Below are 57,367 nucleotides of genomic sequence, written 5' to 3'. Positions count from 1 at the left end.
CGATCGCCGCCAGCGCAATGACCACGGTAGTCAATACCCCCGGAGCGGCGACGGTCGGCCCATCTCCCACCGGCTCGGTGAAGAACATCAGGACGATGACCCGGACGTAGAAGTACGCCGCGAGCGCGCTCGCGAGCACGCCGATGACCACGAGCGGCCAGGTGCCCCCGGCCCAGGCCGCGGCGAACACGCCCCACTTGCCGATGAAACCGGCCGTCAGCGGAATGCCCGCGAAGGACAGCATGAACAGCGCGAAGGTTCCCGCCAGCCAGGGCGAGCGCTGACCGAGGCCGGCCCACTTGGCCAGGTGGGTGGTCTCCCCCGCCGAATCGCGGACCACGGACACCACGGCGAAGGCGCCGATCGTCGCCACCCCGTAGACGACCAGGTAGAACAGCACACTCGACACCGAGGTGAGCGCGGCGTCGTCGGCGATCCCCACATAGGCCGCCGAGAAGCCCACCAGCAGGAAGCCCGCGTGGGCGATGGACGAGTAGGCCAGCATCCGCTTGACATCGGTCTGGGCGATCGCGACCACCGAGCCGAACACCATCGTGATGACGGCCACGACCCAGAAGGTGGGCCGCCAGTCCCACGAGGCTCCACCGAAGGCGACGAAGAAGACGCGCATGAGGGCGATGAAGGCCGCGGCCTTGGTGGCGGCCGCCATGAAGCCGGTCACCGGGGTCGGGGCGCCCTGGTAGACATCGGGGGTCCAGGCGTGGAACGGCACGGCGCCGATCTTGAACAGCAAGCCGACGGCGATCATCGCCATGGCCACCAGCAGCAGCCCGCCGGAGTCGGCACGGGCGGAGACGGCCTCATCGATGATGGTCAGGTTCAGGCTGCCCGAGTAGCCGTAGGCGAGGGCGGCGCCGTAGAGGAAGAACACCGACGAGAAGGCACCGAGCAGGAAGTACTTCATCGCGGCTTCCTGGCTGATCAGCCTGCGCCGCCGCGAAAGGGCGCACAACACATAGAGCGGCAGGGAGAGGACCTCGAGGGCGACGAACATCGTGATGAGGTCGTTGGCGGTGGCGAACAGCATCATGCCCGACAAGGCGAACAGCATGAGCGGGAAGACCTCGGTGTGCTCCAGCCGGTGCTGCACCGCCTGGGTCTCCTCGTCCGATCCGGGGATGTCCGCCGCGCGACCAGTGAAGGGGCTCATGCCCGCCTCGAAGCGACGCTCGGCGAACAGTCCCAGGCTCAGCAGTGCGAAGACCAGCAGCATGATCCACGTGACCACGCCTGGACCGTCGACGGTGACCGCGCCCTCGGCCTCGACCGCGCCGCGCGCGACATGGCTCGCCTCCTCCGGCGTGCCGAGGTCACCGTAGACCAGGATGCTCACGACCAGCGCGGCGACGAGGCCGACCGCCGTGGCGATCGCCTGGACCACGAAGCGGTAGCGGCGCCCGAGCGCGGCCTCCAGGATCAGGCCGAGGATCGCGAAGCCGGCGACGACGAAGAGCGGCGACAGCACCCAGTAGTCGAGCTGTGCGGCGGGGATCATTCGTGGTCTCCTTCAGTCGCGGAGGCGTCGGCCGGATGCGGCGGCACCGGATCCTCGGCCCCCACCTGGGCGATCACCGGCTCCACCGACGGGTTGATGACCGACAGCAGCGGCCCGGGCACGAAGCCCAGCGCGATGATCAGCACCACCGCCGGCGCGAGCGCCGTGACCTCCCGGCCGTCGAGCTCGCGGATGCCGTCGAGACCCGGCCGCAGCGGACCGGTCATGGTGCGCTTGTACATCAGCAGGATGTAGACGGCCGCGAGGATGATGCCGAAGGCGGCGACGACCGCGAGCGGGATCGAGACAGTGAACGTGCCCGCGAGCACCATGAACTCCGAGATGAACGGGGCGAGGCCCGGCAACGAGAGGCTCGACAGGCCGCCGATCAGCAGGATGCCGGCCAGCACCGGGGCGATCTTCTGCACTCCGCCGAAGTCCGCGATGCTCGCCGACCCGCGGCGTGCGATGAGCATGCCGGTGACCAGGAACAGCACGGCGGTCGACAAGCCGTGGTTGAACATGTAGAGCGTCGCGCCGGAGGTCGAGAGCGTCGTGAAGGCGAAGATGCCCAACACGATGAATCCGAAGTGCGACACCGAGGTGAAGGCGATCAGGCGGCGGATATCGTCCTGGCCGATCGCCAGGAGGGCGCCGTAGAGGATGCTGATGACCGCCAGCACCATCACGACCGGGCTGGCCCACTGCGAGGCACCGGGGAAGATCTCCAGACACCACCGGATCATCGCGAAGGTGCCGATCTTGTCGACGATGCTGACCATCAGCACTGCCGTCGAGGGCGTCGACGAGGCCGCGGCGTCCGGCAGCCAGGTGTGCAGCGGCCACATCGGCGCCTTGACCGCGAAGGCGATGAAGAAGCCCATGAAGAGCAGCTTCTCGGTGCCCGCCGAGATGTCGAGGCCGATCAGATCGCTGTGCAGGAAGCTCGACTCCCCCGCCTGGGTCGTCAGCGCGTAGAGGCCGACGATCGAGGCCAGCATCAGCAGACCGCCGACGAGGTTGTAGATGAGGAACTTGACCGCCGCGTAGGACCGTCCGACGCCGCCGTGGGCGCCGATCAGGAAGTACAGCGGGACCAGCGTCGCCTCGAACAAGAGATAGAAGAGGAAGACATCGGTCGCGGCGAAGACACCGATCGCCAGGCCCTCGAGCGCGAGCATCCACGCGAAGTAGGTGTGCGTCCGCGAAGGATTGGGCAGCCGGTCCCCCCAGGCCGCCAGGATGACGATCGGGCTGAGGATCGTGGTCAACATGACCAGCGTGAGGCCGATGCCGTTCAACCCCAGCGCGTAGTGGGCGCCGATCGCCGGGATCCACTCGCGCTGCTCGACGAACTGGTAGCCGCCCTCCGCGGGGTCGAACTGCGCCGCGACGACGATCGCCAGCACGAGGGTCACGAGCGAGACGGCGAGCGCCAGCACCTTCACCAGGCGCGGGTTGCCCGAAGCGCCCGGCCAGCAGGCGACGAGCAGCGCGCCGATGATCGGCGCGACAGCCAGGACAGTCAGCATCATGCGAGGGTCACCGCCAAGAGTCCGAGGACGACGAGCAGCGCGCCGCCGAAGATTCCGAGAGCATAGGAGCGGACGTAGCCGGTCTGCGTGCGCCGCAGCTGCTGCGACGCCTCGCCGATCCGATCGGCCGTGCCGGTGACCGTGCCGTCGATGCCCCGAGCATCGAGCCAGACGAGGAACCGGGTGAGGTAGCGCATCGGCAGCACGACCAGCGCTCCGTTGACCTCATTGGTGTAGATCTCGTGCCGCCCCGCGCGGGTGACGATCGAGACATCCGAGTCAGCGGCGGCCCGATCCGGGATGTCCCGGCGATAGAGCCACACCCCGGCCGCGACGCCGAGGGCCACGAGCGCCATCACACCGAGCTGGACGACGATGACCGGCACCGGCAGATGCGGATGCTCCGCATGCCCGGCGATCGGCTCGAGCCAGTCCGTGATCCAGCCACCCAGGTACAGCACACCGCCCAGCACCGAGGCGGCCGCGAGCACGATGAGCGGGATGGTCATGACGCTCGGCGACTCGTGCGGGTGCACCTCGTCGCGCCAGCGCTTCTCGCCGAAGAAGGTCATCATCATCAGGCGGGTCATGTAGAAGGCCGTGACACCGGCCCCGATCATCGCGCCGAGGCCGATCCACACGTTGTAGCCGAGGGCCGCCTCGATGATCTTGTCCTTGCTGAAGAAGCCGGACATGCCCGGGAATCCGATGATCGCCAGGTAGCCGAGGCCGAAGGTCACGAAGGTGATCGGCATGGCGCGGCGCAGGGCGCCGTAGTGGCGCATGTCGACGTCGTCGTCCATCGCGTGCATGACCGAGCCGGCGCCGAGGAACATATTGGCCTTGAAGAAACCGTGCGTCAGCAGGTGGAAGATCGCGAAAGCGTAGCCGGCCGGGCCGAGGCCGGCGGCCAGCATCATGTAGCCGATCTGGCTCATCGTCGAGCCGGCGAGGACCTTCTTGATGTCGTCCTTGGCGCAGCCGATCCAGGCGCCGACGAGCAGCGTCACCAGGCCCACGATCACCACGACGGTCCGGGCGATCTCCGAGGCATCGTAGATACCGGCCGAGCGCACCACCAGGTAGACGCCGGCGGTCACCATGGTCGCGGCGTGGATGAGGGCCGACACCGGGGTGGGGCCCTCCATCGCGTCCAGCAGCCAGGCCTGCAGCGGCACCTGAGCGGACTTGCCGCAGGCACCGACGAGCAGCAGCAGCCCCAGCGCCGTGGCGGTGGATCCCGAGGCGGAGTCGATCGCGCCGTTCACGGCAGCGATCGAGGTAGTGCCGAAGGTGGCGAACATCGTCATCAGCGCGATGACCATGCCGAGGTCGCCGACGCGGTTCATGATGAACGCCTTGTTGGCAGCCGCGGCCGCGGTTTCCTTGTGCTGCCAGAAGCCAATCAGCAGGTAGGAGGCGAGACCGACGCCCTCCCAGCCGAGGAACAGCACCAGGTAGTCGGCCGCGAGCACGAGCGTGAGCATCGCGGCGATGAAGAGATTGAGGTAGGCGAAGAACCGGCGACGACGCTCGTCGTGAGCCATGTACCCGATCGAGTACAGGTGGATGAGCGTGCCGACACCGGTGATGAGCAGCACGAAGAGGCTCGACAGCTGGTCGAAGGTGAAGGCGAACTCCACGTGGAAGCGGCCCGCCTCGAACCAGGTGCCGAGCGACGTGGTGACCGAGCGATCGTCGGCGCCGCGGCCGATCAGCTCGATGAACATGATGAGGCCGAGCACGAAGGCGGCGGCCGAGGCCGCCGTCGCGATCAGGTGACCGAAGCGATCCGACCCCTTGCCCCACACCAGGAGCAGAGCCGCGCCCGCCAGGGGGATCGCGATGAGCAGCCAGAACAACTCGAGCATCTACTCTCCCCTTACGCCTTCAGCAGATTCGCCTCGTCGACCGAGGTCGAGCGACGCGTGCGGTAGATGGACACGATGATGGCCAGGCCGATGACGACCTCGGCGGCGGCCACGACCATCACGAAGAAGGCCGCGGTCTGGCCGTCGAGATTGCCGTGCTGGCGCGCGAAGCTGACGAAGGCGAGGTTGGTGGCGTTGAGCATGAGCTCGACGCACATGAACACGACGATCGCGTTGCGGCGCACGAGCACGCCGACGGCACCGATCGTGAACAGCAGGAACGACAGGGTGATGTACTCCGTCATCGGTCGGCGCCCTCCCGGGTGATCTCGATACGCGGGCTCGCCCCTCGCCCCACCCTCGGTGGTCGAGTAGCGCCCGAGGAACGAGGGCGCGTATCGAGGCCACGGCTGCGTAACGTGATCTCGATACGCCGCGCCCGCAGAGCGGACGGGGCTACTCGATCACCGAAACCACGCCCCCCGGTGGTCGAGTAGCGGAGGTCGCTCAGCGACCGAAGCGTATCGAGACCACACTTACGTGATGTGATCTCGATACGCGGGCTCGTCCCTCGCCCAGCTACTCGATCACCGAAACCGCGCCGGAGGTCGCCCGGCGACCGAAGCGTATCGAGACCACGCCTTCCGACCTCGCTCATGGCTTCTCCTCCTCGTCCTCGTCGGGGCCGATCTCGCGGAGACGCTTCTGCACCGCGCTGTCGTCGAGGGCCTGATGCTCCTGGCCGCGCTGACGCAGGCTCTCGGGCACCGACTCCTCGGACGTGGTGCCGTCGGGCAGGAGAGCGGGCGTGTCGACCGCATTGTGCAGCGCGAAGACCCCCGGTGTCGGCGGGTTGCCCGGGTGCCGACCGTGTTCGGCGTAGTCACGCATCCGCTGCTTCTGCAGGTCGGTCTGGTTGCGGGGGGCCACCAGCCGCTCACGGTGCGCGAGCACCATCGCACCGAGCACGGCGGTGATCATCAGGGCCGCGGTGAACTCGAAGGCGATCACGTACCGCGTGAACAGCAGCGCGGCGAGACCCTCGACGTTGCCCTCGGCATTCGCCTGCTCCAGTCCGATGGTCGAGCTGACGACCACCTGGCCGACGCCGATCGAGAGCGTGACGGCGAAGAGGAGGCCGACCACCGCAGCGGCGAGCCGCTGGCCCTTGATGGTCTCGACGAGCGAGTCGGAGCGATCGACGCCCACCAGCATCAGCACGAAGAGGAAGAGCATCATGATCGCGCCGGTGTAGACGATGATCTGCACCGCGAACAGGAACGGCGCGTCCTGCACGGCGTACAGCACCGCGAGGCTGATCATGACGACCGCGAGGCACAGCGCCGCGTGCACCGCCTTGCGGGCGAAGATCAGTCCCATCGCGGCGATCACCATGACCGGCGCGAGGATCCAGAAGGTCGTCATCGGGCCTCACCCGAGTCGGTCGCGTCGTCGGCCTCGACGATCGGCAGGGACTTGCCCCGGTAGTAATCGTGGTGGTCGTCGCTGATGAGCATCTCGTGCGGAGGCTCGGTCATGCCGGGCAGCAGCGGCGCGAGGAGGTCGGACTTCTCGTAGATGAGGTCCTCGCGGTTGTCGTCGGCCAGCTCGTACTCATTGGTCATGGTCAACGCGCGCGTCGGGCAGGCCTCGATGCACAAGCCGCAGAGGATGCAGCGCAGGTAGTTGATCTGGTAGACGCGGCCGTACCGCTCGCCGGGACTGAACCGCTCGTCCTCGGTGTTGGAGGCGCCTTCGACGTAGATCGCGTCCGCCGGGCACGCCCACGCGCACAGCTCACAGCCGACGCACTTCTCCAGACCGTCGGGCCAGCGATTCAGCTGGTGACGTCCGTGGAAGCGTGGCGCGGTCGGGCGCTTCTCCTGCGGGTAGCGCTCCGTGACGGGCTTCTTGAACATCGTCCGGAACGTGACGCCGAACCCGGCGACCGGGTCCCACAGGGTCTCTTTGAGCGTGCTCATGGTCGAGCCTCCTGACGATCGGTGCTCTGCTGGCCGGGCATGGGCGGCACGGGATAGCCCCCGGCGAAGGCATCGAACTCGGCCTCCGGCTCAGGCTCGGGCTCGGGTTCCTTCTTCTCCGGGATGAGGAAGGTGGCCACCAGCAGCACCGCCACGATGACGCCGCCCCACACGAGGACCTGCTGGGTGATCAGCTCCTCCTGCTGGGCCTTGCGCACGAAGGCCACCACGATCGTCCAGCCGAGCGCGATCGGGATGAGCCACTTCCAGCCGAAGTGCATGAACTGGTCGTACCGCATGCGCGGCAGCGTGCCGCGCAGCCAGACGAACAGGAAGATGAAGCACAGGGTCTTGCCGAGGAACCAGATCACCGGCCAGTAGCCCTCGTTGGCGCCCTCCCAGACCTGCGCGAGGCCGAAGGGGGCACGCCAGCCGCCGAGGAAGAGCGTCGTCGCGAGGGCCGACACGGTGACCATGTTGATGTACTCCGCGAGGAAGAACATCGCGAACTTGAAGGACGAGTACTCGGTGTGGAAGCCACCGACGAGTTCGCCCTCGGCCTCGGGGAGGTCGAAGGGGGCGCGGTTGGTCTCGCCGACCATGGCGATCACGTAGATGACGAAGGACGGCAGCAGCGGGAGGAAGAACCACCACTGGTCCTGGGCGGCGACGATCTCCGAGGTGGACATCGACCCGGCGAAGATGAAGACGCTGACGAAGCTCAGCCCCATCGCGACCTCATAGGAGATCATCTGGGCGCTGGAGCGCAGACCGCCGAGCAGCGAGTAGACCGAGCCGGAGGACCAGCCGGCGAGCACGATGCCGTAGATGCCGATCGAGGTGACCGCCAGGACGTAGAGCACGGCGACCGGCATATCGGTCAGCTGCAGCGCGGTGTAGGTCTCGGTGAAGGGGATGCGCACCTCGGGCCCGAAGGGGATGACCGCCCAGGCCAGGAAGGCCGGCACGACCGCGAGGATCGGTGCCATGAAGTAGACGACCTTGTCGACCGCCTTGGGGAAGATCTCCTCCTTGAGGCCGAGCTTGACGCCGTCGGCGAGGCTCTGGAGCAGGCCGAAGGGGCCGTTCATATTGGGGCCGACGCGGTGCTGCATCCGCGCCACGACGCGGCGCTCGAACCAGATGTTGAACAGCGTGTAGAGCACCAGGATCACGAAGATCAGCAGTGACTTGAGCGCGACGACCCACATCGGATCGTTGCCGAACACCTCACTCATCGCCAGTCACCCCCGGTCGAAGTGGTCTCGCTCCGTCGCGGCGACGCCCCAGATGCGACGGCTCCATGCTCCGCGCGTAAAGCGGACTCCACTACTCGACCACCGAGTCGCGGTTCCGGGGTGTACCGAAAGACGCTCATGCTCGCTCCTCCCGGCTGTCGCTCAGGGTGACCGGGTCGCCGGGGCCCACCGCGAGGACGGACCTCACGTTGACGCCCTCGGAGTTGGCGGGCACCCAGACCACGCCATCGGGCAGATCGGCCACATCGGCGATGAACTCCGCCGCGCCGCGCTCGGTGCTCAATCGCGCCGACCCGCCGGGCTCGACGTTCGCGGCGGCCAGTGTCGCGGCATTGGCCTTCAACCGCGCCGGACGTGCCGTGAGCCGGTAGGTGTCCGCACCGTCCTGCAGGCGTCCATCGTCGATCAGCTGCTTCCAGGTGTCGAGGACCACTGCACCGCTCTCGGCCGGCGGGTTCGCGTGCGCGGTCTCGAACGGGGCGCGTGCGCCGTCCCAGGCGCCGAGCTCGTCCAGCTCGCGCCGGGCAGCCGCCACGCCACGGATCCCCAGGGGTGTTCCCAGCTCCTCGGCGATACCGGCCAGGACCCTGACGTCCGGCAGGGAGCCGGAGACCTCGAGCGCGGTGTCGAAGGGGCGTCGTCGGCCTTCCCAGTTCACGAAGGTGCCGGACTTCTCGACCGGCGGGGCCACCGGCAGCACCACATCGGCGTAGGGCGTGACATCGCCGGCCCTGACTTCCAGGCTGACGACGAACTCCGCCGTCTCCAGCGCCGCCCGGGCCGCTGCGGGGTCGGGCAGGTCGGCCAGCTCCACACCACCGATGACCGCCGACGTGAGCTCACCGGCCGCGAGCGCGGCGATGATTCCCACGGTGTCACGGCCGGTCGTGTCGGGTAGCTGATCCACTCCCCACGCGGCGGCGAGGTCGGCGCGCGCCTCGGCCTCAGCGACCGGCCGGCCACCGGGCAGCAGCGTGGGCAGGCAGCCCGCGTCGACCGCGCCTCGGTCGCCCGCGCGACGCGGCACCCAGGCCAGCCGGGCACCGGCGCGACCGACGAGATCGACGGCCGCGGCGAGCCCACCTGGCGCCAGACCCAACCGCTCGCCTGCCAGAACGACATCGGTGTCGCCGAGCGACAGGGCGGCGAGCGCCTCAGCTTCCCGCCCGGGGACCGCGCTGACGAGCTCAGCATCGAGTTTGCGCAGTCCGCGGGTGAGGTGGCTCGCCACGGCCACGACGCGCGTCCCGTTCTTGACCGCCTTGCGCAGCCGCAGGAAGAGCGTGCCCGCCTCGTCCTCGGGCTCGAGACCGGCCAGCACCACGGTGCCGGCGCGGTCGAGATCGCGATAGGTGACGCCTCGCCCGGCTCCCGCGACGTGGTGGGCCAGGAAGGCCGTCTCCTCGTCGCTCACCGGACGCGAACGGAAGTCGATGTCATTGGTGCCGAGCACCGCCCGAGCGAACTTGGCGTAGGCGTAGGCGTCCTCCAGCGTCAGTCGCCCGCCGGTCAGGACACCGGGCTGCGTGCCGGCCAGGCCGCGGGCCGCGACCGCGAGGGCTCCGGGCCACGACATCGGCTGGAGCTCCCCCGTCTCGGCATCCCGTACGAGCGGGGTGCGAAGGCGGTCGTCGCGGGTCGACCAGGTGAAGGCGAAGCGGTCCTTGTCGGTGATCCACTCCTCGTTGACCTCGGGATCGTCGCCGGCGAGACGGCGCATGACCTTGCCGCGACGGTGATCGATGCGGATCGCCGCGCCGCAGGCATCGTGCTCGGCCACGGAGGGCACCGAGACCAGGTCGAAGGGGCGCGAACGGAAGCGGTAGTCGGCACTCGTGAGAGCACCGACGGGGCAGATCTGAATCGTGTTGCCCGAGAAGTAGGAGTGGAAGGGCTCTCCGTCGGCGATGCCGATCTGCTGCTGAGCGCCGCGCTCGAGCAACGCGATGAAGGGATCGCCCGCGATCTCCTCGGAGAAGCGCGTGCACCGCTGGCACAGCACACAGCGCTCGCGGTCCAGCAGGACATTCTCGGACACGTTGACCGGCTTGGCGAAGAGCCGCTTGGACTCGATGAACCGGGACTCGCCGTTGCCGTGGCTGAGCGCCTGGTTCTGCAGCGGGCACTCGCCGCCCTTGTCGCAGACCGGGCAGTCCAGCGGGTGGTTGGCGAGCAGGAACTCCAGGTTGCCGCGCTGGGCCTTGTCCGCCGCGGGCGAGGTGACCTGCGTGTTGACGACCATGCCGGGAGCGACCTCGAGGGTGCACGAGGCCTGCGGCTTGGGCATGCCACGGCCGTTGCCGGCGTCCGGGACCTCCACGAGGCACTGGCGGCAGGCTCCGACCGGCTCCAGCAGCGGGTGATCGCAGAAGCGCGGGATCTCCGTGCCGATGAGCTCCGCCGCCCGGATCACGAGAGTGCCCTTGGGGACGCTGACCTCGACATCGTCGATCGTCAGGGTGACGAGCTCGACCGGGGTGACCTCGGTCGATCCTGGTTCGGTGACGGTCACGACGCGACCCCCTCCTTGGCGAACAGCGTGGATGCCGACGGCGGGAAGAGCTCGGAGGAGGGCGTGTTCATGCCTGCCTCGAACTCGTCCCGGAAGTACTCGATGGCCGAGGTGATGGGGCTGGTGGCTCCGTCGCCGAGGGCGCAGAACGAACGGCCGAGGATATTGGAGCAGAGGTCCTGCAGGAGCTCGATATCGCCGGGCTGTCCCTCGCCGTTGTCGAGGCGGCGCAGGATCTGGACCATCCACCAGGTGCCTTCACGACACGGGGTGCACTTGCCGCAGGACTCGTGCTTGTAGAACTCGGTCCACCGCAGCACGGCGCGGACGACCGAGGTGGTCTGGTCGAAGACCTGGAGTGCCTTGGTGCCGAGCATCGAGCCGGCGGCGCTGACGCCCTCGTAGTCGAGCGGGACGTCGAGGTGCTCCGCGGTCAGGATCGGGGTGGAGGATCCTCCGGGGGTCCAGAACTTGAGCTCGGCGCCCTCCCGCATGCCGCCGCCGAGCTCCAACAGCTCGCGCAGCGTGATGCCGAGGGGCGCTTCGTACTGACCGGGACGACGCACGTGTCCGGAGAGCGAGTAGATGGTGAATCCCTTGCTCTTCTCCGTGCCCATCGACCCGAACCATTCGATGCCGCCGCGCACGATCGCCGGTACCGAGGCGATCGACTCGACATTGTTGATGACGGTCGGCGAGGCGTAGAGGCCCGCGACAGCCGGGAACGGCGGACGCAGACGAGGCTGGCCGCGACGGCCCTCCAGGGAGTCGAGCAGCGCGGTCTCCTCGCCGCAGATGTAGGCTCCCGCGCCCGCGTGCACGACGATATCGAGGCGGGTGCCGGTGCCGAGGATGTCCTCGCCGAGGTAACCGGCCTCATAGGCCTCGCGCACGGCGGCGCGCAGCCGGCGGACCACGTGCAGCACTTCGCCGCGCACGTAGATGAACGCCTTCTCGGCCCGGATCGCCCGTGAGGAGATGATGACGCCCTCGATGAGGGTGTGTGGCGAGGCCATCATCAGCGGGATGTCCTTGCACGTGCCCGGCTCGGACTCGTCGGCGTTGACGACGAGGTACTTGGGCTTGGGATTGTCCTGCGGGATGAAGGACCACTTCATGCCGGTGGGGAAGCCCGCGCCGCCGCGACCACGCAGGCCGGCGTCCTTGACCAGGGTGATGAGCTCGTCCGGGGCGATCCGTACCGCCTGCTTGAGCGCCTCGTACCCGCCGCGCTGCTCATAGGCGGCGAGGGTCCACGCATTGTCCTGGTCCCAGTTGTCGGTCAGGACCGGAGTCAGAGTGTCAGTCATCGCCCTTGCCTCCGCTCGTGGTCTCGAACTCGACCACCGGTGGTTGAGTAGGGAGCTCGCTCAGCGAGCGACCGTATCGAAACCACGCTCCGTCGCCGCTCAGTCATCGCCCTTGCCTCCCTTGGTGTCGGCGGGGGACTCCTCGGCCACGGTCTCGGACTCGGCACGCTGGGTGTCCGCCTCGGCCTCGGCCTCCGCCTTGCTCTCACCGGCCCGGCCGGTGCCGGCATCGGTCTCATAGGAGGGGGCCGACCAGCCGCGCTCGCGGGCGATCGCGAGTCCGGCCAGCGACGGCCCTGCCGCCGTGGGACCTTCGTCGACGAGACCGTCCTCGAATCCGGCGAGGACACGCTCCGCCTCCCGCCACGAGGTGATGTGCGCGCCGCGGGTGGCCTGGACGGGTTCACCGGCACGGAGCCGCTCGACCACCTCGACCGCCGACTCGGGGGTCTGGTGGTCGAAGAACTCCCAGTTGACCATCATGACCGGCGCGAAGTCGCAGGCCGCGTTGCACTCGACCCGCTCGAGGGTGATCTGGCCGTCCTCGGTGGTTTCGTCGTTGCCGATCTCGAGCCGCGAGCAGAGCCGATCGAAGATCTCGTCGCCGCCCATGATCGCGCAGAGCGTGTTGGTGCAGACGCCGACGTGATGCGTGCCCATCGGCTTGCGCTTGTACATCGTGTAGAAGGTCGCGACGGCGGACACCTCGGCGTCGCTCAGGCCGAGGATCTCCGCACAGGTCGCGATGCCCTCACTGGTGACCCGGCCCTGCACGGACTGGACGAGGTGCAGCATCGGCAGGAGCGCCGATCGCGCCTCGGGGTAGAGGGCGGCGAGCGACTCCAGCTCGGCCAGTGTGTCGGGGCCGAGGGCCGGCTCGAAGGGCGTCTCCTCGCCGGTCGGCGTGTCGGTCACCATGCCCTCGACCGGGTCGGGCAACGGCGACTGCCCAGGATCGTTCGTGGTCATCGGTCGACACCTCCCATCACGGGGTCGATGGACGCGACGGCCACGATGACGTCCGAGAGCATCGCGCCCTCGCACATCGCGGCGACCGCCTGCAGGTTGACGAAGGACGGGTCGCGGAAGTGCGCGCGGTACGGGCGGGTGCCGCCGTCCGAGACCACGTGACAGCCGATGACCCCCTTGGGGGACTCGATCTCCGCCCACACCTGCCCCGTCGGCACCCGGAATCCCTCGGTGACGATCTTGAAGTGGTGGATGAGCGCTTCCATCGACTCGCCCATGATGTGCTTGATGTGCTCGGGCGAGTTGCCCTGGCCGTCGGCGCCGACCGAGAGCTGAGCGGGCCAGGCGATCTTCTTGTCGGCGACCATGACCGGCTCGCCCTCGCTGGCCTCCAGCCGGTCGATGCACTGTTCGACGATCCGCAGCGACTGGTCCATCTCATCGAGGCGAATGCGGAAACGACCGTAGGAGTCGGGCTCGTTGCGGGTGATGACGTCGAAGTCGTAGGTCTCGTAGCCGAAATAGGGGCGCTTCTTGCGCAGGTCCCAGTCGTAGCCGGTGGCGCGTAGGGGCGGGCCGGTCACGCCGAGCGCGAGGCAGGCGGCGAGGTCGAGGTGGCCGACATCCATCAGCCGGCCCTTGAAGATCGGATTGGCATTGCAGAGTGCCGCGTACTCGGGGAGTCGCTTCTTGAGCAGCGCGACGGTGTCCCGGAGCTGCTGGATCGAGCCGTCGGGAAGGTCCTGGGCGACACCGCCGGGGCGGATATAGGCGTGGTTCATCCGCAGGCCGGTGATGGCCTCGAAGACCTTGAGGATCTCCTCGCGGTCGCGGAAGCCGCAGGTCATCACGGTCAATGCGCCGAGCTCCATGCCGCCGGTCGCGATGGCGATGAGGTGCGAGGAGATGCGATTGAGCTCCAGCAGCAGGACGCGCAGTACCTGGGCACGCTCGGGGATGTCCTCGGTGATGCCGAGAAGCTTCTCGACACCGTGGACGTAGACGGCCTCGTTGGAGAACGGGGCCACATAGTCCATACGGGTGCAGAAGGTCACGCCCTGGGTCCAGGTGCGGAACTCCATGTTCTTCTCGATGCCCGTGTGCAGGTAGCCGATGCCGGCACGCGCACCGCGCACGCGCTCGCCGTCGATCTCCAGGATGAGTCGCAGCACGCCGTGCGTGGACGGGTGCTGGGGGCCCATGTTGACGACGAGGGTGTCACCTTCGATGCCTTCGACATCGATGGAGTCCCAGTCCTGTCCGGTGACGTTGAAGACCGGCCCCTCGGGGGTCTCGGTGGTACCCGCGTACGGATCGTCGTGGATGGTCATCGCAAGCACGACCTTCCTGTTCCGGTGATGATCTCTGCTGTCCGCTCGGTGGTTGAGTAGCCCCGAGGAACGAGGGGCGTATCGAAACCACACCCACGCCTGCTCATGAGTAGCTCCTCCGCTCGTCGGGGGCTGGGATCGTGCCGCCCTTGAACTCCACGGGGATGCCGCCGAGCCCCGCGAGCGGAGCGAGCAAAACAATAGAGCGTGCCGCCCTTGAACTCGGTGAGCCTTCTCATGAGTAGCTCCTCCGCTCGTCGGGGGCCGGGATCGTGCCGCCCTTGAACTCCACGGGAATGCCGCCGAGCGGATAGTCCTTACGCTGCGGGTGGCCGGGCCAGTCGTCGGGCATCAGGATGCGGGTGAGAGCCGGGTGTCCGTCGAAGACGATGCCGAACATGTCCCAGGCCTCGCGCTCGTGCCAGTCCGCGGTGGGGTAAATCGGCGCGACGCTCGGAATGTGCGGGTCGTCGTCCGGTGCGGCGACCTCGAGCCGGATGTGACGGTTGTGCGTCATCGAGGTGAGCTCGTAGACGGCGTGCAGCTCGCGCCCGGTCTCCTCCGGGTAGTGCACGCCGCTGACGCTCGCGCAGAACTCGAAGCGAAGGCCGGGATCGTTGCGGAGATGGGTGACGGTCGTGAGCAGCAGATGCCGGCGGATGAAGAAGGTGATCTCGCCGCGGTCGACGACGACCTTCTCGATGGCGTCGGTCAGGCCCTCGCCGCCGGCGAGTCGCTCGGCGACATCGTCGTACCAGCCGCCGTAGGGCGGGGCGCTGGCTCCCGGCATGACGACGGGCCGACGCAGCCCGCCGAAACCGCTGGTGTCGCCGCTGCCCTTGACGCCGAACGAGCCCTCGCGGACCTCGACGATCTCCAGCTCGCGGGCCTCGGAGCGTTCGAGCTCGCCCTGCGTCTCGTGCGAAGGATCCTGGGTGCGGTCGACGTCCGTGGGAGCGGGGTCGTGGGGCGTGTCGTCGCTCACCGCATGAGTCCCTTCATCGCCGAGGTGGGAGCGGCCACGAGCGCCTCGCGCTCGGTCTCGGCGATCTCGCGCTCCTTGTCGGCGCCGAGATTGCCGTGCTGGACCTTGTCGTGGATCTTGAAGATCGCGTCGATGAGCATCTCCGGGCGCGGCGGGCAGCCCGGGAGGTACATGTCGACCGGCACGACATGGTCGACGCCCTGGACGATCGCGTAGTTGTTGAACATGCCGCCCGAGCTGGCGCAGACGCCCATCGCGAGCACCCACTTGGGGCCGGGCATCTGGTCGTAGATCTGACGCAGCACGGGGGCCATCTTCTGGCTCACTCGCCCGGCGACGATCATCAGATCGGCCTGGCGCGGGCTGGGCCGGAAGACCTCCATGCCGAAGCGCGAGGAGTCGTAACGCGGGGCTCCGAAGGTCATCATCTCGATGGCGCAGCAGGCCAGGCCGAAGGTGGCCGGCCACATCGAGGCCTTGCGGAAGTAGCCGGCGAGTCCCTCTACCGTCGAGAGCAGGACGCCGCTCGGGAGCTTTTCTTCGAGGCCCATCAGGTCCACTCCATTCCGCCGCGCCGCCATTCGTAGACGTAGGCGATGGTGATGTTGACGAGGAACAGCATGACGGCGAAGAAGGCGAACCAGCTCAGCTGATCGAAGGCGACCGCGAAGGGGTAGAGGAACACGATCTCGATGTCGAAGATGATGAACATCATCGCGGTGAAGAAGTACTTGATCGAGACACGTCCACCGCCCTCGGGCAGGGGGCTCGGCGCGATACCCGACTCGTAGCGATCGAGCTTGGCGCGGTTGTAGCGCTTGGGGCCCGTGAACGGGGCGATGACCACACTGAACAGCGCGAACGCAAGAGCGATGGCACCGAGCACCAAGATCGGCACGTATTCGTTCACGACACCTCCCACTTTCGCCGGGGCGACTTTGTGAAGAGCTTCACACAAACCGTCAGACGCCACTGTACGACGGTGCCCGGAAGGGGCTGTAACTAAGGTCACACTTACCCCGAGTCCTCGGAGCGACCGCCACCCAGCACTCTAGACATCGGCGGGGTCACTCGGTGGCCCAGCAGTCGGGCGGTACGTGGTCAACCTTTCGTCGCCCACGGCGGTAGCTGGTCAACCTCACCGAGCGTCGATGGGGTTGACGACGTACCGCCGCACGGGACGGTAAGGGCGCGACTCAGGAACCCTTGACGGCGTGGTGGAGGGCGACAATCCCTCCGGTGAGGTTGCGCCAGGAGATGTCCGTCCATCCGGCCTCGGCCATCCGGACGGCGAGGCCGCGCTGGTCCGGCCACGACCGGATCGACTCGGCGAGGTAGACATAGGACTCCGGGTCCGATGACACCGCCTTGGCCACCTGAGGCAGCACGGCCAGGGCTCCGCGGCTGTACACGAGCTCGAAGGGTCGCCAGGTCGGCGTGCTGAACTCGGTCACGACCACGCGCCCACCGGGCCGGGTCACCCGCAGCATCTCGCGGAGCCCGCCGATCGGGTCGGGGAAGTTGCGCAGCCCGAAGGAGATCGTCACCGCGTCGAAGGAGGCATCGCCGAAGGGCAGGCGCATGCCGTCGCCGGCGACGAAGTCCAGCTCGGGGCGGTCGGCCTTGCCGGCACGCAGCATGCCCTCGGAGAAGTCGCACGCCACCACCTGGGCGCCCGTGGCGGCGAGCGGCACGCTGGAGACCCCGGTGCCCGCCGCCAGGTCCAGGACGCGTTCACCCGGGCGGGCATCGACACGCCGAACCGTCAGGTGCCGCCACCAGCGATCCAGTCCGCCGGTGAGCACGGTATTGGTGAGGTCGTACTTCGCCGCGACGTCGTCGAACATGCGCGCGACATCGCGGGGATCCTTGTCCAGACCGGCTCGGCTCACCGCCTTACTGTCCCACGAGTAGGCTCGATCGACGTGAGCAACCCCGTCACCGACCCGCGGTGGGAGATCGAGCCACTCATCGTGCGCACCCGCCGCATCGACGACCCCGGGGAGCTCATCTCCCTGCTGCCGGACGCCGGGCAGCTGGCCTGGGTCCACGGTGGCGACGGACTCGTCGGATGGGGCCGTGCGGCACAGTTCGGATGGACGGGTCCGGAGCGTTTCGACGAGGCGGATCGCTGGTGGCGCACCCTCGCGAACCGTGCCGTCGTCCGCGACGATATCGAGGCACCCGGTAGCGGACTGGTGGCCTTCGGCACCTTCACCTTCTCCGATCATGCCGAGGGCAGCCTCCTGGTCGTCCCCGAGGTGGTGGTGGGACGACGCGACGGCGTCTGCTGGCTCACGACGATCGGCCGCGCGATCACGGCGGCCCCGGCCCTCGAGGCCGCCTCCCCCGCGCGCGCCGTCGCCGTCGCGCTCGAGGACGACGACTCCCGCCGGGCGGCGTGGCGTGACATCGTCGCCACCGCCGTCGACCGCATCGCCGCGGACGAGCTCGACAAGGTCGTGCTGGCCCGGTCCGTCGATGCCGTGGCCGACGAGGCGATCGACGTCCGTCATCCACTGCGGCGGCTGGCGCAGGAGTATCCGAGCTGCTGGACCTTCCATGTCGACGGCTTCTTCGGCTCGACACCCGAGATGCTCGTGCGCCTGGAGGGCGGCCTGGTGACCTCGCGGGTCCTCGCCGGCACGATCCGCCGCAGCGGTGACGACCATCGCGACCTCGCACTCGCCGCCTCGCTCGCCCGATCGAGCAAGGACCTGGAGGAGCACGAGTACGCGGTCGCATCGGTCGCCGACGCGCTCGCCCCCGCATGCACCGGCATGAACGTGCCCGAGTCGCCTTTCGTGCTGCACCTTCCGAACGTCATGCACCTCGCCACGGATGTGACCGGCGTGCTGCGCGAGGAAGCCAGCGCGCTCTCGCTCGCGGCGGCTCTCCACCCTTCGGCGGCTGTCGGCGGCACCCCGACGACCGATGCCGTGGAGCTCATCGAGGAGATCGAGGGTATGGACCGCGGGCGCTACGCCGGCCCTGTGGGCTGGATCGGCGCCAACGGGGACGGCGAGTGGGGCATCGGCCTGCGCTCGGCTCAAGTACTCGAGGACGGATCACGCGTACGGCTGTTCGCGGGGTGCGGGATCGTCGCGGACTCCGTCCCGGCGGACGAGCTGGCCGAGTCCGACGCGAAACTCGTCCCGGTCCGCTCCAGCCTGGAGTCCTGAGCCCCGCTCGCTCCCGGATCCGGCGCTCTCAAACGGGGCGAGGACGCAGGATCCCAGCGGTGAGTGATCCCGCACTTTGCGCACTGACCTGCGTGATCACTCACCGACCAGGCATCTGGCTCGACGCGACGACCTGAGCGGTGAGCCATCCCGCACCTTGCTGACGCGGGTGCGGGATAGCCCACCGCCGACCCATCCCCGACTGCGCGAGGAGCACCTGGCCGCCTTGTCGATGAAAGCCCCGACGTCGGGTTCACCCCCGCTTACGCGGGGAGCACCAGGCGGTGCCGCTGGGGAAGGCGAATCGCTCGGGATCATCCCCGCCTACACGGGGAGCACATGCCTCGACCGTCTCAATGTCGGGTCGCTGGCGGATCATCCCCGCTTACGCGGGGAGCACGCCGCCACGTTGGAGAAGCAAGCCGGGTTCGTCGGATCATCCCCGCTTGCGCGGGGAGCACGCCGCCACGTTGGAGAAGCAAGCCGGGTTCGTCGGATCATCCCCGCTTACGCGGGGAGCACGGGAAGTTGGGGTGGTGGACGACCTTGGTCGCCGGATCACCCCCGCTTACGCGGGGAGCACATGGCATCGAGGAACTTCGACACGTCGGGGGCCGGATCACCCCCGCTTACGCGGGGAGCACGCGAGATCGGCCATGATGGTTCGGCGTTGGCGGGGATCATCCCCGCTTACGCGGGGAGCACTGTCGGGCTGCTCGGGAACGCGGGCCATCGGTGGGATCATCCCCGCTTACGCGGGGAGCACGACGAGAACGCCCTCGCCACGAACGATTGGTAGGGATCATCCCCGCTTACGCGGGGAGCACACTTGCTGACCTGCGCAAACACGCGGCATTGGCCGGTTTCAGCATCACTTTTCTACCACGCGCAGACCCTGTCTCGGTGGGTGTGGACGGAGGCCGAAAGCGTCGGCGGGTTCCTCTAAAGTCAGGAACCAGATCGAACGCCAGTTCGACACAAGATAAGTTCTCGGTGGGGGGTGAACGGGGATGGGCGCAGCAGTCAACGAACCAGCCACACCGCTAGCAGCCGAGCTGAATGCATTGCAGGCGGTGATTGAGCGGCTCGATCCCCTCGTCCGGACCGGACTCACCCCCACCGAAGCACAGCAGTTGACGGGTGAGATCGATCGGGTGAAGAACCGACTCGACCGATGGCGACCCTAGAGAGCGATGGGCTGGCGGCGACGAGCACGAATCGTCGCCAGGAGCGTATGCACACCGACGCTGGCCCAGATCACATTGGACGCCACGACGGGCCAGGCGCCGTACAGCGCCCCCGCGGTCCCGGCCAGAACACCTCCCACGGTGTTCATCGCCGCATACGTCAACGAGGTCGCCATCAGCCGGCCCCGCCACAACAGCACGTACGCCGCGAAGGTGCCAACCGTCCCCATCCATCCGAGGACTCCCGCCACGATGCCGTCCACCACTCCGCCTCTCACATGACCGTGCGCGGCCCCCGGCGGACCGCGCACAGCAATTCTGAGACGTCTCGGAGGTTCAACTCAAATGCACTTTTTGCAAGCGGGTGTTTAGACTCTCTGAATGTGAGGATCAACGCGTCGCGACTCCCCTTCTTCCTGGCCATCGCCCGCAACGGCGGCGTTCTCGCCGCCGCCGACGCCCTGCGCGTCACACCCTCGGCGGTCTCCCAACAGCTGAGCCGCCTCGAGGCGGAAGTCGGTCAGGCGCTCGTCGAACGCACCCCACGCGGCGTCACGCTCACCGCGGCGGGCCGCGAGCTCGTCGAGCTCGCCGAGAACATCGAGAGGGAGATCAACGAGGCCGAGCAGCGCATCGCCTCGACCACCCAAGACCCCACCGGCCGCGTCCGCCTCGGCAGCTTCCAGAGCTTCATCAGCTCCGTCCTCGCACCCGCCATCCCACGGTGGCGCGAGGAACTGTACGGCGTCCACCTGGAGATCACCGAGGCGTCGCGCGGCGAACTGCTCCGCGACCTGCGGTCAGCCGACCTCGACATCATCGTCATCGAATACGACAGCGGCGACCACGCACCGCCCCTCGGACCCGGCGTCCGCGAGATCCCCCTGCTCGACGACCCCTGGAAGCTCATCGCCCCCGCCGGGACCCTCGCCGCCATGGAGATCGTCGAGCTGGAACGACTTCGTGTGCCATGGCTGCGGGTCGAATCCTCCGCAGCCACCGCGCAAGCGGTTCGCCGCGTGCGCACCTCGCTCGGACAGACAGAGGCCGCGCACACCTACACCGACTACGCCACCGCACTGGCCCTCGTCGCCGCCGGCGAGGGCATGACTCTCCTCCCCCAACTCGCCCTCCAAGGAGCTCTTCCCGAAGGCGTCGAGGTCGCCGATGTCCCCGGTCTCGGCTCCCGGCGTCTCGCTCTGCGACATCGATCGGGACGCCGCGCCACCAGCCAGGCAGTGACGGCCGGCATCGACTTTCTCCGTGATATATCAGCAACTTTTCAGGCCGACCCCAATACCGATATCAGTAGCTGAACCCCACTGGTCCTGCGGATGACCTTGCGGAGAACAGGTGATCCGTGCTTATCGTTCAAGTGAACGATAAGCATTCAGGAGACTCCGTGAACCCCTCGATCGACCGCCGTCGGCTGCTGACCGGCATGCTCGGCGGTGCCACGGCCCTCGGCCTGGCCGCGTGCGGTGCCCCCGCGCTCACGCTGCCGGAGCGGGCTGCCACCGGCACCGCCCAGCGCGGTGCCACGCTGCGCATCGCGCGCCCGGCCGCCAGTGCCGCCGAGACCCTCGATCCCGCCAGCTCGCTGTCCGCCTACGAATACCTCGGCGCGCTCTACAATCGCGTGGTCAGACTGGACCGCGACGGCGATACAGTCCCCGACCTCGCCACCGACTGGTCGTCCAATGCCGACGCCACCGTCTGGGACTTCCAGCTCCGCGCCGGTATCCGCTTCCACGATGGTCGACCACTCACCTCCCGCGACGTGCGGTACACCTTCCGCCACATCCTCGACCCGGATGTCGCCTCACCACAGGCCGGCGCACTGGACCTCATCGACGACATCGTCGCGGTCGACGAGACCACCGTCCGCTTCGCACTCTCGACGCCCAATGCCGAGTTCCCGTCGTTGCTCACCGCCTACCAGTGCTACGTGATCCCCGAGGACTCGGCGGACGAGATCGGACACACCGGTATCGGCACCGGGCCGTTCATCCTCGAGCACTACACCCCGGCCGGAGCCGGAGCCGTGCGGGTCAACGAGGACTACTTCGATGGCCGCGCGGCCCTCGACCGGATCGAGTTCTCCTCGATCCAGGACACCTCGGCCCGGGTCAACGCCCTGCTCGCCCGACAGGTCGACCTCCTCTCGCAGACCAATCTCGACAACCCCACGGCACGCGTGGTCGCCAATTCGGCCGGCACGACGGTCGCCCGCGTGGCCAACGCCCAGTGGTACACGATCCCGATGCTGGCGACGAGCGAGGAGTTCGCGGACCCGCAGATGCGGCAGGCCATGAAACTCGCCTACGACCCGAACGCGATCCTCTCGACGGCGCTGCAAGGCACCGGCACCCCCGGCTGGGACAACCCCGTGCCGCCCGAGCTGAAGGCCTGGCTGGACACCGAACGCGAATACGACCCGGAGAAGGCCCGCGGGATCCTGCGCAGCATCGGCCGCGAGGACTTCTCCACGCGCATCTACACGTCGGCCTACGAGCCCAACTTCACCGCGATCGCCACCGCCTACGCCAGCCAGGTCCGCGAGGCCGGCATCGATCTGCGGATCACCAATGTCGCGGCCGACTCGTACTACACGCAGGTATGGATGAGCGAGCCGCTCATGGTCAGCTACTGGTTCACGGGGCGCCCGGTCGACCAGCTGCTCAACCAGATCTTCCGCACCGGATCGAGCTACAACGAGTCCGCCTGGTCGAACGAGCAGTTCGACCAGCTGCTCGACGCCGCCCGCGCCGACACCAACGACGCCACACGGCGTCAGAAGTACCAGGACGCGCAGCAGCTCATCATCGACGACGGCGCCGACATGACCCCCGTCTTCGGCGATCGACTCGTCGGGCTGTCGGAGAACGTCGTGAACTACGACGAATACGGCTTCGAGATGGACTATCTGTCCCTCGGCCTGAAGGAGGCGTGACGTGGCTCGACTCATCGGCACCCGGCTCGCGACGAGCGTCATCACCCTGTTCCTCGCCGCCTTCTTCGTCTTCTTCGCCGTGCAGGCCCTGCCCGGTGACGTCGCGCAGCAGCTGCTCGGCCAGAACGCCACCGAGGAGGCCGTCGCCACGATGCGCGAACAGCTCGGCCTCGACGCGAACGTGTGGGTGCGTTTCGCCGAGTGGCTGGGAGGCGCCGTCACCGGCGACTTCGGCACGTCGCTGGTCTCCGGCGAGTCGGTGTCCGGCACCCTCTGGACCGCCTTCTCCCACACCCTGCTCATCGCCGTGCCCGCGATCGTGGTCGGCATCGGCCTGTCCCTCGTCCTCGGCGTGTGGGCCGGGTCGCGGCGCGGCACGTCGACGGACTCCGGCATCTCGCTCATCGCGCTGGTCGCGATGAGCATCCCCGAGTTCGTCGTGGCCACGGTCCTGATCCTGCTGCTCGCGATCATCGCGCCGATCTTCCCCGCCGTCGTGCTCGGAGGACCGGATGCATCGCTCAGCGAGCTGCTCCCCGCGATCGTGCTGCCGGCGATCACCCTGGTGATCGCGATGGCCGCCTACATCATCCGCGCGATGCGATCCTCGACGATCGACGGACTCGCCACCGAGTACGCGACGACGGCCGAGCTCAAAGGCCTGACCCGACGGCGCGTGCTCTGGCGCCACGTCGCGCCCAGCGCGATCCTGCCCGTCCTCCCCGTCATCTCGATCAATGTGGCCTGGCTGCTGGGCGGCGTCGTCGTGGTCGAGTCGGTGTTCAACTACCCCGGCCTCGGCAAGCTGATGATCGACTCGGTCTCCACCCGCGACCTGCCGATCCTCCAGGCCATCGCCGTACTGAGCGCACTCGTCTACGTCACCGTCAACCTCATCGCCGATCTGCTGGCGCTGGCCGCCGACCCGCGCCAGCGGACCCTGCACAGCTCGCGCCGCAGATCCCGGTCCGCGAAGGAGGCGTCCGCATGATCCGCCTCCGCGATCTGACCGTCGGCACCCGCATCGGGTTGTCACTGGTCGGCCTGACCATCCTCATCGCCATTCTCGCCCCGTGGCTCGCGCCCTACGATCCGATCGCCACCAATGCCGACAACGCCCTCGCCGGATCGAGTTGGAGCCACTGGCTCGGCACCGATCAGTACGGACGCGACGTCCTGTCGCGGACGATCGAGGGCGGACGATTCGCGCTACTCGTGTCGCTGCTGGCGACGACGGTGGCCGTCGTGGTCGGCACGCTCATCGGCGCGATCGCCGCCTACTACGGCCGCTGGGTCGATGCCGCCACCACGCGTGTGCTCGATGCGGTGCTCGCCGTGCCTGCGGTGCTCGCCCTGCTGCTGATCGTCTCGGTGTTCGGCAACAGCCTCTGGGTGCTGGTGCTGGCGATCTCGGTGGTCTACGTGCCGGCCGTCGCTCGCGTCGTGCGCGGCGCGACCCGTCCCGTGCTCTCCACCGGCTACGTCACGGCGGCCCGTGCCCGCGGTGAACGCTCGCTGCCGATCATCCGTCGCGAGGTCCTGCCCAATATCCTCGACACGATCCTGGTGGAGTTCGCGATGCGCGCCTCCTGGGTCGTTCTGCTCGTCTCGACCCTGTCCTTCCTCGGATTCGGCGTGAACCCGCCCACCCCCGACTGGGGCCTGATGATCCAGGAGAACCGCACCGCGCTCACCGTGGCGCCCGCGGGCACCCTCGCCCCGATCGTGACCCTGTCGCTGCTCGTGGTGGGGCTGAACCTCGCTGCGGACGGCCTGGGCAAGTACCTGGGCGTCGACCGCGCCCGTCGAGGAGTGATCTGATGACCAGCTCGACCGTCGCCGCGGTGCGCGGCCTCTGTGTCTCCTACGATGCCGGCGATCAGCGGGTCACCGTGGCGGAGGACATCGACTTCGAGCTGACCCGCGGCCGGACCCTCGGCTTGGTCGGCGAGTCCGGCAGCGGCAAGTCCACCGTCGCCCGCACGCTCCTGGGACACCTCCGGGACGGATCGCGTGTCGATGCCGGCACCGTCACGGTGTTCGAGGACGATGTCTTCGCGCTCGCTCCCGCGCCCTTGCGGCAGCTGCGAGGCGGCACCGTCGCCCTGGTGGCGCAGAACGCCGGCCACGCACTCACTCCGTCGATGCGGATCGGCGCGCAGCTCCGCGAGACCCTCGACGCCCACGGCCTGCCGAGCGGCGACGATCGACTGGTCGAGCTGCTCGATCTCGTACGGCTTCCGTCACCCAATGCCCTGATCGACCGCTACCCGCACGAGCTGTCCGGCGGTCAGCAGCAGCGTGTGGCGATCGCGATGGCCGTCGCCACCGACCCCAAGATCCTCGTGCTCGATGAGCCGACGACGGCCTTGGACGTGATCACCCAGGCGGCGGTCCTGGCGCTGGTGAACGAGCTGCGCGAGCGGCTGGGCATGGCGGTGCTGATCGTCAGTCACGACCTCGGCGTCGTGTCGGCGGTGGCCGATGACGTGCTCGTGATGCGACTCGGCCGGGAGGTCGAGCACGGGCCCACCCAGGAGGTGTTGAGCAGGCCGCGCGAGGACTACACCCGCGAGCTCATCGCCGCAGCACCCCGGGTCCATGGTGTCGACATCCTCGTACGAGAAGACCCCGATGCCGATGTCGTCGTGCGATGCCGCGATGTCGATATCCGCTATCCGCGCGCGCCGAAGCTCGCGGTCAGCGGTTTCGATGTGGAGATCCTCCGTGGCGAGACGGTTGCCGTGGTCGGCGAGTCCGGCAGCGGCAAGTCCACCGTCGCCTCGGCCCTCGCGGGGCTCGCCGATGTCGAGCGCGGTGAGGCCGCTCTCTGGTCCTCTGATGGCGCCCGACACGATCTGCTCGGTGCCGCCGCACGACGTCCGGTCGATGTCCGCCGCTCGGTACAGCTGATCTTCCAGAACGCCGATCTGGCGCTCAATCCGCGTCGCACTATCGGCGACGCGATCGCGCGTCCGCTGAAGGTGTTCGGGCGAGCCTCCCGGGCCGAGACGCCCGCGGCGGTGGATCGTCTGCTGACCGAGGTCGGCCTGGGCCCGGAGTTCGCGCGACGTGTCCCCGCCCAGCTGTCCGGAGGGCAGAGACAGCGCGTCGGCATCGCCCGCGCGCTGGCCGCCGAGCCGACGCTGCTCATCGCCGACGAGATCACCACCGCACTCGATGTCTCGGTCCAGGCCGAGGTGCTGGCGCTGTTGGACCACCTGCGCGCGAGCCGGGGACTGTCGTGCCTGTTCATCAGCCACGATCTGGCCGTCGTCCGCAGCGTCGCGGACCGGATCGTCGTGATGAAGGACGGCAGGATCGTCGAGTCGGCGCCCACCGCGGTCCTGTTCGAGCAGCCCCGTCACCCGTACACCCGGTCGCTGCTGGAGGCCGTGGTCGAACCGGGCCACACCGAGCTGCCGGGCAGCGATGCCGACCATCGTGCCACCACCCTCGATCCCGATGCGCCGCTCGTCGATGTCGGCAACGGCCACCGGGTCCGCGACGACGAAGGAGCACTGACCACTCGATGACCCTGGTCGACATCGACCCCAGCACGATCGACGTCCGCGACCTGTGGATCCCGATGCCGGACGGTGCGCGACTCCGCGCGCGGGCCTGGCTGCCCGTCGGGGCGGAGGAGCAGCCGGTACCGGCGCTGTTGGAGTACCTGCCGTACCGGCTCGACGATTGGACCTCGGTCCGCGACAGCGAGCGGCATCCGTACTACGCCGCGCACGGGTACGCCTCGATCCGCGTCGACGTGCGCGGGGCCGGCGGCTCGGACGGCCTATTCGAGGACGAGTACTCCCCCGCTGAGCTCGACGACGGTGTCGAGGTGATCCGGTGGCTGGCGGATCAGCCGTGGTGCGACGGCGGCGTCGGCATGTTCGGGATCTCGTGGGGCGGCTTCAACTCGCTCCAACTGGCCGAACGCGCGCCTGAACCGCTGAAGGCCATCGTCACCGTCTGCTCCACCGATGACCGCTACGACAACGACGTGCACTACATGGGCGGCGCATTGCTGGCGATCGACATGTCCGCATGGGCGGGGACCATGTTGGCCTTCGCCTCGCGCCCGCCGCTGCCCGAGGTCGTGGGCGAGCGCTGGGTCGAGCAATGGCGCGAGCGGCTCGAGCAGCAGCGCCCCCTCGGTCCGATCTGGCTCGCCCATCAGGAACGCGACGCGTACTGGCGGCGTGGTAGCGCGTGCGAGAACTACCCCGGCATCGAGGCGGCGGTGCTGGCGGTCGGCGGGTGGAATGACCCGTACCGCGACACGGTGTTACGTCTGCTGGAGAATCTCGACGCCCCGGCCAAGGGCATCGTCGGCCCGTGGTCGCACCAGTACCCCGACCGGGGCCTCGCGCCCGGCCCGTCGATCGGTTTTCTGCAGGAGACGCTGCGCTGGTGGGATCGCTGGTTGAAGGGGGCCGACACCGGGGTGGAGAGCGACCCGGATCTGCGGGCCTGGATCAACGATCCCGAGCCGCCCGCGCCGTATGTGGGGCACAAGGAGGGACGCTGGGTCGGTGTGCCCTGGCCGGGTGAGGCTCCCACCTACGAGACCGGGCTCGGCGACGGGCGGGCCCTGGTGCGCTCGCCGTGGTCGACCGGCCAGGACGCTGGGCGGTTCTTCCCCTTCGGCAACGACGCCGACCTGCCGCCCGACCAGCGCGCCGAGGACGGCCGCTCGCTGAGCATCGATCTGCGTGTCGACGAGCCTCTGGAGCTACTGGGCAAGCCGGTGGCGCGGCTGCGGCTCCGCTCGACCCACGATCGCGGACAGGTGATCGTGCGGCTCTGCGATGTGTCGCCGGACGGATCCTCGACACTCGTGACACGCGGTGTGCTCAATCTGCTCAAGCGCGACGGCATGGATCGCGTCGATCCGCTCACTCCCGGTGAGGATGTCGACGTGGAGGTGCCGCTCGTCGCGGCGGGCTACCGGTTCGAGCCCGGCCATCGGCTGCGCGTCGCCGTGAGCAACCACTACTGGCCGTGGATCTGGCCGCATGCCGTCGACGACACCCTCGACCTCGACCTCGCCGCGAGCTCCATCGCCCTTCCGCTCGTCGATCCGAGCGCCATCCCGGTGGGCTTCGCCGAGCCCGAGCACGCCCGGCCGATCCCGATCGGCACGCCGGAGGGAGCGCCCGCGGCCCGGCCGCCGCGAGTCGTGCGGCATGACGTCGCCACCGGCGAGACGGTGCTGGAGGTCGACCCCGGCTACGGCGGCACGCGCCGCTATCCGACCGGCTTGGACTTCCTGGAGTGGACAGAGGAGGTGTACCGCATCCGCGAGGGCGATCCGACCTCTCCGACGACGGAGGCGCGCTGGCGCATCGACCTGTCCCATCAGGGCTGGAGCGCATCGGTGGAGACGACCTCGATCATCACCTGCGATACGGACGCGTTCCACCTCGAGAACACCGTCCGAGCGGTCGCCGAACGCGACGGCACGCGCGAGACGGTCGGCGAGTTCACCTATCGTGACCGGGTGCCCAGGACCTCGGTGTGAGACAACGGCTCTCGCCGACGGAGCGGCGCGCGCAGATCGTCGAGGCGGCCCACGCCGTCATCGTCCAGGAGGGTCTCGCGGCGACATCGTTACGCGATATCGCCGCGGCGGCCGAGGTGTCGATGGGCACGGTCACCTACCACTTCACCGGCGTCGACGAGATCCTCGGAGCGGTCGTGGTGACGGAGGCCGACCGCTTCTACGAGGAGGTCGTCGCCGCCGCCGATGCCGAACCCGATCCCTGGGCCGCCTTGGAGCTGCTCGTCGCCTCGATCTTCGACGAGTCGCCCCGCGTCGAGGCGCATTGGCGGATCTGGTCGGAGTACTGGACCGTGGCGACACGGCGCCCAGAGCTGGCGGAGCCCTATGCCACGCGGATCCGCCACTGGGAACAGTGCTGCGCGCGCGTCATCGCCCGGGGCGTCGAGTCCGGGGTCTTCCGAACGGTGGTGCCCGCCGAAACCGCCTTGAAGCTCGCGGCCTACTCAGATGGACTGGGCACGCAACGCGCCCAGGGCGTGCCCGGACTCGATGCCGCCACGGCCCGTTCCTGGATGACCGAGGTCGTCCGGCTACTGCTGGAACCCATCGGGCGCTGACGGAGCGTCCGCCTCCTCGGCCAACGCGACGCGCCCGGTGTTCGCGGGCCGGACACCGACCATGCCCGTGTAGAACGCGCGGATGCGATCCATGTCGGCGCGGACGTCTCCGCTGAGCCGGAAGGTCGGCCCGAGACCCGTCGTGCCGGTGGTGCGATCGACATAGGCCAGCGTGACAGGGAGATCGGTGGCGCGCGCGATCCGGTAGAAGCCGGACTTCCAGCGGTCCACGGGCCCGCGGGTGCCTTCGGGCGTGATGACCAGGTGGAAGCTCTCGCCGTCGTGATGGCGTTCGATGAGCTCCTCGACGAGCCCCGCCGGATCGCGGCGGTCGACAGGGATGCCGCCGAAGGCCCGCATCAACGACCCCATCGGTCCGGCGAAGAGCTCCCGCTTGCCGAGGAACCGCAGCGTCAGCCCGTTGCGCCAGGCGACGGCGACCATGAGCACGAAGTCCCAGTTGGAGGTGTGCGGTGCGGCGACCATGATGCCGGACGCCTCAGGGACCGACTCCGAGCGGTACTTCCACCGCGAGACGGTCCAGTACAGCCGGGCCACGGCTCGCCGAAGGATCACTCCGCGAGCATAGAGGACACGCGGACCATCACTGGCCGAAGAGGGTATCGAGGTCGATCGCGACGGTGCCGTGGTCACCGACCGAGACCTCGCCCGTGCGCTGCCCACCGCCCAGCTCCAGCGCGGTCTCCCACGCGTTCACGTCCGCCTCACGCGAGGCGCGCAGCACGGTCAGCTCCTCGTGCTCCGGATCGACGACCCAGTACTGGTCGATCCCCGCCGCCAGGTACTCACCCGTCTTACGCAGCTGATCCTCGCGCCGGGTCGCCGGCGAGAGGATCTCAGCCACGATCACCGGCGCATCCGTCACCCACACCGGATCCTCCGGCCAGCCGCGCATCACCGTCACATCGGGGACCCGATAGTGTCGCCGGGAGGTGCGCACTCCCACCTCGTGCACGACTATCAGATCAGGCAGACCCCGGTCGAGGCAGGCCATCAGCCGCTTGCCGACGTACTGATGCCGCACCGCGGGAGGCGGGTTCACGAGGGCGACTCCGTCGACCCACTCGGCACGGACCTCCTCGGGCAGCGCCTCCCACTCCTCGAAGGACATCGGCACCCGCTGCAACGCGTCACTCGGCCACTCGAACGCCATGCTCGCCACGCCCACGACTCCTCTATCCAGCACCGACACATCCAGACTCCTTCCATTCTGACCACCCACGAGTGATCTGGCGAGTCCGATCATCTCGCTGGACACCGACATCCGTCCCCGGCTGTCCACAGGCGAGTCGAGTGCCGCGGGCTCAGGCGTCGCGGTTCTTCTCGTGGACGAGGCGCAGACCGATCAGCGTCAGGTCCTCCTCGCGCGTGGTGAGGGTCTGGCAGTGCCCGGCGATGGCCTCGCTGAAGGTGCCGGTCGCCACCACGGTGACGTCCTCGGGTTCGGCGTCGATCGCGTCGATCATCTGGTCGACCAGTCCGTCGACGAGTCCGGCGAAGCCGTAGACGGCGCCCGCCTGGATCGCCTCCACCGTGTTCTTGCCGATCACGCCCCGCGGCTCGGCGACCTCCACGGACCGCAGCTGGGCCCCGCGCTGGGCGAGCGCTTCCAGGGACACCTCGACTCCGGGGGCGATCGCCCCGCCCAGGTAACGACCTCGCCCGTCGACGACGTCGACGATGGTGGCCGTGCCGTTCAGGTCGACGATGATCGCCGGTCCGCCGTAGAGATGGATCGCCGCGAGCGCATTGACGATTCGGTCCGTGCCGACCTCGCGCGGATTGTCGGTGTGGATGGCCACGCCCGTGCGCACCCCGGGCCCCACGACCCACACCGGCACGTGGTCGAAGTAGCGATCGAGCATGCCGCGCACCTCGACCCCGATGGAGGGCACGGTGCAGCACATGCTGACGGCCTCGATATCGTCATCGGCGAAACCGGCGGCCCGCACGAAGCCGTGCGCCACCAGATACCACTCATCGGCAGTGCGGGTGGCGTCCGAGGAGATGGTCCAGCGTCCGCGCAGCGCGGGCTGACCGTCGACATCGTCCCAGACGCCGATGACCGACAGCCGGTTGCCGACATCGAGACAGAGCAGGCTCATCTCACGTCCTCATCTGGCTCAGTGCGCGACCAGCGGATTGTCGATGATGTCGCCACGGAGGAGTCCCGTGCCGGGCAGCGCCTCGGCCGGATCGGAACCCGTGCCGATGATGCGGTTATCGGCATCGACGAAGACGACGCTCGGGGAGAACTCGCGAGCCTCGGCGTCCTCCATCTGCGCGTAGGCGATGAGGATGACGAGATCGCCGGGGTGCACGAGCCGGGCGGCGGCGCCGTTGATGCCGATGACTCCCGAGCCGCGCTCGCCGGCGATCGTGTAGGTCTCCAGGCGCGCACCGTTGTCGATATCGACGATGTGCACGAGCTCGCCCGGCAGGATATTCGAGGCGTCCAGCAGATCCTGGTCGACCGTGACGGAGCCGACGTAGTGCAGGTCGGCCTGTGTGACGGTGGCGCGGTGGATCTTGGACTTCATCATGGTGCGCAGCATGGTCAGTTTCCTCCGAGGTTCAGGGCGATGTTGTCGAGGAGCCGGGGCCGGCCGACACGCGCGGCCACCAGCAAGCGGGCTTCGCGGCCGGGGACCGGCTCGGCGAGATCGGGATCGGTGAGTTCGAGGTAATCGGGCGTGATGCCGTGCTCGTCGAGGACGGCGCGGGCCGCCGCGAGGACGGCAGTGCCGCCCTCCCTGCCGGACGCGGCACCGGCCCGAAGAGCGGCGTTGATCGCACCGGCGAGCTGACGCTCATCGGCCTCGAGGTAGCGGTTGCGCGAACTCATGGCGAGACCATCGGCCTCGCGGACCGTCGGGCAGCCGACGACCTCCACGCCGAGGCACAACTCGCGGGCCATGAGCCGGATCAGCGTCAGCTGCTGATAGTCCTTCTCCCCGAAGACCGCCACATCCGGCCCCACCAGGCCGAACAGCTTGGCGACCACCGTGAGCACTCCGCGAAAGTGCGTGGGTCGCTGGGCGCCCTCGAGGATCTGTCCGAGTGGGCCGGCATCGACGCTCACGGTGGCGTCGAGCCCATCGGGGTACATGGCGTCGACCGTGGGCGAGAAGACGATGTCGACACCGGCCTCGGCGCAACGCTCCAGGTCGGCGTCGAAGGTGCGCGGGTAAGCATCGAAGTCCTCGCCGGGAGCGAACTGAGTGGGGTTGACGAAGATCGAGACGACGAGCGTCTGGGCGAGCGGACGTGCGTGCTTCATCAGCTGCACGTGGCCGTCGTGCAGCGCGCCCATCGTGGGCACGAGGGCGATGGTGCCCTCGGTCGCGGCACGCAGCTCCTCGCGGGTGCGGACCACCAGCGGCCCGGTCATCGCACGGTCTCCTCGCCGAGGACTTCGCGCAGACGGCGAGCGGGTTCGGCGTCGATGCGGCCGGTGACCTGGGCACGCTCGGCGGTCACCTCGGCCAGCGCACGATAGGTGCGACGGGTGTCCTCGCCGAGTGCTCCGAGGTGCGCGTGGACCGTGTCGACATCGCCGCGCGCGACCGGCCCGGTGAGCGCGGCGTCGCCGTAGGCGAGGGTGTTGTCGAGGGCGGCGGTCAGCAGCGGTCGCAGCACGCTCGCGGGATCGTCCGCACCGATTCCGCGCAGGATGTCCATCGCCTGCGTGACGAGGGTGGTGAGGTGGTTGGCGCCGTGGGCGAGCGCCGCGTGATAGGCGACGCGGTCGCCTTCGGCGATCCACATCGGGGTGCCGCCGAGGTCCGCGACGAGAGCGGCGATCGTCTCGCGATCGTCGTCGGCTGCGGTCAGTCCGAACACGCAGGACCGATCGAGGTCGATCTCGGTGCCGGTGAAGGTCATCGCGGGGTGCACGGCCGCCGTGCGGGCACCCTGGTCGGCGAAGGGCGCCAGGACGGCACGACCGTGACGACCGCTGGTGTGCACCACGTACTGTCCCGGCCGGGATGCTGGAGCGAGCTGCTCGGCCACCTCGGCGAGTGAGTCGTCGGGGACCGCCAGCACGAGGACGTCGGCTTCCGTCGCGAGCTGTACCGGGGCGAGGACGGGAACATCGCCGAGCAGGGTGGCGATGCGAAGACGCGTGGCATCGGAACGTCCGCTGACACCGACGATCTCATGACCGGCGGCACGGAGACGGGCGGCGAGGACGGCACCGACACGGCCGGCCCCGACCACGCCCACACGGGAGCGTTGCATAGCTGATTGCCTTTCGTTCCAGTCCTCGGTGAGGTACCAGACAAAGTGACGTCGTCAGTGTACTCGTGATTGCGTCACGACCGTAGGCCCCGTGGGATTGTCCTGTTCACCGTGCCGCGGACTGACGATGATGCGTTACGGCGGCCCTAGCAGCCACTACGCATCATCATCCGTCCTCGCCCACCGCGCGTCATCACGCAGATACTCAGCGAGTGGGCCCCGTGGGACTCGAACCCACAACCCGCGGATTAAAAGTCCGCTGCTCTGCCCATTGAGCTAGAGGCCCGCGCTCAGCGCGGACACCAGTCTGCCACCCGCCCCCGCCACCGGGACGGTAGGCCTCACCCGCCTAGGCTGTCGACGCGAGACCGCTCTCGCCCGTCGTCCCAGGAGGACCCATGGCCCTGCCCGATATCCTGCGCCGCCCGCTGACGCTCCCGGTCGTCGCCTCTCCGATGTTCATCGCATCAGGACCCGAGCTGGTGAGCGCTCAGTGTCAGGCCGGAGTGATCGGCGCGTTCCCCGCGCTCAACGCCCGCCCGGCGAGCTTGCTGAACGAGTGGCTCCACCAGATCAGCGAGTCGAATGCCAAGTTCTCCGCCGCGCACCCCGAACGGCCGGTCGCGCCCTTCGCCGTCAATCAGATCGTCCACCGCTCCAACAACCGCCTCGATGAGGACATGGCGACGATCATCGAGCACCAGGTGCCGATCGTCATCACCTCGCTCGGCGCCCGTGAAGAGGTCAACGAGGCCGTCCACTCCTATGGCGGCATCGTGCTCCACGACATCATCAACGACCGCTTCGCGCGGAAGGCGATCGAGAAGGGCGCCGACGGCGTCATCGCCGTCGCGGCCGGCGCCGGCGGCCACGCCGGGACCCAGTCGCCCTTCGCGCTCGTGCAGGAGATCCGCTCCTGGTTCGACGGGCCGCTGCTGCTGTCCGGCGCGATGGCCCACGGCCGCTCGATCCTCGCGGCCCTCGCCGCGGGCGCCGACTTCGCCTATGTCGGCTCGGCCTTCCTCGCCACCCGCGAGGCCAATGTGGTCGACGACTACAAGCAGATGATCGTCGAGTCCAGCGCGGCGGACATCGTCTACTCCAACCTGTTCACCGGCGTCCATGGCAACTACCTGCGCGGCAGCATCACCGCGGCCGGACTCGATCCGGACGATCTCGCGACATCGGATCCCTCGGCGATGAGCTTCGGCTCGTCGGACGACAGCTCCTCCCCGTCCAAGGCGTGGCGGGACATCTGGGGCTCCGGCCAGGGCATCGGCAGCGTCGATGCCGTCGTGAGCGTCGACGAGCTGGTGGGCCGGCTGGCCCGCGAGTACGGCGAGGCCCGCGAGGCGCTCGACACCCGCCTCCGCGAGTTCACCTCCTGATCGACCACCCCGCCACCCGTTGAGTGTGGGGCACCTCACCACACTCAACGGGTGGTCGAACTCCTCGGCTTGCACACCGGCACGGCTCTGCCAGAGTGGGAAGTGCACAAGTTGTGAACAACTTTCACGCCCCGCAGCCGGCTACCCCGGCCGCCGGCGTGAGCGACAGGTCCCCGGCCCACCGTCCGGGATCTGCCACCACTGGAGAGGAGACAGGATGCCCACCCCGCGCTACACGATTCCCGGACTCACCCTCGCCGAAGGCGAGAAGGTCGCCGCGATCCTGCAGGATCGCCTCAATGCGCTCAACGATCTCGCGCTCACTCTCAAACACGTCCACTGGAACGTCGTCGGACCGCATTTCATCGCCGTCCACGAGATGATCGACCCGCATGTGGTCGAGGTCCGCGATGCGGTCGACGAGACCGCCGAGCGCATCGCCACCCTCGGCGTCGCGCCCAAGGGCACACCGTCGGCCATCGTCGAAGGACGGACGTGGAACGACTACTCCCTCGATCGCGCCACCACGAACGAGCATCTGGGAGCACTCGACGAGGTCTACATCGGCGTCATCGAGGATCATCGCAAGGCCCAGGCAGCGGTGGCCGACATCGACCCGATGACCGAGGACATGATCATCGCGCAGACCCAGCAGCTCGAGCTGTTCCACTGGTTCATCCGCGCGCACCTGGAGAACACCGGTGGTCAGCTCTCGACGGCGGACGCCACCAGCGAGGAGTCCGCGGCCGCGGCCGCCTCTGAAGGCGCGAAGGAAGCGTGAGGCGATGAACCAGCAGCACCTGGACACGCTCCGCATGGCGCTCACCACGAGCCAGAATCAGCTCACCGCGGAGCTGGAGTCGCTGCAACAGCTGTCCGTCGTCACCTCAGCCGAGGGACGCGAACTGGTCGACGAGGTCGATCGTGCCTTCGCGGCGGAATCGATGGCGGAGAACAACAGCCGCGCCGGGCAGATCCAGCTGCTGCTCGACAACACCGCCCGCGCCTTGGAGCTCATGAGCACCGAGGGCTACGGCCAGTGCCAGGACTGCACCGAGAGCATCCCGATCGAGCGGCTCCAGGCGCTCCCTCGGGCGACTCGCTGTGTCCCCTGCGCCACCCGCCTCGCGGCCTGATGCGCATCGAGGATCCTCGCCGGGGACGCGTCCTTCCCTCGAAGGTCTCGACCCCGGCGACATCCGCCGTGAAGGCCCACGCGTCGCCGGCTCGCCCTCTCCCACCTCCCCACGCGGCACCGGCTACCGAGCGCACCCTGTAGCACGACGGAGGGCCCGGGACGAACACTGTTCGTCCCGGGCCCTCCGTCGTTGCGGGCGATGAACCCCGCGGCACCGTCAGGCTGCGGTCTCCCCGACCGAGCGTCCCGCCATCAGCTCCTCGCGCTCGCGCACCGTCATGCCGCCCCACACGCCGTACGGCTCACGGACCGACAAGGCGTGCTGCAGGCAGGCGTCCACCACGGGGCACCGTGCGCAGTAGGACTTGGCGGCCGCCTCGCGAGCATCGCGCTTGGCTCCCCTCTCACGCTCCGGCGAGAAGAACTGCTCGACGTCGACATCGCGGCACGCACCCTCGTACTGCCAGTCGTAGGACTCCTGGATCGGCATCGGAAGTCGAGTCAGGTTCGCCATGGGGAGCTCCTTGGTGCGTCGCGGGTACAGAAGATGAGCGTGCTGTGAAGAACTTGTTCAAAACCTACTCACATCTGAACAAGTTGGCAAATCACTTCTTCGCCGCCCCGTCCCACCCGGAGGTCCACAATCCCCATGAAAATCTGTTTTTTCAACGAAAAAGCCCGTCCACCATATGAGATGATGGACGGGCTCCCGGCATTCACCCACCGCTCAAAACTTGTTCATCGCGCAGGCGAACCCACTCAACCCGCTGTTCGCGCGAACTCCAGGGCCCGCTCCAGAAGAGACGCCGCAGCGGCCTCGTCGTAGTCGGAGAGACTGCTGTCGGCGAAGAGGTGCTCGCTGCCCGGGTAGAGGAACAGCTCCGCCTCGCGGGCCTGCGCGACCAGCTCTCGCGCCGCCTCGAGATCGGCGCCGATGAACTCGGCATCGTTGTTCATCGCGTGGATCTGCACGGGGACGTCCTCGGGCCACCGGTCGCCGAACTCGGCGACCGGTGCGCAGGCATACATCAGCAACGCACCACGCGCTCCGGGCCGCGTCTGCGCCAACAGCTGGGCCGGGAGGACACCGAGCGAGAAGCCGGCGTAGACGAGTTCCTGGGGCAACTCCTCCACAGCGGCGACCCCGCGGGCGATCACCTCGGCGAAACCGATCTGCTGAACGTAGGCCAGGCCGGCCTCGAGCGAGTCGAAGCGCCGCCCCTCGAACAGGTCCGGCGCGTGCACCACGTGACCCGCCTCCCGAAGACTCTCGGCGAAGGACTCGATACCGGGAGTCAGTCCCTGGACATGGTGGAAGACGACGAGCTCGGCCATACCTTCACGGTAGAGCCGCGCGGCGCGTGCCGCAGATCACTCGGAGCCGGCGGACCCCGAGCCCATACCCATGTCGTCGATCGTCTGCCGGGCTGCCGCCAGAAAACGGCCGACCACGGCGATCTCCTCGTCCTCGAAATCGTCCATCATCGTCATCATCGCCTCCGCGAGCGGAAGGAACATGGAGCGCGCCTCGGCTCCGGCGGAGGCTGTCATGGTCACGTTGACCCGGCGGCGGTCGTCGACGGCGTGCGTCCGATCCACGTGCCCCGCTCGCTCGAGACGGTCGAGGAGGGTGGTCGTCGCGGAGGGACTGAGTGACAACGCCCGCGCGATCTCCGAGGGGCTCATGGCAGCTCCGCCCGCTTCATCGAGTGCGTGCAGCGCCTGTAGGTCGGAGCGGTGCAGACCCCGGGACGATCCCTCGCGATCGATGAATCGCAGCGCCGCGGCCGACAGGCCTTGCACGCCTCGCACCACCTCGTATCGCGCCTGGACGGACGGGTCACTGTGCGGATTCACGTTCAGCAGTCTACTCTTTCCATCGTGGAACATTTCGATCAGCGAAATAAAACCTTCCCGCTCGCTCACCTGGTGGGCCGAGGCCGCTCCGTCGCGGTACTCCTCATCGGGCTGGTCGTCGCCGGTGCCATCATGGCATTCGCACCGGATCCCACCACCGGCTCAGAGGCGGGATCGAATCTTCCCGACGACGCCGAGTCGGCCCTGGCCGAGGAGGCCCTCGCGCAGCTCCCCGAATCCGGAGACGCCCCCGCCTTCGTGGTCTACTCCAGCGAGGACCCGCTGACCGAACAGGACCTGGCCGCCATCGCCGAGCGCGGCAGCGATCTCGCGCGGGAACTGGACGTCGAGGTCAGCCCACCGATCCCCTCCTCCGACGGCACCGTCGCCCTGCAAGCCGTTCCCGTCCCCACCGGACTGTCCTCGACCGACAACGACGCCATCGTCAGCACCATCCGCGACACGGCCTCGGCCGATCTCCCCGAGGGCGTCTCGGCACAGGTCACGGGAGCACCCGCGGTCTTCGCCGACCTCGGCGCGGTCTTCGACGGCGCCGACGCCCGCCTGCTCATCGCCACCGCCTCGGTGGTCGCCGTGCTGTTGATCGTGACCTACCGCAGTCCCTGGCTCTGGATCGTGCCCCTCGCCGTCATCGGCATCGGCGACCGCGTGGCAGCCAAGGTCGTCGACACCTTCTCCGCCTGGTTCGACTTCCCCATCGACGGATCCACCACCGGCATCACCTCGGTCCTCGTCTTCGGGGCGGGCACCAACTACGCGCTCTTGCTGATCGCCCGCTATCGCGAGGAGCTCAGACGCCACGGGTCTCGCCACGCGGCGATGCGCGATGCCGTCAGCGCGGCCTCGCCCGCCATCCTGTCGAGCTCGGGCACCGTCATCCTCGGGCTCCTGGCGCTGCTGGTCGCCGATTCGCCCTTCGTGAGCCGTATCGGCATGTCCGGTGCCATCGGCATCGCGGTCGCGGTCGCCTTCGCCCTCGTGGTGCTGCCCGCCGCGATGACGATCCCCGGCCGCTGGCTGTTCTGGCCCTTCGTGCCCGGCCACGGCGACGAGGACCCGAGCCATCGTGGCTGGTGGTTCCGCGTGGGACGGTTCGTGACGGCCAGACCCTGGCCGGTACTCGTGGTCTCCCTGACCCTCCTCATCGCCATGGCCTCGGGCGTGCTGTCGCTGCGTACCGGGCTCGGCCAGGACGAGCAGTTCCTCGACACCCCCGAGTCCATCACGGCGCAGAAGACCCTCAGCGCAGCCTTCCCCGCCGGCACGTCCTCGCCCACCCGTATCGCCACCAGCGAGGACAAGGTCGACGCCGTCGTGTCCGCCGCGCAACAGACCGGAGGCGTCGAGAGCGCCACACCCGGTCAGAGCACGAGCGATGTCGCCGAGGTGACCGTCATCATCGAGGCCGAACCGGAGTCGGACGACGCGATCGACGAGATCCGCGCCCTCCGCAGCGCCGTTCACGATGTCGACCCCGACGCGCTCGTCGGCGGTCCGGACGCCCAAGCACTCGACGAGCGCACCGCCGCCAGCCACGACCGTGCCCTCATCATCCCCATCGTGCTCGTCATCGTGCTGGCGATGCTGCTCATCGTGCTGCGCTCTATCGTGGCCGCGCTGCTCCTCAGCACCTCGACCGTCCTGTCCTATCTGTCCGCCCTCGGCGTCGGGTGGTGGCTCTTCGACGGGGTCTTCGGATGGTCGGCCACGGATGTCTCGACACCGCTGCTGGCCTTCATCTTCCTGGTCGCCCTCGGCGTGGACTACAACATCTTCCTGACGGTGCGAGCCCGAGAAGAGATGCGCGCGACGGGCGACTCCACCGGGTCGATCGTCACCGCCCTGGCCGTTACCGGCGGCGTCATCACGAGCGCCGGGATCCTGCTGGCCGCCGTGTTCACCGTGCTGGGGGTGCTTCCGCTCGTGCTGCTGGCCCAGCTCGGTGTGATCGTCGGTTTCGGCGTGCTGCTGGACACCGTCGTCGTCCGCAGCATCGTCACGCCGGCGCTCGTGCGGCTGTGCGGTCGCCGCTTCTGGTGGCCAAGCGCGCTCTCGCGACCGCGGCACGCGCGCTGAACCGGGCGGCACCGATCTTTCGCCACCTCGCCGGGCGGTGACCTACGCACCTCACGACCCAGTGGGCGGTGAGATAGACACCCCTCGCCACGCTCGAGACGTGCGTACCCCACCGCCCCCGTAGTCGAGACGTGCGTAGGTCACCGCTCGCGCGCCGGTGGGGTGGGCCGCCTGTCAGCGGGTCCGCTGTCGCCTGGCTGCACAGGTGACTACGATCACAGGGAGGCCCGCACCACCAGGTGGGTCACGGCGATATCGCACCACCCCCGCGATATCGCACCGGAACGGACGAATGGAGAGCCCCATGACCGTGTCAGCCTTCGGCCACCGCCACGAGCAGGTCGTCTTCTGCCAGGACGAGCCCAGCGGGCTCAAGGCGATCATCGCCATCTACTCGACCGCCCTCGGCCCCGCATTGGGTGGGACCCGCTTCTACCCCTATGCCTCCGAGCAGGACGCGATCGCCGATGTCCTCAACCTCAGTCAGGGCATGGCGTACAAGAACGCTCTCGCCGGACTCGACCTCGGCGGCGGCAAGGCGGTCATCATCGGCGATCCCCATCAGGTCAAGACCGAGACGCTGCTGCGCGCGTACGGACGGTTCGTCGAGACCCTGCACGGCCGCTATTACACCGCGTGCGATGTCGGCACCTTCAGCGCCGACATGGACGTCATCGCCCGCGAATGCCACTACGTCACCGGCCGTACCGTCGAGCACGGCGGTGCGGGAGACTCCTCGGTACTCACCGCCTACGGCGTGTACCAGGGCATGCGCGCCAGTGCGCAGCACGTCTGGGGAGACACTCGCCTGGCCGGCCGCACGATCGGCGTCACAGGAGTCGGCAAGGTCGGACGTCACCTCGTCCGCCATCTGATCGAAGAGGACGCGCATGTCATCGTGACCGATGTCGACACCGCCGCCATCGAAGCGCTGCGTGCCGACTACCCGATCGAGGTCGCGGAGTCCGACGCGGCCCTCATCGCCGGCGATCTCGACATCTACGCGCCGTGCGCACTCGGTGGCGCGCTGGACGACGACACCGTCGCCGCACTCTCCGCCTCGATCGTCTGCGGCGCCGCCAACAATCAGCTCGCCCACGAAGGGGTCGAGAAGCTGCTCGCGGACCGTGACATCACCTACGCGCCCGACTACTGCGTCAACGCCGGCGGAGTGATCCAGGTCGCCGACGAACTCGAGGGATTCGACTTCGACCGGGCGAAGTCCCGCGCGAGCAGGATCTTCGACACCACGATGGCGGTACTCGATCAAGCCGCCCGGGAGAACATCGCGCCCTCGATCGCCGCCGACCGACTGGCCGAGGAGCGCATGGCGCAGATCGGCCGGCTGGCTCAGATCAGAGTGTGAGGACGACGAGGCCGCGGCGTCACGACGCCGCGGGACCCTCGAACTTGTCGGCTAAGTCCGCGTACTGGTCGGGAATCGGATCGCCCGACTCGCCGTGGAGTTCGCGCTGCAGATCCTCCAAGTCCGGCTCGAAGGTACGGTACTTGAGATCGCGTGCAACCTTTGTCTGCTTGGCTTTTGCACGGCCGCGGCCCATAAGGCTCGACCCCCTCGCACAGGAATAGTCAATAAATCGTGACTCCACCCTAGCCAATGTCGACAAGAAATGTCGCACCGGGTCGCTATCGGCGCGTGTACGGCCGGAATCTCAGGCGAAGACGACCTCGCCGCCGGCTCCGAAGGCTCCAGCGGCCCCCACCTCGCCCAGCTGCCAGGCGTCGATCCCGTGCCGCGCGAGCAACGAGATCGCCTCATCGGAGACCTCCGCGGGCAGCACGGCCACCATGCCCACGCCCATGTTCAGCGCCTCGTCGAGGTGCTCGGTCGCGATGCCTCCGAGCTCTCCGACCACGGAGAACACCGCGGGCGGAGTCCACGACGAACGATCCAATCGCACCGACACCGAGGCGGGCACGACACGAGCCAGGTTCGCCGCGAGGCCGCCGCCGGTGATGTGACTCATCGCGTGCACCTCGACCGCGTCGGCGAGGGCGAGACAGGGCTTGGTGTAGAGGCGCGTCGGGGTGAGCAGCTCCTCGCCGAGGGTCTGCCCGAACTCGGGGACCTCGCGGTCCAGCTCCCACCCGGCGATGTCGAAGAAGACCCGGCGCACGAGCGAGTAGCCGTTCGAGTGCAGACCCGAGGAGGCCATCGCGATGACGACATCGCCGTCGCGGACCCGGTCGGCGCCCAGCAGCCGATCGGCCTCGACGACGCCCGTGGTCGAGCCCGCCACATCGTACTCGTCGGGCCCGAGCAGACCGGGATGCTCGGCGGTCTCGCCGCCCACCAGCGCGGTGCCGGTCTCCGCGCAGGCCATCGCGATGCCCTTGACGATATCGGCGATGCGCTCGGGGACGACCTTGCCGCAGGCGATGTAGTCCGTCAGGAACAGCGGCTCGGCGCCGCACACCACGAGGTCGTCGACCAGCATGCCGACGAGATCGAAGCCGATCGTGTCGTGGCGGTCCATGCGCTGCGCGATAGCGACCTTGGTGCCGACGCCATCGGCCGAGGACGCCAGCAGCGGTCGGTCGTAGTCCTTCAGCGCCGAGGCGTCGAAGAGCCCGGCGAAGCCGCCGATGCCGCCGACCACTTCAGGTCGGGTGGCTTTGGCGACCCACAGCTTCATCAGCTCGACGGCGCGATCGCCCTCGGCGACCGATACCCCGGCGTCCGCGTAGGAGGTGGAACGTCCGGTCGTCATGCCGCCACCTGCCAGAAGAGGCCCACGATACGCAGGCGCCGGCATGAGGTGTTCATTGTTCCCTCGCTTCGCTCGGTCATGAGGGCAGCACCTTCAGCTGAGTCGTGTCAGGGTTCTCGAGCAGGTGCTTGCCGATGAGATCGTCCTCGGGCAGCGGCACCGGGTAGATGCCGTCGAAGCAGGCGCGGCAGAGATTGTCCTTGGGCACGTCGGTGGCGGCGACGAGATCGTCGAGCTCGACGTAGGCGAGCGAGTCCGCGCCGATGGAGCGGCAGATCTCGTCGACCGAGGCGCCATTGGCGATGAGCTCGGCCCGCGAGGCGAAGTCGATGCCGTAGAAGCACGGCCACTTGACCGGCGGGCTGGAGATGCGGACGTGCACCTCGGCCGCACCGAACTCGCGCAGCATCCGTACCAGGGCGCGCTGCGTGTTGCCACGCACGATCGAGTCGTCGACCACGACGAGCCGCTTGCCGGCGATGACATCGCGCAACGGATTGAGCTTGAGCCGGATGCCGAGCTGCCGAATGGTCTGCGAGGGCTGGATGAACGTGCGGCCCACATAGGAGTTCTTGACGAGCCCGTGGCCGAAGGGGATGCCGGACTCCTCGGCGTAGCCGATCGCCGCGGGCGTGCCCGACTCGGGAACCGGGATGACCAGGTCGGCCTCGACCGGGGCGGTCTGCGCGAGCTTGCGGCCGATGCCCGAGCGCACGGTGAACACCCGGCGATCCGCGATCGTGGTGTCGGGACGCGCGAGGTAGACGTACTCGAAGATGCAGCCCTTCGGCTCGGCGGCGGCGAATCGTTCGCTGCGCACACCGTCGCCGTCGATCGCCACGAACTCGCCGGGCTCGATCTCACGGATATAGGAGGCGCCGACGATGTCCAGTGCCGCCGTCTCGCTGGCCACGACCCAGCCGCTGTCCAGACGCCCCAGGACGAGGGGACGGATGCCTTGGGGATCGCGCGCCGCGTAGAGCGTGCGCTCGTCCATGAAGACCAGCGAGAAGGCACCCCGCAGGCGCGGCAGGATCTCCAACGCGGCGTCCTCGACCGATCGGTCGGGGTAGGAGGCGAGGAGGCTGGCCATCACCGAGGTGTCGCTCGTCGCGGCCTCCTTGGACTTCTGTCCCTCGGCCTCGAGCCGCTCCGTGAGGAACTCGGCCAGTTCGTGGGTGTTGGTCAGGTTGCCGTTGTGACCGAGCGCGACCGAGCCGGTAGCCGTGGGACGGAAGGTGGGCTGCGCGTTGTGCCACACGCTCGCCCCGGTGGTCGAGTAGCGCGCGTGTCCGATCGCGACCTCGCCCACCAGCGACTCCAAGGTGGCCTCGTCGAAGACCTGCGAGACGAGGCCCATGTCCTTGTAGACGAGGATCTGCCGGCCGTTGCTCACCGCGATGCCCGCGGACTCCTGGCCTCGGTGCTGCAACGCGTACAGACCGAAATAGGTGAGCTTGGCGACTTCTTCACCCGGCGCCCAGACACCGAAGACGCCACAGGCATCTTGGGGTCCGACGTCCTGAGGGTCGATGTCGTGAGTGAGGCGACCGTCTCCACGAGGCACGAGAACCAGTCTACGGGCCCACCCGGCTCGGAAGCGAACTCCGGCCCCGTGCCCGGCCCCCCGCCCGGCAATTGGAACGCCTTCTCGACATCCGGACGGCGTCACCCCCACGGGTTAGTGTTGTGATCCACATCACCAAGCGACGGGAGCGCGCCATGCCCACGACCCTGCCCGATGCCACTCTGCTGCCGGAGTTCCTCGCCGCTCAGGCCGAGACCCGGCCGGATGCGACCTGCTGGATCTACGGCGACCGCACGTGGACCTGGGCCGAGGCGTGGCAGGAGGTCCGCCGCATCGCCGGCGCCTTGCGCGCGTCCGGTATCGGACATGGCGACCGAGTGGCCTTCGTCGACAAGAACAATCCGGCGATCCTCGAGGTCCTGCTCGGCGGGGCGCTCCTCGGCTCCGCGGTCGCGATCGTCAACTGGCGTCTCGCCCCCGATGAGATCGACTACACCGTCAACGACTCCGGTGCCCGCGTGCTGTTCGTCGGTCATGAGTTGGCCGACCAGGTCCTCGCGATGCGCGATCGCCTGACGACGGTGGAGCGCATCATCGTCGTCGGCGGCGAGGCCGACGCGTTCGAGGAGTGGATCGCCGGGGCCGAACCGGTGGACGCGCAGCCGGGAGTCTCGGCGGACGACACCGCGGTCGTCATGTACAGCTCCGGCACCACCGGCCGCCCCAAGGGCGTTCAGCTCAGCCATCGCAATCTCATCGAGCACACCCGCAATGCGATGGGCGACATCGCCTACGACCCCGATGCCGACATGATGCTCATCGCGATGCCGATGTTCCATGTGGGAGGCACCTCGTATGCGTTGTTCGGCGTGGCCACCGGCACTCCGGGGTACATCATCCGCGAGGTCGAGCCCGCGGCGCTGCTCGCCGCCGCGCAGGCGGGTGTGACGCATGTGTTCCTGGTGCCCGCCGTCGTGGCCGGGCTCCTCAACGCCGGACCGGAGGCGATGAAGATCTTCCGCGGTCTCAAGCACTTCGTGTACGGCGCGGCGCCGATGCCCTTACCGATCCTCCGCGGGGCGATCGAGCACTGGCCGTCGACGCAGTTCCACCAGGTCTACGGACTCACCGAGCTCGCGGGCGTCATCACGATCCTCGATGACCAGGATCACCGCGACCCCGATCATCCCGAGCGGCTGCTGTCGGCCGGCAAGCCGGTCGCCAACGCCGAGGTGCGCGTCGTCGATCCGGCGAGCGGCGCCGATGTCCCCGTCGGCGAGCCCGGCGAGCTCTGGTTCCGCAGCGCGCAGGCGACGACCGGCTACCTCGGCAAGCCCGAGGCGACCGCCGCGCTGCTCACCGAGGACGGTTGGCTGCGCACCGGCGATGTCGGTCGTGTCGACGAGCACGGTTTCGTCTTCGTCGACGATCGCGCCAAGGACATGATCATCACGGGCGGCGAGAACGTCTACTCGCCGGAGGTCGAGCGCGTGCTCACCGAGCATCCGGCCGTCGCGGAGGCCGCCGTCATCGGCGTACCCGATGACACCTGGGGCGAGTCCGTCAAGGCCGTCGTGGCGCTGCTCCCCGATCAGCAGGCCACCGGCGAGGAGCTGATCGCCTTCACCCGTGAGCGGCTCGCCGGCTACAAGACGCCCAAGAGCATCGACATCGTGGACGTGCTGCCGCGCAATCCGTCCGGCAAGATCCTCAAGCGCGATCTGCGCAAGCCCTTCTGGGCCGATCGGGACCGCCAGATCTGACCCTCACACCCGTCCGGGAGCCCGCCCGCCGCGTCATCCTGCGCGGCGGGCGGGCTCGTGGTCAGATGAACCATGGACGGCAACACTGTGAGCGCCGAACGGGTCATCGCGGCGCCCGCACCGCGCATCTTCGCCCTGCTCTCCGATGCCGCCGCGCATCCCTCCTTCGACGGCTCTGGAACCGTTCGAGCCCTCCGCGGCACGTCCGAGCCGCTGCGCCTCGGGTCACGATTCGGCATGTCGATGAAGCAGGGTCTGCCCTATACGACGGTCAACACCGTCGTGATGTTCGAGCCCGACGAGGTGATCGCCTGGCAGACCACGGGCCTCGGCGGACTCATCGGCGGACGGATCTGGAAGTACGAGCTGGTGCCCGTCGAGGGCGGCACGCATGTCCGCGAGACGTGGGATATCGGCCAGGACAAGCAGCGCGTCTTCCTGCGTCGCGGCCAGATGCCCCGGTCGACGCGGAAGGCGATGCAGGCGACCCTCGACCGGATCGCGGGCCTCGTCGAGTCCCCGGCCTGACCCCAGGCTCGGCACCCCGACACCGATCCCGCGAGTGGTGCAGATTCGCCTCGAGAGGCGGATCTGCACCACTCGTCGGCAGGTTTGCACCACCCGCGGGCAGAGACCGGGTCGCGCCTTCCGGTCTCAACCGTGGTGGCTGTACTCCTGCGAAGCCGCCGCGACATCGAACTGGTAGTCGCGCGAGTTGTTATAAGTCCGCACCGCCGCGATCCAGTCCTGCTCGGCGTCCAGGCCCGACTCGCCCACGCTGCACAGGTAGCGGGCCGCGGCAAGGGCGGCATCGTCGATGTTCTGCGGATCGCCCGGCCCGTCACCGTCGGCAGCGGCGCCCCAACGCTCCCAGGTCTCGGGGATGAACTGCATCGGCCCGACGGCGCGGTCCCACTCGGTGTCCCCGTCGAGGACTCCGCCGTCGGTGTCCTCGATCGCCAACGTCTCATTGGTCCCGTCGAGCGGGATGCCGATGATGTCGCTCGTCGCCCGCCCGTCATCGCCGATGCGACCGCCGAAGATCGTACCGTGACGGCTCTCTATCCGGCCGATACCCGCGAGCGTGTTCCACCCGACCGAGCAGCCTCCCTCGGCTCGCACTCGCAGATCCGCCCCCGCGTAGGCGGCCACCACGCGCGAGGGGATCTCCGTGTCGGCGGCGACCTGCTCGACCCATGCGGGATCGGCCTGAGCGCTCAGCGCGTCCGTCGCGGGAGCCTCGGCCGGGGGCGCCTGCTGCGGCGTGCCCGCGGGCCCGGTGAACTCGGGACGGTCGGGACCGCAGGCAGCGAGTGTCAGCGCTGCGACGGCAGCGGCGAAGGCCGCGCGCGAGGGGAAGGACATGCCTCGAAAATAACGAGTCTCGGCAACCGGTGAGATCCTCAGATCAACGGCAGATAACCGCTGATGTCCGAGCGCTCTCCGCTGGCACGAACCGGAGCATCGGCCCATTCGAGAGAACCGCGGGCGAGCGCGATCCAGGTCTCGGCAGTCATCTCCACGACAGCCGGGGGCGTGCCGCGCGTGTGCCGCGCACCGGGGATGCACTGAACCGCGGCGAAGGGCGGCACCCGCACCTCCACGCTCGTGCCGGGCGCGCGCTGCACCAGGAGGGCGAGCAGGTGCTTGGTCGCCGCCTTCAGGTCCGAGCGGTCGGCCGAGCCCTCGTCGATGCGCGCGCAGATCGACCGGAACTCCGCGGCGGGAAGCGGAGTGAGTTGGCGGGCCACCCCACCACCCTAGCCACCACTCAACGAGTTGAGGAGCGCTCTAGGCTCGGGGGATGAACGACGGACGCACCCCGACGCCGATGGACCGGGTAGCCGAAACCTGGATGGACACGTTGCTGGAGCTCTCGCCGGAGCTCCACGTGGAGCTGGGACGTCCCGGACGGGAGGGTCAGTACAGTGACCTGTCCCCCGACGGGCACACCGCGCGTGCCGATGCCGCGAGCTCGGTGCTCGCTGCCGCCGCTGCCACCGAGATCACCGACGAGGTCGACGAAGTCACCCACGCCGAACTCGTCCGTACCGCGGAGCTCGCCGTCGAGGCGCACGACGCCGGCCTGTGGCAGCGCGACCTGAACGTCATCGCCTCCCCGGCGCAGTCGCTGCGCGAGGTATTCGACCTCATGCCCACCGAGACGACCGAGGACTGGGAGCACGTCGCCACCCGGCTGCGCCACCTCCCCGCGGCGATGGACGGCTACCTCGCTTCCCTCGAGACGGGCATCGCGGCCGGCACCACGCCGGCGATCCGGCAGGTCACCGCCGTCCTCGCGCAGACCCGTAAGCTCACCTCCCCGGAGGGCTTCTTCGCGGCACTCGCCGCACGCGGACCAGAGGGTCTCAGGAACGAGCTGGACGATGCGGCACGCGAGGCCATGGACGCCTACGAGCGACTGGCCGGCTTCCTCGAACACGAGCTGGCTCCCCACGCGACACCGCGCGATGCCGTGGGCCGCGATGCGTACGCCCTCGCCTCTCGCGAGTTCGTCGGGATCGAGATCGACCTCGAGGAGACCTACGCCTGGGGTGTGGAGGAGCTGAACAGAATGGTCGCCGAGCAGGAGGCGATCGCCGAGCAGATCCTTCCAGACGCCACCGTGGAGCAGGCGATCGCCCACCTGGAGAGCGACCCGGCGATGTGCCTCGACGGCACCGATGCCCTCCAGGCGTGGATGCAGCGGGTGAGCGACGAGGCCGTGGAGGAGCTGGGAGCCACCCAGTTCGACATCGCGGCCCCGCTGCGCCGCCTGGAATGCCTGATCGCCCCGACCGACGAAGGTGGCATCTACTACACGCCGCCGAGCGAGGACTTCTCGCGTCCCGGCCGGATGTGGTGGAGCGTCCCGGAGGGTGTCACCCGCTTCGACACCTGGCGCGAGCTCACGACCGTCTACCACGAGGGCGTGCCCGGCCATCACCTGCAGCTCGGTACGGCCGCGATGCACCGCGACCGGCTCAACTCGTGGCGCCGCTTCAACTGGAACTCCGGCCACGGCGAAGGCTGGGCGCTCTACGCCGAGCGGCTGATGGACGAGCTGGGCTATCTCACCACGCCGGCCGACCGACTCGGCATGCTGGACGGACAGCGCATGCGCGCCGCCCGCGTGGTCCTGGACATCGGTGTTCACCTCGAGCTTCCCAAGCCGGATGGGAGCGGCATCTGGACCGGTGACGACGCCTACCCGTTCCTCGCCCGGCACGTGAACATGAACGACGGCTTCGTGCGCTTCGAGGCCAATCGCTACCTCGGCTGGCCCGGACAGGCACCGTCCTACAAGGTCGGGCAGCGCGAGTGGGAGAGGCTGCGGTCGGACTGGACGAGCCGCCACGGAACCGATCTCAAGCGCTTCCACGCCGATGCGCTCGCCCTCGGCAGCGTCGGTTTCAGCACCCTGCGAGCGTCCCTCCTCCGCTGACGCGCGACTTTTGCCGGGTTGTGGCCCTTTTGAGCGCGTCTCGAGGGCCACAACCCGGCAAAAGTCGGACCCGGAGGGTCAGGCTGGGGAGGTGGCGGTGTCCTTGGACTCGTCATCGTCGCCAGGCAGCTGGCAGGCCCGCTCGAGGAGGAGGGCTGCCACCAGCAGCAGGAGAGCGGCGACAGCGGCGGCGCCACCGTGCAGCAGGCGTTCCCGGGCAAGTTCGCTGCTCACCCCGACATAGGCGAGGACGAAGCCCGCGTAACCGCCGCTGAACACGCCGCCGACGAGCACACACGACTTCGCCACCGCGAGCAGCTGGATCGCCCGGTCGGCATTGATCCGCAGCTTCTTCTTGTGCAATGACTGCCAGGTCGACCAGGCGAGCACGCCCACCACTGCCGCACCGGCCGCCAACAGCACGGCCGCCGTCCAGTCCGGACGAGGAGACTGCCCCTCGAAACGCACCGCGAGGGGCGGGATGAGACGGCCGACGATCGCGCCCACGGCGATGAGCACCGTGACATACAGCGCAGAACTGCGACGGGCACGCCTCATCGTGGTGTCACAGGATGATCTCGACGTCCTCGCGCTTGGCCACACCCGAGGTGTCGACATCGCCGATCAGATCGGCCACGAACCCGTGCCCCGGGATCTCTCCCTCGGGGTCGACCTCGAGCCAGGGCACCAGCACGAAGCCGCGCTCGTGTGCCCGGGGATGCGGCAATGTCAGCTGATCGTCATCGGCGATGCGGTCACCGACGACGATGATGTCGACGTCGAGGGTCCTGGGGGCTCCCGGCTCGCCGCGCTCGCGCCCGAAGGCGTCCTCGATCGCGAGGGCACGGTCGAGGAGCGTGTGCACGGTGAGCGTCGTGTCGATCAGCACGACGGCATTGAGGAACTTGCCGGACTCCTCCGGAGCCCCGACCGGCTCGGTCTCGTACACGGACGAGATCGCCACGACCGTGACCTCCGGGGTGTCCTCGAGTGCCGAGACGGCGCCCTGTAGGCGGCCGGCACGATCACCCAGGTTCGACCCGATCGCCAGGACGGCCTGCCGGATGGGACGCATGCCTCCGGTCATCGTGTCCGCGTCGAGAACGTACGGCGTGGGCGATTCGGTCACTAGCTACTCCACTCTGTCGTATCGACGATGCGCGAGCACCGCCGCGGGCCGGCCCCGCGTGGGCAGGACCCCGGCGGGGCCTGCAGAACGCAGGACTCATGTTCACTATACGGAGGGCGATGCACTTTGTGTCGGGTGCGTCCTGGAGCGGACGACCGTCACCGCGACGTCGCCGAACGGAACCGGGATCGGCGCCTGCGGTTTGTGAACGGTCACCTCGACCCGATGCACTCCCGCGTGTCCGAGGCCGACGTCGGCGATCCGCTCGGCGACCGTCTCGATCAGATCGACCGGCTCGCCGGCGAGCACATCGTGCACCTGCTGCCCGAGGGTCCCGTAGTCGACCGTGGCCTCCAGATCGCCGGTGCGGGCCGCCGGAGCGAGGTCGAGCCACAGGACCACATCGGCCAGGAAGGGCTGTCCCTCGCGCCTCTCGTGATCGAAGACCCCGTGATGACCCACCGCTCGGATACCCGTCAGAGTGATGCGGTCCAATGCCTCGCTCCGCTCGCTCATGCCTCCGTCGCTCATGCCTCCGCCTCGTCGCCCGGCTCCACCACCGCCACCGGCGACGCGTGCCGCGACCAGAACCTCCACTGTCCGCCGTCGCGCACCAGGACACTGGAGCAGACCGCCGATCCGCCGGTGAACGACTCGATGCTCTCGCCCTCGGACAGGATGTTCTCGGTGCAGACCACCAAGGCCGTCTGGGGATCGTCCGATGAGGGGAAGGTCGTCACCTCGATATCGGTGAGGAAGAACTGGATGTAGTCGATCTGGGCCATCAAGACCGCCCAGCTACGCAGCACCTTCTCGGTGCCGTAGAGCGGGTGCGCCGCCGGGTGCACGCAGCTCACCCCGGGATCGTCGGCCCACAGTGAGCTCATGAGATCGAAGTCCGCAGTCTCGACCGCATCGTAGAACGCGCGATGCGCGGCGACCACCTGCTCCTCGACGCTCCTCATTGCTCCAGCCTCTCAGCCTGGCGCAACCGTCGCACGACCCGCACCGCATCGGCGGACGGCCGGGGGGCGTGCACGCGCACCGCCCAGGCATCGGCGAGTGCGGCGAGGGTCGTGAGCGCCACCGTCGCGTCCTCGCGCTCGTCGGTGGGCCGTGGCACGCCATCGCGGGCGAGCACATCGCCCAGGAATCGCTTGCGGCTCGCGGCCACCAGCAACGGATGGCCCAGCGCGGTGAAGGCCTCGAGCTGCGCCAGGAGCTCCCAGTTCTGGTCACCGGTCTTGGAGAAGCCGAGACCGGGATCGACGATGATGTTCGCGGGGTCGATCCCCGCGGCCACCGCATCGTCCAGCTGCCCCAGCAGCTCCTCGGTCACATCGGCCACCACATCCTCGTAGCGCGTGTGCTGCTGCATCTGCGCCGAATGCGCGCGCCAGTGCATCACGACGAAGGGCACACGAGCCATCGCCGCGACGGCGGTCATCCGCGCGTCGGCACGCCCCCCGGAGACATCGTTGACGATCCGCGCCCCCGCCGACAGGGCCCGCTCCGCGGTGTCGGCATTCATCGTGTCGATCGAGACGACGGCGCCGGCGGCGGACAGCGCACGGATCACCGGAAGCACTCGCCGCTGCTCCTCCTCGGCATCGACACGCACGGCCCCTGGGCGAGTGGACTCGCCCCCGACGTCCACGATGTCGGCGCCCTGCTCGATGAGCTCGTGTCCGTGCGCGATCGCCGTGTCGGTGTCGAACCATCGTCCGCCGTCGGAGAAGGAATCCGGGGTCACGTTGACGACGCCCATGACGGCGCAGCGGTCCCAGGCAGGGAGACCGGGCAGGCGGAGGGTCACGCCGGTCAGATTACGCGGTGATGAGCTGCATGGCCTCGGCCCGGGTGGCCGAGTCGCGCAGCTGGCCGCGCACCGCGCTGGTGACGGTGCGCGCACCGCCCTTGCGCACCCCGCGCATGGTCATGCAGAGGTGCTCGGCCTCCAGGACCACGATGACACCGGCCGGATGGAGGACCTCGACGAGAGAATCGGCGATCTGCGTGGTGAGCCGCTCCTGCACCTGCGGACGACGGGCATACACGTCGACGAGACGGGCGAGCTTGGACAGCCCGGTCACGTTGCCGCCCTCGCCGGGGATGTAGCCGACATGCGCCACGCCGAAGAACGGCACCAGGTGGTGCTCGCACATCGACCACAGCTCGATGTCCTTGACGAGGACGAACTCGTCGTGGCCGACCTCGAAGACGGCGGTCAGGACATCGGTGGGGTCCTGGTCCATTCCGCTCAGCAGCTCGGCATACGACCGCGCGACCCGCGCCGGCGTGTCACGCAGACCGTCGCGGTCGGGATCCTCCCCCACCGCCAGCAGCAGCTCGCGGACCGCGGCCTCGGCGCGGGGCAGATCGACACTCATGCCTGTACCGCCTCGTGCAGGGCTACGTGGTCTCGATACGCGTCGGTCGCCGAGCGATCGCTGGGCGAGTAGCACCGCCGCGATGGAGCGAGACCACGGGCGGCGGAGTCGCGCTCGGTCATGACTCCGGGTCCTGCGGAGCGGGGGCGTCGGGACCGGAGTCGGGGGCGATGACCTGCCCGGAGTCGCGCTCCTGCGCGGGCTCCTCACCGGTACTCGCCGGGATGACGACCGGCGGACGCTGATCGGGCACACGGCTGTCGGAGCCCGTCCACGCCGGCCGGATGTCCCTGCGCCGCAGCGGCTCGAAGATCCGAGCGACCTGCGCCTTGTCCAGGGTCTCCTTCTCCATCAGCTCCTCGACGAGGGCGTCGAGGACGTCGCGGTTCTCCGCGAGGATGTCGAAGGCCTCCTGATGCGCACGCTCGATCAGCACGGAGATCTCATCGTCGATGGTCGCGGCGATGTGCTCGGAGTAGTTGCGCGTGCTGCCGAGGTCGCGGCCGAGGAAGGGCTGGGAGTTGTCCTCGCCGTACTTGATGGCGCCGACGCGCGAGCTCATGCCGTACTGCGTGACCATCGCGCGAGCCAGGCCGGTGGCCTTCTCGATGTCATTGCCCGCACCCGTGGTCGGATTGTGGAAGACCAGCTCCTCGGCAGCGCGGCCACCGAGCATGTAGGCGAGCTTGTCCAGCAGCTCCGCGCGGGTCTGGGAGTACTTGTCCTCATCGGGCAGCACCATCGTGTAGCCGAGGGCGCGGCCGCGCGGCAGGATCGTGATCTTGTGCACCGGATCGCTCTGCGGCAGCGCGGCGGCCACGAGCGCGTGTCCGCCCTCGTGATAGGCGGTGACGAGACGCTCGTGCTCGTTCATCAGGCGGGTGCGCTTCTGCGGGCCGGAGATGACGCGATCGATGGCCTCGTCGAGGGCGGCGTTGTCGATGACGCTCTGGTTGTTGCGAGCCGTCAGCAGCGCTGCCTCGTTGAGGACATTGGCCAGATCGGCACCGGAGAAGCCGGGGGTACGCCGCGCCACGGCCGCGAGGTCGACATCCGGTCCCATCGGCTTGCCGCGCGAATGGACCGTGAGGATATGCGTGCGACCGTCCAGGTCGGGCGCCTCGACGCCGATCTGCCGGTCGAATCGTCCTGGCCGCAGCAACGCCGGGTCCAGCACGTCGGGACGGTTCGTGGCCGCGATGAGGATGACACCGCCGCGGACGTCGAAGCCGTCCATCTCGACCAGCAACTGGTTGAGCGTCTGCTCCCGCTCGTCGTGGCCGCCGCCCATGCCGGTGCCGCGATGGCGTCCGACGGCGTCGATCTCGTCGATGAAGACGATCGCCGGTGCGTTCTCCTTGGCCTGCTCGAACAAGTCGCGCACGCGCGAGGCGCCCACGCCGACGAACATCTCGACGAAGTCCGAGCCCGAGATCGAGTAGAACGGCACACCGGCCTCACCGGCCACAGCGCGAGCGAGCAGCGTCTTGCCGGTGCCCGGGGGACCGTAGAGCAGCACGCCCTTGGGGATCTTGGCACCCACGGCCTGGAACTTGGCGGGCTCGGCGAGGAACTCCTTGATCTCGCCGAGCTCCTCGATCGCCTCGTCGGCACCCGCCACGTCCGAGAACGTGGTCTTCGGCGTGTCCTTGCTCATGACCTTCGCCTTGGACTTGCCGAACTGCATGACCCGGCCGCCGCCGCCCTGCATCGACATCATGATCCAGAAGAAGAGCAGCAGGAACAGCAGCAGCGGCAGCATCGTGCCGAGCAGCGAGAGCAGCGGATTGCTGCGCGGCACCTCGACGTTGTAGGAGTCCATGTCGCCGTCGTCGACCTGCTGCTGAGCCAGCTTGACGAGGTCACTGCTCTGCTGGTCGCCGAGCCAGGTGGACTTGATCTGCTCCTCGTCCTTGCCCTTGAGGGTCGCGCGGATCTCCTGGTCGCCCTCGACGAAGGTCACGTCGTGGATGTCCTGGTCGTCGAAGTGCTTGACCATGGTGGCCGTCTTGACCTCTTTGTACCCGTCCGCGCCCGAGGAGAAGTTGATCACCACCAGCACCACGACGGTGATGAGGATGATCCAGAGCCAGGGGCCCTTGAAGAGACGTTTGACGTTCATGTGGCGCGGGGGTGTCCGTTCACTCAGGAGTAGACGTGCTCAGCCAGTGTGCCGATACTGCGCAAGTTCCGGTACTGCTCGTTGAAGTCGAGTCCGTAGCCGATGACGAAGGCATTGGGGATGTCGAAGCCGACGTACTTGACGTCGACGGGGATCTCCAGCGCCTCGGGCTTGCGCAACAGCGTGGCCACCTCGACCGAGGCCGGGCCGCGCGATCGCAGGTTGGCGACCAGCCACGAGAGCGTCAGGCCGGTGTCGATGATGTCCTCGACGATCAGGACGTGACGCCCCTCCAAGGAGGTGTCGAGGTCCTTGAGAATGCGCACCACGCCCGAGGAACGGGTGCCGGCGTACGAGGAGACCGCCATCCAGTCGATCTCGACGTGCCGGTTCAACGCCCGCGACAGGTCGGCCATGACCATGACGGCACCCTTGAGGACGCCGACGAGCAGCAGGTCCTCACCCTCATAGTCGGCTTCGATCTGGCGCGCCATCTCGGCGAGGCGTGCCTGGATCTCGTCCTCGGTATAGAGGGGCTTGGTCCGGTCGATGTCACTCTCTACGTGTTCGACGTCCACGGGCTCAGCCTGCCACAGGCGTGGGAACGAATCGGAGCCGGTTCCCCACGCGCACCGCGCTCACACCACCCGGCAGCTCGACCCGCCGCTGCCCGTGCCACCGCGTGACGAGGGCGTCGATCTCGTCGACATGCGCGGCGGTGAGCTCCCCCGGTCGCGCCCCGGCGGCGAGGGCCGCGCGTCGCAGAACCCGCGAACGGACCGCTGGAGCGAGTGCGATGAGCGCCTCGACGCCATCGGTCATCGCGTCGTCGGCGGCAGCATCGAGGGCGTCGGCGTCGGCGCGCAGCAGATCGGCGGTGCGGGCGAGCGCCTGCGCGACTCCCCCACCGAGGATCTCCTCCATCAGCGGGAGCAGCTCGTGGCGTACACGTGCTCGTCGCAACCGCGGATCGGCATTGTGAGGGTCGCTCCACCAGTCGAGGTCGTGGGCCCGGCAGATCCGTTCCGTGTCGGCCCGGCGCAGCGGGAGCAAGGGACGCACGAGCCGGCCCCGGCGTCCGGGCATGCCGGCGAGCGACCGCGCCCCCGATCCGCGGCCGAGCCCCAACAGCACCGTCTCGGCCTGGTCGTCGAGCGTGTGGGCCAGCAGCACCTGCGCGTCATCGTCGGCCGCGGCCCGTTCGAGGGCCGCGTACCGCGCCTCGCGCGCGGCCGCCTCCATGCCGCGCGGATCGGCCGGGTCGACCTCGACCTCGATCACCTCGGCCGCCACACCCAGGGAATGCGCCGCACTCGCCGCGACACGGGCGGCCTCGATCGACGCCTCCTGCAGTCCGTGATCGACGACCACAGCCCGCAGCGGGCGCGCCATCCGCTCCGCGACGAAGGCGGTGGCCGCAGTCAGCGCGAGCGAGTCGGCACCTCCGGAGAGGGCGACGATGACCGGGCGCGGGTCGTCCTCGAGGGCTGCGCGCACGAGCGAGCGGGCCCGGGCGACGACCGGATCGAGACGTCCCGGCATGGTCGTCAGCCGTGGACGCGGGCGATCCAGCGCGCGGGGTCGTCGATCTCGGCCTTCGTCGGCAGATGCGCGGGCTCGGACCAGACGGCCGCGAATCCGTCCGCACCGACCCGATCGGTGACGTTACGGACGAACACCGCGCCGTCACGATACTGCCGCATCTTCGCCTCCAGTCCGAGCAGACGTCTCAGGATCTTGGCGAGACCCGTGCCCTGCGAGCGACGCTTGTCGAACTTGCGACGGATGCTGGCCACCGAGCCGATCAGATCCGGCCCCGCGGCATCCATGACCACATCGGCGTGCCCCTCCAGCAGGGACATGAGGCCGGTCATCTGGTCGACGATCCGGCTCTGCCGTTCGTTCTGGAACAGGTCGGAGAGCGACTTGTCGGACTCGCCGCGGATGATCCGCACGAGTTCGGGCAGTGCCTCGGTCACCAGCGCGCTCACCGCACCCTCGGACGTATCGGTGGCGTCGATGAACTCGTCGAGCAGCCCCTGCAGGTGTCCGCGCATCCACGGCACGCCGGTGAACTGGGCCCGGTGGGTCTCCTCGTGCAGGCACACCCATTGGCGGAAGTCGCTCGGATCGGCACCGAGCTCCCGCTCGACGTGGACGATATTGGGCGCCACGAGCAGCAGCCGCCCGCCGACACCGCCGTCGACGTGGAAGGGATCGAACTGCCCGAGCACCTTGCCGGACAGGAAGGCCATCAGCGCCCCGAGCTCGACCCCCGAGGCCTTGGCGCTGACGGCACGAGCGGCCGGCGACGGCTCACGTTCGGCGGTGAGCGAGGTGACGACCGGCTCCATGATCCGCGAGAACGTGGAGAGATTCGCCTCGACCCACCGCGGACGGTCGACCACGAGCACGGGTGAGGCGGCGTCGGCCACCAGGCCGGTGTAGCTCGCGACGGGGGCGACCGAGCGTCGCGCCGCGGCCCGCAGTTCATCGACCACCTCGGCGACCTCGGCCGAATCCAGCTCAGGGCCGGGCTTGATGAAGCGGTTCGCGGTGCTCTGCGCGAGCTTCCAGTCGATCATGGCGCCTACCGTATCGACTCGTGCCCGATACATCGCGAAAACGGAGCCGCAGTGGGACCCCAGGGCGGTGAATCACCAACCATCCCGATGAGCCCTGAACCACCGACACCGGGCCCAGCGGAGGGCGGTGGGGGGGGGGCCCCCCCCCCCCCCCCCCCCCCGGGGGGGGGGGCGCCCCCCCCCCCCCGCCACGCGCCCGGGGGGTGACCAACCCC

Annotated in this window: 55 protein-coding genes, 1 tRNA gene, 1 pseudogene and 1 CRISPR repeat array (1 of these 58 cut by a window edge); of the genes and pseudogenes, 16 read left to right on the top strand and 41 right to left on the bottom strand. The window is 68.7% G+C overall.

Annotated features, from left to right (window positions below):
* The 15 genes from nuoN to JL108_RS15325 form a co-directional block, all read right to left on the bottom strand.
* Window positions 1–1,516, bottom strand: partial view of an NADH-quinone oxidoreductase subunit NuoN gene (gene nuoN, locus JL108_RS15395; RefSeq protein ID WP_143913028.1) — the 5' portion only. Its footprint begins 74 nt before the window's first position; only the first 1,516 of its 1,590 coding nucleotides appear in the window; its start codon is at window positions 1,514–1,516; its stop codon lies beyond the left edge, outside the window.
* Window positions 1,513–3,051, bottom strand: coding sequence for an NADH-quinone oxidoreductase subunit M (locus JL108_RS15390; RefSeq protein ID WP_205199076.1), 1,539 nt, complete (start codon window positions 3,049–3,051; stop codon window positions 1,513–1,515). Before JL108_RS15390 ends, nuoN begins: the two co-directional genes overlap by 4 nt.
* Window positions 3,048–4,922: an NADH-quinone oxidoreductase subunit L gene (gene nuoL / locus JL108_RS15385; RefSeq protein WP_205199075.1), complete on the bottom strand. Its 1,875-nt coding sequence runs from the start codon at window positions 4,920–4,922 to the stop codon at window positions 3,048–3,050. Before nuoL ends, JL108_RS15390 begins: the two co-directional genes overlap by 4 nt.
* A gap of 11 nt (window positions 4,923–4,933) precedes the next feature.
* Window positions 4,934–5,227 (bottom strand): NADH-quinone oxidoreductase subunit NuoK, encoded by a 294-nt coding sequence (gene nuoK / locus JL108_RS15380; RefSeq protein ID WP_087623278.1) that lies wholly within the window; start codon window positions 5,225–5,227, stop codon window positions 4,934–4,936.
* Window positions 5,228–5,576: 349 nt separating this feature from the next.
* Entirely contained in the window at window positions 5,577–6,347 is a 771-nt protein-coding gene (locus JL108_RS15375; protein ID WP_205199074.1) for an NADH-quinone oxidoreductase subunit J, read from the bottom strand.
* Window positions 6,344–6,904: an NADH-quinone oxidoreductase subunit NuoI gene (gene nuoI / locus JL108_RS15370; RefSeq protein WP_143913032.1), complete on the bottom strand. Its 561-nt coding sequence runs from the start codon at window positions 6,902–6,904 to the stop codon at window positions 6,344–6,346. Before nuoI ends, JL108_RS15375 begins: the two co-directional genes overlap by 4 nt.
* Window positions 6,901–8,142, bottom strand: coding sequence for an NADH-quinone oxidoreductase subunit NuoH (gene nuoH / locus JL108_RS15365; protein ID WP_205199073.1), 1,242 nt, complete (start codon window positions 8,140–8,142; stop codon window positions 6,901–6,903). The genes nuoI and nuoH overlap by 4 nt, the downstream gene beginning before the upstream one ends.
* 136 nt (window positions 8,143–8,278) lie before the next feature.
* Window positions 8,279–10,675 carry an NADH-quinone oxidoreductase subunit G gene (locus JL108_RS15360; RefSeq protein WP_205199072.1) on the bottom strand — a complete coding sequence of 799 codons (2,397 nt, stop codon included), beginning with the start codon at window positions 10,673–10,675 and terminating at the stop codon, window positions 8,279–8,281.
* Window positions 10,672–11,985, bottom strand: a complete 1,314-nt coding sequence (gene nuoF, locus JL108_RS15355; protein ID WP_143913035.1) for an NADH-quinone oxidoreductase subunit NuoF — start codon at window positions 11,983–11,985, stop codon at window positions 10,672–10,674. The genes JL108_RS15360 and nuoF overlap by 4 nt, the downstream gene beginning before the upstream one ends.
* A 99-nt stretch (window positions 11,986–12,084) precedes the next feature.
* Entirely contained in the window at window positions 12,085–12,903 is an 819-nt protein-coding gene (gene nuoE, locus JL108_RS15350; protein WP_143913097.1) for an NADH-quinone oxidoreductase subunit NuoE, read from the bottom strand.
* Window positions 12,904–12,950: 47 nt separating this feature from the next.
* Complete coding sequence (locus JL108_RS15345) at window positions 12,951–14,285, bottom strand: NADH-quinone oxidoreductase subunit D (RefSeq protein WP_205199071.1); 1,335 nt, start codon at window positions 14,283–14,285, stop codon at window positions 12,951–12,953.
* A 235-nt stretch (window positions 14,286–14,520) separates the two neighbouring features.
* Window positions 14,521–15,270: an NADH-quinone oxidoreductase subunit C gene (locus tag JL108_RS15340; RefSeq protein ID WP_205199070.1), complete on the bottom strand. Its 750-nt coding sequence runs from the start codon at window positions 15,268–15,270 to the stop codon at window positions 14,521–14,523.
* Window positions 15,267–15,821, bottom strand: coding sequence for an NADH-quinone oxidoreductase subunit B family protein (locus tag JL108_RS15335; RefSeq protein ID WP_143913038.1), 555 nt, complete (start codon window positions 15,819–15,821; stop codon window positions 15,267–15,269). The genes JL108_RS15340 and JL108_RS15335 overlap by 4 nt, the downstream gene beginning before the upstream one ends.
* Entirely contained in the window at window positions 15,821–16,180 is a 360-nt protein-coding gene (locus tag JL108_RS15330) for an NADH-quinone oxidoreductase subunit A (RefSeq protein WP_087623287.1), read from the bottom strand. Before JL108_RS15330 ends, JL108_RS15335 begins: the two co-directional genes overlap by 1 nt.
* 286 nt (window positions 16,181–16,466) lie before the next feature.
* Window positions 16,467–17,162 (bottom strand): demethylmenaquinone methyltransferase, encoded by a 696-nt coding sequence (locus JL108_RS15325; protein ID WP_205199069.1) that lies wholly within the window; start codon window positions 17,160–17,162, stop codon window positions 16,467–16,469.
* A 33-nt stretch (window positions 17,163–17,195) separates the two neighbouring features.
* On the opposite strand from JL108_RS15325, the gene JL108_RS15320 reads away from it, so the two are divergent.
* Complete coding sequence (locus JL108_RS15320; RefSeq protein ID WP_205199068.1) at window positions 17,196–18,452, top strand: isochorismate synthase MenF; 1,257 nt, start codon at window positions 17,196–17,198, stop codon at window positions 18,450–18,452.
* A gap of 196 nt (window positions 18,453–18,648) precedes the next feature.
* Window positions 18,649–19,279: a CRISPR direct-repeat array (repeat unit 21 nt; unit sequence CCCCGCTTACGCGGGGAGCAC).
* Between the two features lie 356 nt (window positions 19,280–19,635).
* On the opposite strand, the gene JL108_RS15315 is transcribed toward JL108_RS15320, so the two are convergent.
* Complete coding sequence (locus JL108_RS15315) at window positions 19,636–19,902, bottom strand: hypothetical protein (RefSeq protein WP_205199067.1); 267 nt, start codon at window positions 19,900–19,902, stop codon at window positions 19,636–19,638.
* A gap of 120 nt (window positions 19,903–20,022) precedes the next feature.
* Here JL108_RS15315 and JL108_RS15310 point away from each other — a divergent pair, with 120 nt between their 5' ends.
* The 7 genes from JL108_RS15310 to JL108_RS20540 all read left to right on the top strand — a co-directional run bounded on the left by JL108_RS15310 (window position 20,023) and on the right by JL108_RS20540 (window position 28,715).
* Window positions 20,023–20,955: a LysR family transcriptional regulator gene (locus tag JL108_RS15310; protein ID WP_205199066.1), complete on the top strand. Its 933-nt coding sequence runs from the start codon at window positions 20,023–20,025 to the stop codon at window positions 20,953–20,955.
* 86 nt (window positions 20,956–21,041) lie between these two features.
* A complete protein-coding gene (locus JL108_RS15305) occupies window positions 21,042–22,592 on the top strand; it encodes an ABC transporter substrate-binding protein (protein ID WP_205199065.1) in 1,551 nt (516 codons plus the stop codon).
* A gap of 1 nt (window position 22,593) precedes the next feature.
* Window positions 22,594–23,583: an ABC transporter permease gene (locus JL108_RS15300; protein WP_205199064.1), complete on the top strand. Its 990-nt coding sequence runs from the start codon at window positions 22,594–22,596 to the stop codon at window positions 23,581–23,583.
* The gene (locus JL108_RS15295) at window positions 23,580–24,413 is read left to right on the top strand and encodes an ABC transporter permease (protein WP_143913044.1); all 834 of its coding nucleotides are present in this window, start codon (window positions 23,580–23,582) and stop codon (window positions 24,411–24,413) included. Before JL108_RS15300 ends, JL108_RS15295 begins: the two co-directional genes overlap by 4 nt.
* Entirely contained in the window at window positions 24,413–26,128 is a 1,716-nt protein-coding gene (locus JL108_RS15290) for an ABC transporter ATP-binding protein (protein ID WP_205199063.1), read from the top strand. Before JL108_RS15295 ends, JL108_RS15290 begins: the two co-directional genes overlap by 1 nt.
* Window positions 26,125–28,116 carry a CocE/NonD family hydrolase gene (locus JL108_RS15285; RefSeq protein ID WP_205199062.1) on the top strand — a complete coding sequence of 664 codons (1,992 nt, stop codon included), beginning with the start codon at window positions 26,125–26,127 and terminating at the stop codon, window positions 28,114–28,116. The genes JL108_RS15290 and JL108_RS15285 overlap by 4 nt, the downstream gene beginning before the upstream one ends.
* A complete protein-coding gene (locus tag JL108_RS20540; protein WP_143913047.1) occupies window positions 28,113–28,715 on the top strand; it encodes a TetR/AcrR family transcriptional regulator in 603 nt (200 codons plus the stop codon). Before JL108_RS15285 ends, JL108_RS20540 begins: the two co-directional genes overlap by 4 nt.
* Here the strand turns inward: JL108_RS20540 and JL108_RS15275 are convergent.
* The 7 genes and pseudogenes from JL108_RS15275 to JL108_RS15245 form a co-directional block, all read right to left on the bottom strand.
* On the bottom strand, window positions 28,689–29,291 hold the full coding sequence (locus JL108_RS15275; protein WP_307837286.1) for a 1-acyl-sn-glycerol-3-phosphate acyltransferase: 603 nt from the start codon (window positions 29,289–29,291) through the stop codon (window positions 28,689–28,691). The genes JL108_RS20540 and JL108_RS15275 overlap by 27 nt on opposite strands.
* A gap of 28 nt (window positions 29,292–29,319) precedes the next feature.
* Complete coding sequence (locus tag JL108_RS15270) at window positions 29,320–29,928, bottom strand: Uma2 family endonuclease (RefSeq protein ID WP_205199061.1); 609 nt, start codon at window positions 29,926–29,928, stop codon at window positions 29,320–29,322.
* Between the two features lie 112 nt (window positions 29,929–30,040).
* The gene (locus JL108_RS15265) at window positions 30,041–30,841 is read right to left on the bottom strand and encodes a type III pantothenate kinase (protein WP_143913050.1); all 801 of its coding nucleotides are present in this window, start codon (window positions 30,839–30,841) and stop codon (window positions 30,041–30,043) included.
* Window positions 30,842–30,859: 18 nt separating this feature from the next.
* The gene (gene panD, locus JL108_RS15260; protein ID WP_143913051.1) at window positions 30,860–31,291 is read right to left on the bottom strand and encodes an aspartate 1-decarboxylase; all 432 of its coding nucleotides are present in this window, start codon (window positions 31,289–31,291) and stop codon (window positions 30,860–30,862) included.
* Window positions 31,292–31,293: 2 nt separating this feature from the next.
* Window positions 31,294–32,127, bottom strand: a complete 834-nt coding sequence (panC, locus tag JL108_RS15255; protein ID WP_205199060.1) for a pantoate--beta-alanine ligase — start codon at window positions 32,125–32,127, stop codon at window positions 31,294–31,296.
* Window positions 32,124–32,990, bottom strand: a pseudogene (locus tag JL108_RS20625) (Rossmann-like and DUF2520 domain-containing protein); the annotation flags it as partial. The pseudogene JL108_RS20625 and the gene panC, both read right to left, overlap by 4 nt.
* Before the next feature lie 201 nt (window positions 32,991–33,191).
* Window positions 33,192–33,264 (bottom strand) — tRNA-Lys (locus tag JL108_RS15245).
* 112 nt (window positions 33,265–33,376) lie between these two features.
* Here JL108_RS15245 and JL108_RS15240 point away from each other — a divergent pair.
* From JL108_RS15240 to JL108_RS15230, 3 genes are all read left to right on the top strand, one after another.
* Window positions 33,377–34,366 carry a nitronate monooxygenase family protein gene (locus tag JL108_RS15240; protein ID WP_205199058.1) on the top strand — a complete coding sequence of 330 codons (990 nt, stop codon included), beginning with the start codon at window positions 33,377–33,379 and terminating at the stop codon, window positions 34,364–34,366.
* Between the two features lie 217 nt (window positions 34,367–34,583).
* Window positions 34,584–35,147: a Dps family protein gene (locus JL108_RS15235; RefSeq protein WP_143913055.1), complete on the top strand. Its 564-nt coding sequence runs from the start codon at window positions 34,584–34,586 to the stop codon at window positions 35,145–35,147.
* A gap of 4 nt (window positions 35,148–35,151) precedes the next feature.
* On the top strand, window positions 35,152–35,502 hold the full coding sequence (locus JL108_RS15230) for a TraR/DksA C4-type zinc finger protein (RefSeq protein WP_205199057.1): 351 nt from the start codon (window positions 35,152–35,154) through the stop codon (window positions 35,500–35,502).
* 219 nt (window positions 35,503–35,721) lie between these two features.
* Here JL108_RS15230 and JL108_RS15225 read toward each other — a convergent pair whose 3' ends face one another.
* The 3 genes from JL108_RS15225 to JL108_RS20295 form a co-directional block, all read right to left on the bottom strand.
* Entirely contained in the window at window positions 35,722–36,018 is a 297-nt protein-coding gene (locus JL108_RS15225; RefSeq protein ID WP_143913057.1) for a WhiB family transcriptional regulator, read from the bottom strand.
* Between the two features lie 245 nt (window positions 36,019–36,263).
* Window positions 36,264–36,839 (bottom strand): dienelactone hydrolase family protein, encoded by a 576-nt coding sequence (locus tag JL108_RS15220; protein ID WP_205199056.1) that lies wholly within the window; start codon window positions 36,837–36,839, stop codon window positions 36,264–36,266.
* A gap of 36 nt (window positions 36,840–36,875) precedes the next feature.
* On the bottom strand, window positions 36,876–37,361 hold the full coding sequence (locus JL108_RS20295) for a MarR family transcriptional regulator (protein ID WP_205199055.1): 486 nt from the start codon (window positions 37,359–37,361) through the stop codon (window positions 36,876–36,878).
* Between the two features lie 24 nt (window positions 37,362–37,385).
* On the opposite strand from JL108_RS20295, the gene JL108_RS15210 reads away from it, so the two are divergent.
* Both JL108_RS15210 and JL108_RS15205 read left to right on the top strand, forming a co-directional pair.
* On the top strand, window positions 37,386–39,458 hold the full coding sequence (locus JL108_RS15210; RefSeq protein ID WP_205199054.1) for an MMPL family transporter: 2,073 nt from the start codon (window positions 37,386–37,388) through the stop codon (window positions 39,456–39,458).
* A gap of 304 nt (window positions 39,459–39,762) precedes the next feature.
* Complete coding sequence (locus JL108_RS15205) at window positions 39,763–40,824, top strand: Glu/Leu/Phe/Val dehydrogenase (protein ID WP_205199053.1); 1,062 nt, start codon at window positions 39,763–39,765, stop codon at window positions 40,822–40,824.
* A gap of 19 nt (window positions 40,825–40,843) precedes the next feature.
* Here the strand turns inward: JL108_RS15205 and JL108_RS15200 are convergent, their stop codons facing one another.
* The 3 genes from JL108_RS15200 to purF form a co-directional block, all read right to left on the bottom strand.
* On the bottom strand, window positions 40,844–41,020 hold the full coding sequence (locus tag JL108_RS15200) for a DUF3073 domain-containing protein (protein ID WP_143913062.1): 177 nt from the start codon (window positions 41,018–41,020) through the stop codon (window positions 40,844–40,846).
* Between the two features lie 111 nt (window positions 41,021–41,131).
* Window positions 41,132–42,190 carry a phosphoribosylformylglycinamidine cyclo-ligase gene (purM, locus tag JL108_RS15195; protein ID WP_205199052.1) on the bottom strand — a complete coding sequence of 353 codons (1,059 nt, stop codon included), beginning with the start codon at window positions 42,188–42,190 and terminating at the stop codon, window positions 41,132–41,134.
* 76 nt (window positions 42,191–42,266) lie between these two features.
* Window positions 42,267–43,757: an amidophosphoribosyltransferase gene (purF, locus tag JL108_RS15190; protein WP_205199051.1), complete on the bottom strand. Its 1,491-nt coding sequence runs from the start codon at window positions 43,755–43,757 to the stop codon at window positions 42,267–42,269.
* A 155-nt stretch (window positions 43,758–43,912) separates the two neighbouring features.
* Here purF and JL108_RS15185 point away from each other — a divergent pair, with 155 nt between their 5' ends.
* A complete protein-coding gene (locus JL108_RS15185) occupies window positions 43,913–45,481 on the top strand; it encodes a long-chain-fatty-acid--CoA ligase (protein ID WP_205199050.1) in 1,569 nt (522 codons plus the stop codon).
* Window positions 45,482–45,553: 72 nt separating this feature from the next.
* Window positions 45,554–46,009: an SRPBCC family protein gene (locus JL108_RS15180; RefSeq protein WP_205199049.1), complete on the top strand. Its 456-nt coding sequence runs from the start codon at window positions 45,554–45,556 to the stop codon at window positions 46,007–46,009.
* 126 nt (window positions 46,010–46,135) lie between these two features.
* On the opposite strand, the gene JL108_RS15175 is transcribed toward JL108_RS15180, so the two are convergent.
* Window positions 46,136–46,846, bottom strand: coding sequence for a lytic murein transglycosylase (locus JL108_RS15175; protein ID WP_143913067.1), 711 nt, complete (start codon window positions 46,844–46,846; stop codon window positions 46,136–46,138).
* Window positions 46,847–46,884: 38 nt separating this feature from the next.
* The gene (locus JL108_RS15170; RefSeq protein WP_205199048.1) at window positions 46,885–47,232 is read right to left on the bottom strand and encodes a sterol carrier family protein; all 348 of its coding nucleotides are present in this window, start codon (window positions 47,230–47,232) and stop codon (window positions 46,885–46,887) included.
* Window positions 47,233–47,285: 53 nt separating this feature from the next.
* On the opposite strand from JL108_RS15170, the gene JL108_RS15165 reads away from it, so the two are divergent.
* Window positions 47,286–48,926 carry a DUF885 domain-containing protein gene (locus JL108_RS15165; RefSeq protein WP_205199047.1) on the top strand — a complete coding sequence of 547 codons (1,641 nt, stop codon included), beginning with the start codon at window positions 47,286–47,288 and terminating at the stop codon, window positions 48,924–48,926.
* Window positions 48,927–49,004: 78 nt separating this feature from the next.
* On the opposite strand, the gene JL108_RS15160 is transcribed toward JL108_RS15165, so the two are convergent.
* The 10 genes from JL108_RS15160 to JL108_RS15115 form a co-directional block, all read right to left on the bottom strand.
* Window positions 49,005–49,484, bottom strand: a complete 480-nt coding sequence (locus tag JL108_RS15160; RefSeq protein WP_205199046.1) for a DUF3180 family protein — start codon at window positions 49,482–49,484, stop codon at window positions 49,005–49,007.
* Window positions 49,485–49,491: 7 nt separating this feature from the next.
* The gene (gene folK, locus JL108_RS15155; RefSeq protein WP_205199045.1) at window positions 49,492–50,055 is read right to left on the bottom strand and encodes a 2-amino-4-hydroxy-6-hydroxymethyldihydropteridine diphosphokinase; all 564 of its coding nucleotides are present in this window, start codon (window positions 50,053–50,055) and stop codon (window positions 49,492–49,494) included.
* Between the two features lie 105 nt (window positions 50,056–50,160).
* Window positions 50,161–50,571 (bottom strand): dihydroneopterin aldolase, encoded by a 411-nt coding sequence (folB, locus tag JL108_RS15150; protein WP_240191130.1) that lies wholly within the window; start codon window positions 50,569–50,571, stop codon window positions 50,161–50,163.
* 11 nt (window positions 50,572–50,582) lie between these two features.
* Window positions 50,583–51,020: a nuclear transport factor 2 family protein gene (locus JL108_RS15145; RefSeq protein WP_143913071.1), complete on the bottom strand. Its 438-nt coding sequence runs from the start codon at window positions 51,018–51,020 to the stop codon at window positions 50,583–50,585.
* On the bottom strand, window positions 51,017–51,823 hold the full coding sequence (gene folP, locus JL108_RS15140) for a dihydropteroate synthase (RefSeq protein WP_205199107.1): 807 nt from the start codon (window positions 51,821–51,823) through the stop codon (window positions 51,017–51,019). The genes JL108_RS15145 and folP overlap by 4 nt, the downstream gene beginning before the upstream one ends.
* A gap of 58 nt (window positions 51,824–51,881) precedes the next feature.
* Window positions 51,882–52,445 carry a GTP cyclohydrolase I FolE gene (gene folE, locus JL108_RS15135; RefSeq protein ID WP_143913072.1) on the bottom strand — a complete coding sequence of 188 codons (564 nt, stop codon included), beginning with the start codon at window positions 52,443–52,445 and terminating at the stop codon, window positions 51,882–51,884.
* A 118-nt stretch (window positions 52,446–52,563) separates the two neighbouring features.
* Window positions 52,564–54,567 (bottom strand): ATP-dependent zinc metalloprotease FtsH, encoded by a 2,004-nt coding sequence (ftsH, locus tag JL108_RS15130; protein ID WP_205199044.1) that lies wholly within the window; start codon window positions 54,565–54,567, stop codon window positions 52,564–52,566.
* A 23-nt stretch (window positions 54,568–54,590) separates the two neighbouring features.
* Complete coding sequence (gene hpt / locus JL108_RS15125) at window positions 54,591–55,145, bottom strand: hypoxanthine phosphoribosyltransferase (protein WP_087625197.1); 555 nt, start codon at window positions 55,143–55,145, stop codon at window positions 54,591–54,593.
* A 4-nt stretch (window positions 55,146–55,149) separates the two neighbouring features.
* Window positions 55,150–56,109: a tRNA lysidine(34) synthetase TilS gene (gene tilS, locus JL108_RS15120; protein ID WP_205199043.1), complete on the bottom strand. Its 960-nt coding sequence runs from the start codon at window positions 56,107–56,109 to the stop codon at window positions 55,150–55,152.
* A 5-nt stretch (window positions 56,110–56,114) separates the two neighbouring features.
* Window positions 56,115–57,152, bottom strand: coding sequence for a zinc-dependent metalloprotease (locus JL108_RS15115; protein WP_205199042.1), 1,038 nt, complete (start codon window positions 57,150–57,152; stop codon window positions 56,115–56,117).
* Window positions 57,153–57,367 lie beyond the last annotated feature (215 nt).

The organism is Aeromicrobium sp. YIM 150415 (assembly GCF_016918125.1).
Lineage (GTDB): Bacteria > Actinomycetota > Actinomycetes > Propionibacteriales > Nocardioidaceae > Aeromicrobium > Aeromicrobium piscarium.
Note: the sequence above shows the minus strand (reverse complement) of the source record. Positions and strands in the feature narration are given on the sequence as shown.

Coding starts and splice junctions, on each gene's coding strand:
- nuoI (WP_143913032.1), bottom strand. CDS start 6,904: ATGAGCACGCTCAAAGAGACCCTGTGGGACCCGGTCGCCGGGTTCGGC.
- JL108_RS15145 (WP_143913071.1), bottom strand. CDS start 51,020: ATGAGGAGCGTCGAGGAGCAGGTGGTCGCCGCGCATCGCGCGTTCTAC.
- JL108_RS15375 (WP_205199074.1), bottom strand. CDS start 6,347: ATGACGACCTTCTGGATCCTCGCGCCGGTCATGGTGATCGCCGCGATG.
- nuoF (WP_143913035.1), bottom strand. CDS start 11,985: ATGACTGACACTCTGACTCCGGTCCTGACCGACAACTGGGACCAGGAC.
- folB (WP_240191130.1), bottom strand. CDS start 50,571: ATGAGCGAGCGGAGCGAGGCATTGGACCGCATCACTCTGACGGGTATC.
- folE (WP_143913072.1), bottom strand. CDS start 52,445: ATGAGTGTCGATCTGCCCCGCGCCGAGGCCGCGGTCCGCGAGCTGCTG.
- JL108_RS15220 (WP_205199056.1), bottom strand. CDS start 36,839: ATGGCCGAGCTCGTCGTCTTCCACCATGTCCAGGGACTGACTCCCGGT.
- JL108_RS15295 (WP_143913044.1), top strand. CDS start 23,580: ATGATCCGCCTCCGCGATCTGACCGTCGGCACCCGCATCGGGTTGTCA.
- JL108_RS15390 (WP_205199076.1), bottom strand. CDS start 3,051: ATGATGCTGACTGTCCTGGCTGTCGCGCCGATCATCGGCGCGCTGCTC.
- purM (WP_205199052.1), bottom strand. CDS start 42,190: ATGACGACCGGACGTTCCACCTCCTACGCGGACGCCGGGGTATCGGTC.
- JL108_RS15230 (WP_205199057.1), top strand. CDS start 35,152: ATGAACCAGCAGCACCTGGACACGCTCCGCATGGCGCTCACCACGAGC.
- JL108_RS15235 (WP_143913055.1), top strand. CDS start 34,584: ATGCCCACCCCGCGCTACACGATTCCCGGACTCACCCTCGCCGAAGGC.
- JL108_RS15180 (WP_205199049.1), top strand. CDS start 45,554: ATGGACGGCAACACTGTGAGCGCCGAACGGGTCATCGCGGCGCCCGCA.
- JL108_RS15225 (WP_143913057.1), bottom strand. CDS start 36,018: ATGGCGAACCTGACTCGACTTCCGATGCCGATCCAGGAGTCCTACGAC.
- JL108_RS15265 (WP_143913050.1), bottom strand. CDS start 30,841: ATGAGCCTGCTCTGTCTCGATGTCGGCAACCGGCTGTCGGTCATCGGC.
- panD (WP_143913051.1), bottom strand. CDS start 31,291: ATGCTGCGCACCATGATGAAGTCCAAGATCCACCGCGCCACCGTCACA.
- JL108_RS15115 (WP_205199042.1), bottom strand. CDS start 57,152: ATGATCGACTGGAAGCTCGCGCAGAGCACCGCGAACCGCTTCATCAAG.
- JL108_RS15335 (WP_143913038.1), bottom strand. CDS start 15,821: ATGGGCCTCGAAGAAAAGCTCCCGAGCGGCGTCCTGCTCTCGACGGTA.
- JL108_RS15290 (WP_205199063.1), top strand. CDS start 24,413: ATGACCAGCTCGACCGTCGCCGCGGTGCGCGGCCTCTGTGTCTCCTAC.
- JL108_RS15345 (WP_205199071.1), bottom strand. CDS start 14,285: ATGACCATCCACGACGATCCGTACGCGGGTACCACCGAGACCCCCGAG.
- JL108_RS15185 (WP_205199050.1), top strand. CDS start 43,913: ATGCCCACGACCCTGCCCGATGCCACTCTGCTGCCGGAGTTCCTCGCC.
- JL108_RS15285 (WP_205199062.1), top strand. CDS start 26,125: ATGACCCTGGTCGACATCGACCCCAGCACGATCGACGTCCGCGACCTG.
- JL108_RS15240 (WP_205199058.1), top strand. CDS start 33,377: ATGGCCCTGCCCGATATCCTGCGCCGCCCGCTGACGCTCCCGGTCGTC.
- JL108_RS15165 (WP_205199047.1), top strand. CDS start 47,286: ATGAACGACGGACGCACCCCGACGCCGATGGACCGGGTAGCCGAAACC.
- panC (WP_205199060.1), bottom strand. CDS start 32,127: ATGACCGGGCCGCTGGTGGTCCGCACCCGCGAGGAGCTGCGTGCCGCG.
- nuoK (WP_087623278.1), bottom strand. CDS start 5,227: ATGACGGAGTACATCACCCTGTCGTTCCTGCTGTTCACGATCGGTGCC.
- folP (WP_205199107.1), bottom strand. CDS start 51,823: ATGGGCGTCGTCAACGTGACCCCGGATTCCTTCTCCGACGGCGGACGA.
- nuoE (WP_143913097.1), bottom strand. CDS start 12,903: ATGGTGACCGACACGCCGACCGGCGAGGAGACGCCCTTCGAGCCGGCC.
- JL108_RS15175 (WP_143913067.1), bottom strand. CDS start 46,846: ATGTCCTTCCCCTCGCGCGCGGCCTTCGCCGCTGCCGTCGCAGCGCTG.
- nuoH (WP_205199073.1), bottom strand. CDS start 8,142: ATGAGTGAGGTGTTCGGCAACGATCCGATGTGGGTCGTCGCGCTCAAG.
- ftsH (WP_205199044.1), bottom strand. CDS start 54,567: ATGAACGTCAAACGTCTCTTCAAGGGCCCCTGGCTCTGGATCATCCTC.
- nuoL (WP_205199075.1), bottom strand. CDS start 4,922: ATGCTCGAGTTGTTCTGGCTGCTCATCGCGATCCCCCTGGCGGGCGCG.
- JL108_RS15205 (WP_205199053.1), top strand. CDS start 39,763: ATGACCGTGTCAGCCTTCGGCCACCGCCACGAGCAGGTCGTCTTCTGC.
- JL108_RS15200 (WP_143913062.1), bottom strand. CDS start 41,020: ATGGGCCGCGGCCGTGCAAAAGCCAAGCAGACAAAGGTTGCACGCGAT.
- JL108_RS15160 (WP_205199046.1), bottom strand. CDS start 49,484: ATGAGGCGTGCCCGTCGCAGTTCTGCGCTGTATGTCACGGTGCTCATC.
- tilS (WP_205199043.1), bottom strand. CDS start 56,109: ATGCCGGGACGTCTCGATCCGGTCGTCGCCCGGGCCCGCTCGCTCGTG.